At 57.7% G+C, this 47,794-nt stretch carries 40 protein-coding genes and 4 pseudogenes; 23 read left to right on the top strand and 21 right to left on the bottom strand.

All coding sequences use genetic code 11. The annotated features are described in order from the left end of the window. Positions 1-578: 578 nt before the first annotated feature. A complete protein-coding gene (locus RHIBUN_RS0127085; RefSeq protein WP_245271729.1) occupies positions 579-734 on the top strand; it encodes a hypothetical protein in 156 nt (51 codons plus the stop codon). A gap of 45 nt (positions 735-779) precedes the next feature. Here RHIBUN_RS0127085 and RHIBUN_RS0127080 read toward each other — a convergent pair whose 3' ends face one another. Continuing rightward, complete coding sequence (locus tag RHIBUN_RS0127080) at positions 780-1,202, bottom strand: type II toxin-antitoxin system VapC family toxin (RefSeq protein ID WP_018857931.1); 423 nt, start codon at positions 1,200-1,202, stop codon at positions 780-782. Further along, on the bottom strand, positions 1,199-1,453 hold the full coding sequence (locus RHIBUN_RS0127075) for a type II toxin-antitoxin system prevent-host-death family antitoxin (protein ID WP_025661968.1): 255 nt from the start codon (positions 1,451-1,453) through the stop codon (positions 1,199-1,201). Before RHIBUN_RS0127075 ends, RHIBUN_RS0127080 begins: the two co-directional genes overlap by 4 nt. A 406-nt stretch (positions 1,454-1,859) precedes the next feature. Between RHIBUN_RS0127075 and RHIBUN_RS0127070 the strand changes: the two genes are divergently transcribed. After that, the gene (locus tag RHIBUN_RS0127070) at positions 1,860-2,999 is read left to right on the top strand and encodes a Fic family protein (RefSeq protein ID WP_025661967.1); all 1,140 of its coding nucleotides are present in this window, start codon (positions 1,860-1,862) and stop codon (positions 2,997-2,999) included. Between the two features lie 301 nt (positions 3,000-3,300). Here the strand turns inward: RHIBUN_RS0127070 and RHIBUN_RS0127065 are convergent, their stop codons facing one another. Beyond that, on the bottom strand, positions 3,301-5,238 hold the full coding sequence (locus RHIBUN_RS0127065) for a DUF5054 domain-containing protein (protein ID WP_025661966.1): 1,938 nt from the start codon (positions 5,236-5,238) through the stop codon (positions 3,301-3,303). 29 nt (positions 5,239-5,267) lie between these two features. After that, on the bottom strand, positions 5,268-6,305 hold the full coding sequence (locus RHIBUN_RS0127060; protein WP_025661965.1) for a LacI family DNA-binding transcriptional regulator: 1,038 nt from the start codon (positions 6,303-6,305) through the stop codon (positions 5,268-5,270). Between the two features lie 272 nt (positions 6,306-6,577). On the opposite strand from RHIBUN_RS0127060, the gene RHIBUN_RS0127055 reads away from it, so the two are divergent. The 6 genes from RHIBUN_RS0127055 (at position 6,578) to RHIBUN_RS0127020 (ending at position 14,183) form a co-directional block, all read left to right on the top strand. Beyond that, positions 6,578-7,942, top strand: a complete 1,365-nt coding sequence (locus RHIBUN_RS0127055; RefSeq protein ID WP_025661964.1) for an extracellular solute-binding protein — start codon at positions 6,578-6,580, stop codon at positions 7,940-7,942. Between the two features lie 77 nt (positions 7,943-8,019). Continuing rightward, on the top strand, positions 8,020-8,928 hold the full coding sequence (locus RHIBUN_RS0127045) for a sugar ABC transporter permease (RefSeq protein ID WP_025661963.1): 909 nt from the start codon (positions 8,020-8,022) through the stop codon (positions 8,926-8,928). Then, positions 8,928-9,758, top strand: a complete 831-nt coding sequence (locus RHIBUN_RS0127040; protein ID WP_018857924.1) for a carbohydrate ABC transporter permease — start codon at positions 8,928-8,930, stop codon at positions 9,756-9,758. The genes RHIBUN_RS0127045 and RHIBUN_RS0127040 overlap by 1 nt, the downstream gene beginning before the upstream one ends. Before the next feature lie 13 nt (positions 9,759-9,771). Further along, complete coding sequence (locus RHIBUN_RS0127035; protein ID WP_025661962.1) at positions 9,772-10,872, top strand: ABC transporter ATP-binding protein; 1,101 nt, start codon at positions 9,772-9,774, stop codon at positions 10,870-10,872. Positions 10,873-10,878: 6 nt separating this feature from the next. Further along, positions 10,879-12,279, top strand: a complete 1,401-nt coding sequence (locus tag RHIBUN_RS0127030; protein WP_025661961.1) for a CehA/McbA family metallohydrolase — start codon at positions 10,879-10,881, stop codon at positions 12,277-12,279. Positions 12,280-12,956: 677 nt separating this feature from the next. Further along, the gene (locus tag RHIBUN_RS0127020) at positions 12,957-14,183 is read left to right on the top strand and encodes an SLC13 family permease (RefSeq protein ID WP_025661960.1); all 1,227 of its coding nucleotides are present in this window, start codon (positions 12,957-12,959) and stop codon (positions 14,181-14,183) included. Positions 14,184-14,284: 101 nt separating this feature from the next. Here RHIBUN_RS0127020 and RHIBUN_RS0127015 read toward each other — a convergent pair whose 3' ends face one another. The 6 genes and pseudogenes from RHIBUN_RS0127015 to RHIBUN_RS0126985 form a co-directional block, all read right to left on the bottom strand. After that, positions 14,285-15,328: a glutathione synthase gene (locus RHIBUN_RS0127015; RefSeq protein WP_025661959.1), complete on the bottom strand. Its 1,044-nt coding sequence runs from the start codon at positions 15,326-15,328 to the stop codon at positions 14,285-14,287. Then, positions 15,329-17,047 (bottom strand): flavohemoglobin expression-modulating QEGLA motif protein, encoded by a 1,719-nt coding sequence (locus tag RHIBUN_RS0127010; protein WP_348626002.1) that lies wholly within the window; start codon positions 17,045-17,047, stop codon positions 15,329-15,331. Positions 17,048-17,211: 164 nt separating this feature from the next. Next, positions 17,212-18,048 (bottom strand): N-formylglutamate amidohydrolase, encoded by an 837-nt coding sequence (locus RHIBUN_RS0127005; RefSeq protein WP_156932761.1) that lies wholly within the window; start codon positions 18,046-18,048, stop codon positions 17,212-17,214. A gap of 382 nt (positions 18,049-18,430) precedes the next feature. Continuing rightward, positions 18,431-18,744: pseudogene (locus RHIBUN_RS35785) on the bottom strand (sulfite exporter TauE/SafE family protein); the annotation flags it as partial. A 61-nt stretch (positions 18,745-18,805) separates the two neighbouring features. Continuing rightward, positions 18,806-20,023: an arsenite efflux MFS transporter ArsK gene (gene arsK / locus RHIBUN_RS0126990; RefSeq protein ID WP_025661955.1), complete on the bottom strand. Its 1,218-nt coding sequence runs from the start codon at positions 20,021-20,023 to the stop codon at positions 18,806-18,808. Then, positions 20,007-20,366: a metalloregulator ArsR/SmtB family transcription factor gene (locus RHIBUN_RS0126985; protein WP_025661954.1), complete on the bottom strand. Its 360-nt coding sequence runs from the start codon at positions 20,364-20,366 to the stop codon at positions 20,007-20,009. Before RHIBUN_RS0126985 ends, arsK begins: the two co-directional genes overlap by 17 nt. A 42-nt stretch (positions 20,367-20,408) precedes the next feature. On the opposite strand from RHIBUN_RS0126985, the gene RHIBUN_RS0126980 reads away from it, so the two are divergent. The 10 genes from RHIBUN_RS0126980 (at position 20,409) to RHIBUN_RS0126935 (ending at position 29,716) form a co-directional block, all read left to right on the top strand. Continuing rightward, the gene (locus RHIBUN_RS0126980; RefSeq protein ID WP_025661953.1) at positions 20,409-20,924 is read left to right on the top strand and encodes a DUF6428 family protein; all 516 of its coding nucleotides are present in this window, start codon (positions 20,409-20,411) and stop codon (positions 20,922-20,924) included. Between the two features lie 179 nt (positions 20,925-21,103). Next, entirely contained in the window at positions 21,104-21,373 is a 270-nt protein-coding gene (locus RHIBUN_RS0126975) for an acylphosphatase (protein ID WP_025661952.1), read from the top strand. 158 nt (positions 21,374-21,531) lie between these two features. After that, positions 21,532-22,188, top strand: a complete 657-nt coding sequence (locus RHIBUN_RS34080) for a Rieske 2Fe-2S domain-containing protein (RefSeq protein WP_025661951.1) — start codon at positions 21,532-21,534, stop codon at positions 22,186-22,188. Continuing rightward, a complete protein-coding gene (locus RHIBUN_RS0126965; RefSeq protein WP_025661950.1) occupies positions 22,181-23,026 on the top strand; it encodes an aromatic ring-hydroxylating dioxygenase subunit alpha in 846 nt (281 codons plus the stop codon). Before RHIBUN_RS34080 ends, RHIBUN_RS0126965 begins: the two co-directional genes overlap by 8 nt. After that, entirely contained in the window at positions 23,023-23,682 is a 660-nt protein-coding gene (locus tag RHIBUN_RS0126960; protein WP_025661949.1) for a glutathione S-transferase family protein, read from the top strand. Before RHIBUN_RS0126965 ends, RHIBUN_RS0126960 begins: the two co-directional genes overlap by 4 nt. 1 nt (position 23,683) lies before the next feature. After that, on the top strand, positions 23,684-25,063 hold the full coding sequence (locus RHIBUN_RS0126955) for an amidohydrolase (RefSeq protein ID WP_025661948.1): 1,380 nt from the start codon (positions 23,684-23,686) through the stop codon (positions 25,061-25,063). Between the two features lie 23 nt (positions 25,064-25,086). Next, on the top strand, positions 25,087-26,184 hold the full coding sequence (locus tag RHIBUN_RS0126950; RefSeq protein WP_025661947.1) for a BMP family ABC transporter substrate-binding protein: 1,098 nt from the start codon (positions 25,087-25,089) through the stop codon (positions 26,182-26,184). A gap of 3 nt (positions 26,185-26,187) precedes the next feature. After that, the gene (locus tag RHIBUN_RS0126945; protein WP_025661946.1) at positions 26,188-27,711 is read left to right on the top strand and encodes an ABC transporter ATP-binding protein; all 1,524 of its coding nucleotides are present in this window, start codon (positions 26,188-26,190) and stop codon (positions 27,709-27,711) included. Next, positions 27,708-28,808 carry an ABC transporter permease gene (locus RHIBUN_RS0126940; protein ID WP_025661945.1) on the top strand — a complete coding sequence of 367 codons (1,101 nt, stop codon included), beginning with the start codon at positions 27,708-27,710 and terminating at the stop codon, positions 28,806-28,808. The genes RHIBUN_RS0126945 and RHIBUN_RS0126940 overlap by 4 nt, the downstream gene beginning before the upstream one ends. Beyond that, positions 28,805-29,716 carry an ABC transporter permease gene (locus RHIBUN_RS0126935; protein WP_025661944.1) on the top strand — a complete coding sequence of 304 codons (912 nt, stop codon included), beginning with the start codon at positions 28,805-28,807 and terminating at the stop codon, positions 29,714-29,716. The genes RHIBUN_RS0126940 and RHIBUN_RS0126935 overlap by 4 nt, the downstream gene beginning before the upstream one ends. Positions 29,717-29,900: 184 nt before the next feature. Here RHIBUN_RS0126935 and RHIBUN_RS0126930 read toward each other — a convergent pair whose 3' ends face one another. Continuing rightward, positions 29,901-30,644, bottom strand: a complete 744-nt coding sequence (locus RHIBUN_RS0126930; protein WP_025661943.1) for a sulfite exporter TauE/SafE family protein — start codon at positions 30,642-30,644, stop codon at positions 29,901-29,903. A 97-nt stretch (positions 30,645-30,741) separates the two neighbouring features. On the opposite strand from RHIBUN_RS0126930, the pseudogene RHIBUN_RS34075 reads away from it, so the two are divergent. Beyond that, positions 30,742-31,622 (top strand): annotated as a pseudogene (locus RHIBUN_RS34075) (LysR family transcriptional regulator). Positions 31,623-33,366: 1,744 nt separating this feature from the next. On the opposite strand, the gene RHIBUN_RS0126910 reads toward RHIBUN_RS34075, so the two are convergent. From RHIBUN_RS0126910 to RHIBUN_RS36550, 3 genes are all read right to left on the bottom strand, one after another. Continuing rightward, complete coding sequence (locus tag RHIBUN_RS0126910; protein WP_025661940.1) at positions 33,367-33,792, bottom strand: hypothetical protein; 426 nt, start codon at positions 33,790-33,792, stop codon at positions 33,367-33,369. Positions 33,793-34,636: 844 nt separating this feature from the next. Next, on the bottom strand, positions 34,637-35,023 hold the full coding sequence (locus tag RHIBUN_RS0126900) for a hypothetical protein (protein ID WP_025661938.1): 387 nt from the start codon (positions 35,021-35,023) through the stop codon (positions 34,637-34,639). A 431-nt stretch (positions 35,024-35,454) separates the two neighbouring features. Continuing rightward, complete coding sequence (locus RHIBUN_RS36550; RefSeq protein ID WP_156932760.1) at positions 35,455-35,619, bottom strand: hypothetical protein; 165 nt, start codon at positions 35,617-35,619, stop codon at positions 35,455-35,457. A gap of 99 nt (positions 35,620-35,718) precedes the next feature. Here RHIBUN_RS36550 and RHIBUN_RS0126890 point away from each other — a divergent pair, with 99 nt between their 5' ends. The 3 genes and pseudogenes from RHIBUN_RS0126890 (at position 35,719) to RHIBUN_RS34070 (ending at position 39,726) form a co-directional block, all read left to right on the top strand. Then, entirely contained in the window at positions 35,719-36,027 is a 309-nt protein-coding gene (locus RHIBUN_RS0126890; protein ID WP_245271728.1) for a hypothetical protein, read from the top strand. Positions 36,028-37,814: 1,787 nt separating this feature from the next. Beyond that, a pseudogene (locus tag RHIBUN_RS35780) lies at positions 37,815-38,425 on the top strand (UdgX family uracil-DNA binding protein). A gap of 346 nt (positions 38,426-38,771) precedes the next feature. Further along, positions 38,772-39,726: pseudogene (locus tag RHIBUN_RS34070) on the top strand (SDR family oxidoreductase). A gap of 322 nt (positions 39,727-40,048) precedes the next feature. On the opposite strand, the gene RHIBUN_RS0126860 reads toward RHIBUN_RS34070, so the two are convergent. Continuing rightward, positions 40,049-40,975, bottom strand: coding sequence for a cation transporter (locus RHIBUN_RS0126860; protein ID WP_025661934.1), 927 nt, complete (start codon positions 40,973-40,975; stop codon positions 40,049-40,051). A 436-nt stretch (positions 40,976-41,411) separates the two neighbouring features. On the opposite strand from RHIBUN_RS0126860, the gene RHIBUN_RS0126855 reads away from it, so the two are divergent. Further along, entirely contained in the window at positions 41,412-42,143 is a 732-nt protein-coding gene (locus RHIBUN_RS0126855) for a hypothetical protein (RefSeq protein ID WP_025661933.1), read from the top strand. 362 nt (positions 42,144-42,505) lie between these two features. On the opposite strand, the gene RHIBUN_RS34065 is transcribed toward RHIBUN_RS0126855, so the two are convergent. From RHIBUN_RS34065 to RHIBUN_RS0126825, 6 genes are all read right to left on the bottom strand, one after another. Next, a complete protein-coding gene (locus RHIBUN_RS34065; protein ID WP_280949581.1) occupies positions 42,506-42,727 on the bottom strand; it encodes a hypothetical protein in 222 nt (73 codons plus the stop codon). A 104-nt stretch (positions 42,728-42,831) separates the two neighbouring features. Further along, on the bottom strand, positions 42,832-43,062 hold the full coding sequence (locus RHIBUN_RS0126845) for a hypothetical protein (protein WP_025661932.1): 231 nt from the start codon (positions 43,060-43,062) through the stop codon (positions 42,832-42,834). 18 nt (positions 43,063-43,080) lie between these two features. Next, entirely contained in the window at positions 43,081-44,292 is a 1,212-nt protein-coding gene (locus RHIBUN_RS0126840) for an acyltransferase (RefSeq protein ID WP_025661931.1), read from the bottom strand. A 74-nt stretch (positions 44,293-44,366) separates the two neighbouring features. Beyond that, positions 44,367-46,316 carry an acyltransferase family protein gene (locus RHIBUN_RS35775; RefSeq protein WP_025661930.1) on the bottom strand — a complete coding sequence of 650 codons (1,950 nt, stop codon included), beginning with the start codon at positions 46,314-46,316 and terminating at the stop codon, positions 44,367-44,369. After that, positions 46,313-47,347 (bottom strand): NAD-dependent epimerase/dehydratase family protein, encoded by a 1,035-nt coding sequence (locus RHIBUN_RS0126830; protein ID WP_025661929.1) that lies wholly within the window; start codon positions 47,345-47,347, stop codon positions 46,313-46,315. Before RHIBUN_RS0126830 ends, RHIBUN_RS35775 begins: the two co-directional genes overlap by 4 nt. A gap of 2 nt (positions 47,348-47,349) precedes the next feature. Further along, positions 47,350-47,794: UDP binding domain-containing protein (locus tag RHIBUN_RS0126825; protein ID WP_025660006.1), on the bottom strand; the 445-nt coding region annotated here is incomplete at its 5' end.

Raw genomic sequence — 47,794 nt, 5'->3', positions numbered from 1 at the left:
TCCTTGCTAAGTTGGGCTCCGACCTGCGCCGCAGCGCCGGTGGCAAACCGAACGAAACGAGTCCAAACCCGCCAATCGCCGCCTGACCAACAAACTTGCGCTTCTACCAAGCGTCGCAGAGATCCGCTATCTGATCACCCGGCTCCTACTGCGACCGCCGATCAGGACGGCCTTCGTTCTCGCATGGTCACTCTGGCGACGAGAGCATCAAGCCTACGCAATGAGCGCTCACTACAAAACAAGACACAAAACGCAACTGTAGTACTAGAGCGGGGTCGAACCTACGACCCACTGTTGTTTCGCGTCGATCTCATCCGAACTCTTAGAGACGTCAGAGGCTTAGAAATCCCAGTCCTCGTCCTTGGCCGCCAGTGCCTTGCCAATGACATAGGAGATCTGTCTCGAATTTCTGATAGCTGTCGTCCTCTCGCTGCAAAAGTCTGAATCCGCTCGAGTGAAGTCTGGGCAGTCATCTAGCTCGCGATCAACTGACAGACCTGACAAACTATCTCGTGGAAATTGGATGGAAACGGATGGATAAATAGTGCATGACAGTGTCCCAAGAATTGGATGGGAATATGGAATTTCTAAACACGGCGACCGTGCGGATCACGCCCGAAATCCTGTCGCTGATCACCGAAATCGACGAATTCAAAGGTGCTTGGCGTTCTATCGGCCGGATCGCGCCTGAGGGGCTATCCAGCCTCTGGCGATCACAAAAAACTCTGGGGTGATCTAAGGAATTAAAAGGACATCCCTAGCGGGTGCCCGCGCCGAGTTCAGTCTTGCCACGGGTCAACGACGATCACGCCCGTATCATCGAAATCCTGAACATTACGCGTGACTACAGTTAAACCGTGAACCAGCGCGGTAGCGGCGATCAAAGCATCAGCCTCGTTGCGGCGGTCTGGAATATGTAAGTGGGCACAACGCGTCGCTATCGCGTCATCGATTGGCAGAACTCGCTCGGCGAATTCAGGGCGAACACGACTATCCATCCATCCTCGCAAGCGAGAGCCCTGGGCGGCGTCGCGACGTTGGATGGTTAATATCCCGCGCTCAATTTCCAGGATCGTAATCGCGGAAATGAACAAGTCATTTGAATCTTGCGCCCCGACCCACTTTGTCACATTGGCGTCTGCTTTACCGTCTCCAACTTTTCGCAACTCGGAGACGACGTTTGTATCCAGCAGGTACTTCAAGACAGATCGACCTCGCGAGGTGCAATTTCGGCTCTCGGCGGATCCAATTCGATCGTCGACAAACCAGGCATTGAAAGAGCATCGACGAGATTGCGGCGCTTGCCGGTCAGGCGCACGAATTCGCTGTACGTCATCAACACATGTGACGGCTTCCCGCGATCTGTAATAACTACAGGTCCTTTTTTTGCAGCCTTCTTTGCCCTACTCACGTCGTGGTTCAACTCTCGGCTAGACAAACTTGTGATGCTCATAGAATTCCTCCATGTAGGAACATACCTACATATAGGATACGGTTGAATGTGGAGCAATATCCAAGTTAGCCGCCGTGAACGGGTTGGAACTGATGACCCCTTTGTTTTGTTTTCCTCTGACAACAAATTGTCCAGGCTAGGCAATGACCTGTAACGGGACTCACAGATTTCCAAGTTCGAGATTTACCAAACCTGGTGTTTCCGCTCACCTTCGGCGGACGGTGCTGGAGTCCGTTTTGCTCGCACCGGACCACAGACATTCGTTGTCAGGTAACGCTGAGTGAGGCAGGCGCTATCGGTCGAAATGACCGTACAGTAGTAAAATGCGGAGATTAACCTCAACAATATCCGCATAAATGCGGAGATTATGCTTGCCATTCTCCGCATTCGTACCCTATCTTGAGACATGACCTATATATGGCAGTCTGCCTACTGGCCGCGTTTCGAATGGAAATTCGATAACCTTGCATCAAGACTTGCAACCGTACGCCTCGATCAGGGGCGCCTCATCGGCCGTGTGGAGAGCCTCGGTTTTCGTACGCGCGAGGCGACCTTTCTGCGAGCGCTAACTGACGACGTCGTCAAGTCGTCGGCGATCGAGGGAGTGCGGCTGGATGAACAACAGGTGCGGTCGTCGCTGGCACGGCGGCTCGGAATCGATATCGACGGATTCGTGACGCCCGACCGCTCGGTTGAGGGGATCGTCCATATCACGCTCGATGCCACAATCAATTGCTCGGAACCACTGACGACGGAGCGGCTGTTTCAATGGCATGCGGCCCTTTTTCCGACGGGCCGCAACGAATGGGGTCACCGGCTTCGCGTCGGCGATTGGCGCGACGACTCAGGCGGCCGCATGGAAATCGTTTCCGGCGCATTCGGACATGAGAAAGTCCACTATGTTTCTCCACCAGCAGATCGCATGGACGCTGAGATGTCAGCCTTCCTCGAATGGTTTAACGGATCGAACGACCTTGATCCTCTCGTTAAGGCAGCGATCGCCCACCTCTGGTTCGTCGCCATCCACCCTTTTGGCGATGGTAATGGCCGCATAACCCGCGCAATCGCCGATATGGTGCTCGCACGCGGTGATGGCGGCGCTCAGAGACTTTACTCCATGTCTGCAGCGATCGAGAGAGCGCGCCTCGGCTACTATGAAGCCCTGCAGTCAATCACGAGCAAGGAAGCTCTCGATATCACGAGCTGGATCGGGTGGTTCCTGGATCGTCTGGGCAATGCTGTCGGCGACGCGTTGCTAACCCTCGACAACGTCATGCTGAAGAATGATTTCTGGCAAGCCCATGCCACAGGCGATCTCAATCCGCGACAAGCCAAGGTCCTTAACCGATTGCTAGAAGGAAACTTCGAAGGCAAGCTTACATCGACGAAATGGGCGAAATTGACGAACGCATCCCAGGACACAGCGTCTCGCGATATTGCGGACCTGTTGGCGAAAGGGATCCTGCAAAAAGGTGAGGCTGGTGGGCGCAGCACAGCCTATGAACTGGTTATGGACTTTCCGACGCACACCTCGCGATCCGAGTGAGATCGATCCGATCAGCCACAAGACCCTCCGGTGAGCCGTACACCATGGAAGCAATCAGACGAGATCGCCGGCGGTTTGCCGGGTTGGTCGCTTATTGCGACTACTCTGCGTCTGTCTCTACCAGAAGCGACGAGCGTTCCTCGATTTTGCGGTAAAGTGCCTTCAGCCAGGGTTGTGCTCTTGATAAGATCTGAGCCATCAATCCTGTATACTTGAAGACTGAAGCTCTTTAAGAGCGGGGCGCGGCAATGCCGGTGAATTCCGATCAGGTGGGCCGGACCAGTTTCTCACTTTGTAGACTTCAGTATCCGGTGGATTCCGTGATCCGGAAGCGGGCGACGATATCGCCCTCGCACCACATGGGGAAATTGGTTCCCCACTTATTGTTGTGCAGATTGAAGCGGATGCCTTCGGCAAAGCTCGGGCGCGTCTTGCAGAAGGTCATGAAGTCCCAGCTCTGCGGCGCCACCAGCGGTGTATCCAGCGGCTCGATCGTCAAAGTGGAGGCCTCCCGCGCAGCAGCGACCGCCTGAAGCTGTGCCCCGCCACTTTCGGCAATGCGCTCCGATGAGTGCCAGAGGCCCATCTTGTTGAAACTCCAGTCCGATGCGCCGGCCGGCGTGAAAGACAGGAAACTTGCCTCCGGCATTCGGTTCGCGGGCTTGCCGCGCAACACGAACGCCAGAATCAACCCCTCCCCCTCCTCCATATGCAGCGACAAAATCGGCGGCGCTCCATACTGCCCGTTTGCCTGTTTGGGCATGGAGAGGACGGCGGAGGATCCCTCTGCAGCCGTCAGCACCGGCACGAAGACCTTGGAGAGACCGGCTCCAGAAGCGGCAAGACCCGGCTTGTCGTGGTCGAGGATCGCCCATTCCTGCCGATGCGTCAGATAGGTGTCCATATGCCGCGCCATGTCGGTGGCGTCGTAGCTCTCGTAGCGGTATGCGACCAGAGAATGTCGTCCCTCCGTGTCAGTTCGGCCTTCAATCGTACGCCCGGCGGGCGTGACAAGGGCCGTGAGATCTCCGGTTACCGGGTCGACATGAGCTTCCCATCGGCCGGCACTGATCGTTCCGGCCCGAGCCGAAATCGCTGGCAGGGCGGGTGCAGCGAGCCTGGAAATGGCCGCTTCGGCAATCTCGCGGTCGTCACACCCCAGCATCGAGACAGCCTTGTCGATATAGGCCCGTTGCTCGGCCCAGGAAGCTTCCGAATAGGCAAACCGGTAATCGGATGCCCGCGCAACTTCGAAGTCCTTCCGCGACCAGGCCTTGTCGTCCCGGAGATAGGTCTTGATGTCAACGCCGCACGTGTGTTCGGCGACCATTGCCAGGCCGCGCCCGAATGCGAGCCGGCTCGGTGTCAGCCCGTCGTCAGCGAAACGGTCATACTGGCGTTGCAATGCGAGGAACCGGGCGGTCTTTTGGGGATCCGTGGCGCTTCCGTGGATCCAGCTGTCGCCGAGTTCGATATCGAGCACCGGGAAGTGTTCGCGGGCATCCCAGAGGATTGCGCCGTAGTCTTCGAGGGTCGCGGCGCGTATGACAGCATCTGGCGCCTTGTGGCGCATCTCGCGATAGACGTCCACAGTCTGAGCCACGCTCTGCGGGCCGATGTTGTCGCTGGTATGGGCAAAACTCAGCGCGTCGCTCATGCCTTCGGGAAAATAGGTCTCGCCATAGGAACGCTGGTACATGACGACGATCTCCTCGCCGCCCGGGGCTCGCCAGCGGAAGACATCCGGCACGTTCGGTGGTGGAGAGGCTGTGTTGACGCCCAGATGCAAGAAACGAATGCCGGCCTCGGCGAGCATCGGCACCATCCCGAGCGTATGACCCGGCACATCGGTCATCTTGGCAGCGATCGTCCTCTTGCCGAAACGCCGGTCGAGTTCCCGCGAATAGGAGAGGCCGGCACGGAAAAGCGCCGGCGACATCAGTTCCGTATGGGTCGTGTAGGGCAGGCCGTGCCAGCGGATGAGACCGTGCTCGATCGCCTGTTCCAGCCGCTTGACCTCTGCCGGCGAGCGGGAATTCAAATGATCCCAGATCAGCCAGGCGCCGGTCGTCCAGATGAAGCGCGGCTCATCCGGGTTCTCGGCGAAGAAGTGCGCGCCCGTCTCGATTGCCTGAGGAATGAACCGGTCGTGATACTGTTTGCGGACCTTTTCCGCGTGATCCGTGAAGCCGATGTCGAGATGCGTCTTGAAGACCAGATGCACGCGCTTTTCTGTCATTTCCATTTCAATCAGCCGATCAATTTCAATCAACCCACTGTGCCACGCACGACGAGCCGGGTGCCGAGCGTTTCGGTCAATGGACCGTCGTCGGGATTCCTCAGACGCCGGAGAATGAGGCGAACGAGGGCGAGCACACGGTCCTCGAGATCGATCCGGACGGTCGTGAGATTGTAAGCTTTCCAGTGCGACTGCGGAATGTCGTCGAATCCGATGACGCTGACGTCTCCCGGCACCGAAAGGCCAAGATCGTGTCGCAGGGCATCAATCGCCCCGAATGCGCCGACGTCATTGGCGGCAAAGATCGCGTCCGCACCGTCCTCGACCCGGAAAAGGTCGAGCGTGGCGCGATACGCGGTATCGTAGGTATAATCGCCGTCGATGACTGTCGGCGGCTGCATACCGCGCTCGACGAGGATTTTGGTGATCATCCGCTCGCGCTCGCGGTTGGCGAGCGACTGGCGCTTGCCGCCGAGATAGGCAACGCGACGCACGCCGTATCCCTGTAGCAGTGCAACGGCCTGCTCGATACCGTCCCGCTGGCGCACCAGCAGCCGGTCATAAAGACTGGCGGATGTGTCGGCAAATTGCGCACCGTCGTCGTAGATCACATAGATCGGCACGGCGCGGTCGAGAAAGCCTGTCAAAACGTCGGCATCGACATTTTCCGTGAAGGCGATCACAGAATCGGGGTTGAAGCCGCGCATGTAGGTCAGCAGTGTCTGGTCCATGCTGAAATCGGCCTTGGCCTTGAACAGCAAGGTCGCGAAGCCTTCGCCCTGCAGTGCCGTCGTCAGCGCGTCGATCTCCTGGCTTTCCCAGGGTGAACAGACATCAGGCACGATCATGCCAACGAGATGCGAGCGGCGGGTAACAAGCGATCGTGCCGCCATGTCCGGCGTGTAATTCAATTCGCGGGCAATCTGCAGGATTCGGTCGCGCTTTTCCGGCTTCAACGATGCATTCGGATTGAAAGCGCGGGACACGGCGACGCGCGAGACATTCGCTTCTCGGGCCACGAGATCCGCCGTGGCACGGGCGCTTTTTCTGTCATTTCGTTCGGTCATCAATGCATCAACAAAATGAAAACGTGTTCATTACCTTGGAACCTAAACAATAGTGCGTCAAGGGCCAGCGATGCGATTCCTGCTGGCAAACGCGCTACCTGTGTACTTGTGGGGTCAAAATCGATCTCTCGTCTCGAAGGCACTGTTGACAAAAGTGAAAACGTGTTCACTCTAGGGCCGGGTGAGGCGAGGCACGCCGGGAGGAGGGTTCCGGCGGTCCGAATGCACCGAACCAACTTGTCCGGTAACGGACCAATTCGGGAGGAATTCACATGCGCAAGAGCATACGTTTTCTGTTGCTGGGCGCTTCGGCGGTGATTGCGCTGTCGAGCCAGGCCATGGCGGCGACGGAACTCAACATTACCTGCCGCTGCGTCATCGGCGGCGTCAACAGCGGCATGGCGGAATGGATCGAGAAGAAGGTCATTCCCGCCTTTACCGCAAAGATGAAGGCAGACGGCAAGAATGTCACCGTCAAGCTCAATCAATTCGGGGGAGCTGACGAGCAGCTGACCCAGCAGCTCGCGCTGGACTTTTCCAGCGGCGCTGGCGCTGACGTTTCCGGCTTCGACGGCTTCCTCATTCCAAGCTTCGTTCAGGGCGGCCTCCTGAAGCCGCTCGATGAGATCGGCGGCGCCGATGTCGAAAAATGGGATGGTTGGGGCCATATTTCCGACGGCACCAAGGCGCTGATGAGCTATCAGGGCAAGCCCTATGGCATCGCGCTCGGCACCGATGCCCGTATGATTTTCGTACGCAAGGACCTGTTCAAGAAGGCAGGTATTGACGCCGACGGCTGGCAGCCGAAGTCCTGGGCCGAACTGCTCGACGCCGCCCGTAAGCTGAAGGCGGCTGATCCAGCGAGTTTCCCACTACAGATCAATGCCGGCGTCTCGATGGGCGAAGCCACCACGATGCAGGGCTACTGGATGGCTTTGCTCGGCACCGGCGAGCAGGTGACTGACGAGAGCGGCAAATATATCGTTTCGAGCCAGGGCATTCTGGACACGCTCAATCTCTACAAGACCGTCTATGTCGACGACAAGCTTGGCGATCAACGCGCCCAGATGCTTGGCGATGGCCGCAATCGCACCTTCGCGAACTTTCGCGATGGCAAGACGGCGATGTTGATCGAAAGCGACTGGTTCTATCGTTCCGTTACCAAGCCGGGCGCGGAATTTGCGGTCGCGGACCGCGACAATGTGATGACTTGGAAGAAGATGCCGTCCGAACAGCCGGGCCGTGGCCTGCGCGGCCAGGATTTCGTCACCATTTCCGGCGGTACGGGGTTCGTCATCAATCCGCATACGGACGCGCCGAAAGAGTCCTGGGCGCTGCTCTCCTTCATGAACAGCCAGGAACAGCTCACCGCCTTTCAGGAGATCCAGCCGGCCATCCGCATTCGCGACGATGTCGCGATCCCGAATTCGCCGTTCCTGACCGAAACCGCCAAGACGCTGCTGCCGTTCACGACAGCCCGACCGAACGACGCCAACTACAACAAGGTCTCCGCCGAAATCCAGCGCATGACCGAGGCCGTCGTTTCAGGCGAACTGACACCGGAAGCCGCGATGAAGCAGTACAAGGAAGCAGTCACCGCCATCGTGGGCGAAGAGAACACGATCAGCCGTCTCTGATCACCAAAATCAAACGGAGGCCGGTCGCCAAGTCCGGCCTCCGCGTCGCGGCAGGCGCTGCCACGGGGTAATCGCGCATGAAAAAATTCTCCCTGCTTTCCACGCGCGCGGGCGCGGTGTTTCTCGCTCCCGCCGCCGCGCTGGTCGGCGTTTTCGTCATCATCCCGTTCTTCTGGGTGATCGTCGTTTCCTTCACAAACAAAACGCTACTCGGCCGCACGGCCGTCGATCCCGATTTTGTCGGGCTGCAGAACTATTTTACGCTGTTCAACCCCGCGACGTTCTTTACGCGCGGCCAGTTCGGCTTTTCGCTGATCCTGACGGTCCAGTTCGTGTTATTTTCGGCACTGATCGGCCAGGCCTTGCTCGGGCTCATCCTTGCCTGGCTCAGCCAGTCCGTCTCGCCGACGCTCAAGAATTTCCTGCAGACGGCTGTCATCGCTGCCTGGATCCTGCCGGAAGTGGTGATCGGCTTCGCCTGGTTCGCCTTTCTCGATTACGACAATGGTACACTGAACATGATCATGCGCTGCCTCGGTCTGCCGCAGGCCGACCTGCTGCTGCAACAGCCTTTCTGGGTCATCGTGGTCTTCAACACCTGGCGGGGCGCGGCCTTCTCCATGATGCTGTTCAACTCCGCCTTCCAGTCGATACCGCCGAGCTATTTTCAGGCGGCCGATGTTGCCGGTGCGAGTTCGTGGCAGAAACTGCGCGATATCGCCCTGCCGCTGATACGCGGCCATGTGGTGACAGATCTCATCCTTATCACCATGTGGACATTCAACGTCTTCACGCCCTTCCTGCTGACCAGCGGCGGCCCCTCATACCGGACCGAGCTGCTGTCGATCTACACCTACCGGGTTGCCTTCAAGGACTTCGAATTCGGTCGCGGCGCGGCAGTCGGTGTCATCATCATGCTGATCAACCTCGCCTTCGCACTTGTCTACCTGCAAATCGCCAAGAAGAAGAAGGCGGAGGCCGAGTGATGCAGATTTCCCGCAGCATCTATATGCGCCGCGCGGTCTTTTCCGTCGTCGCCTCGCTGATCGGCGTGGTCTTCGCCCTGCCGCTTGTGTGGTTCATCTTCGCACCATTCAATGCGCGTGCCGAACTCGGCCTTGCCATTCCCTCGCCGTTCACGCTGTCCAATTTCGTGACGGTGTTCCAGAACAGCTTCGCGATGCACGCGCTCTTGAACAGCCTGATCCAGGCCTTTGGGGGTGTCATTCTGGTGGGCGGCGCGGCCACACTTGCCGCCTATGCGCTGTCGCGATCGTCCATTCCCGGCAAGGGCGCGGTCACCTATATCCTCTTGCTTTTCTCCTCGGTCGTGTCCGGCTCGGCAGCCATGGTGCCGATCTTCCTGATCATCTCGGCAATCGGACTGATCGACACGCATCTCGCCGTCATCCTGGTGTTCGCTGGCGGGCTGTTGCCGACCGCCATGTTTATCCTGCGTGACTTCATCGACGCCATTCCGCGATCCTATGAGGAAAGCGCCATGGTGGCCGGCGCCTCACCGATCCAGGCTTTTTTCGATGTGGCGCTGCCGGTCATCCGGCCCGGGATCGTCGTGGTCGTCGTCTGGGCCTTCGTGAACATCTGGGGAAGTTTCCTCATCCCGTTCATCCTGCTGCGCAAGGACACGCTGATGCCGGCTTCAGTCGCGATCTATTCCTTCTATTCGGAGGCAGGTACGCCGATTGTCACGTTGCTCGCCGCCTATTCGCTCATCTACTCGCTGCCCGTCATTGTGCTTTACCTATTCGTCAACTGGAAGTTCGGCTTCCGGTTCTTCGGCGGCATCAAGTCGTAATTGGACCTTTCTCATGGCTTCAGTCGAATTCCAGAACGTCTCCAAAACATTCGGTTCGTTTACCGCGGTGCCGGACATCAGCTTCTCGATCGCCGATGGCGAATTCGTCTGCCTGCTCGGCCCTTCCGGCTGCGGCAAGACGACCAGCCTGCGAATGATTGCCGGCCTTGAAACTCCCTCCGCCGGCAAGGTCCTGATCGGCGGCAAGGACGTCACCTATCTGCATCCCAAGGATCGGCAGATCTCGATGGTCTTTCAGGACTATGCGCTTTATCCGCATATGAATCTCGCCGACAATATCGCCTATCCGCTGAAGGTGCGCGGCGAGACCGAGGACAAGCGACGTGCACGCGCCAGAGAAGTGGCCGACGTCCTGAAGATCGGTGACCTGATGAGGCGACTGCCGAGTCAGATTTCCGGTGGTCAACAGCAGCGCACCTCGCTTGCTCGTGCGCTCGTCTATCCGAGCCAAGTCTATCTCTTCGACGAGCCGCTTTCAAACCTCGATGCCAAGCTCCGCCTCGAGGCCCGCGGTTTCCTCAACCACTTGCAGCGCGACATGGGCATGACCGCCGTCTACGTGACCCACGATCAGGCCGAGGCCATGGCGCTTGCGACCCGCATCGCCGTCATGGACAAGGGCCGGATCGTGCAGTTCGCGCCGCCAATCGAGATTTATCGCCGGCCGGCAACGACATTCGTGGCGAACTTCGTTGGCAATCCACCGATGAACCTGGTGCCGGTGGCGGCAATGGTCGATGGCGGGCAACTTCGGTTGCGCGCGGACGGCCTGACCCTGCCCAGCCTCCCAGTGTCCGATGCCATCGCCAGGGCTGCGGCGAAAGGCAAGATGACGCTCGGAGTTCGCCCCGAACACCTACGAATGTCGGAAGCGGGCGACGCCAATACGATTGCCGGAAAGCTATTTGCCAACGAGAACATGGGGCCGGAAAGTCTGGTTACGATGGAACGAGCAGATTCCGGCCGGGTGACCGCGCGCATCTTCACCGACGACGAAATACGCACCGGCGATCAGGTCACACTCTCCTTCGATACCCGCCACGTGACGCTGTTCGACGAGACCGGCGCCCGTATTCCGGCAATAGGCGAGTAAGCCGTCATGGTCGAAATCACCGTTCACGTGACCCCTGCTGATCAGGCCGCCGATCCATATTTCTACGTGCCCGTCGATATTCCCGCCGACACGACACGCATCGACGTGACAATGAGCTACCCGAAGGCTGACGATTGCATCATCGATCTCGGAATGCTCGATCCCCTTGCCAGCGATTATCCGACCACGGCCGGTTTTCGCGGCTGGAGCGGCGGGGCGCGGGATCGTTTCTTCGTTGCGACCGATGATGCGACGCCGGGCTACATTCATGGTGAAATCCCGGCCGGCCTATGGAAGGTGATGCTCGGCCTCTACAAGGTACCGCCCGACGGTGCCGAGGTGCGGCTGACAGTCGTCTTCGACAGCGCATCGCGCGAACTCTTGCCACCGCCGGCGCGAACATTCCCGGTACGTCAGGGCGCGGGCTGGTATCGCGGCGACCTGCATTGCCACACCTATCATTCAGATGCGGCCGGTTCGCCCGAACTCCTGCACGCAGCGGCCAAGCAGGCAGGCCTCGATTTCCTTGCGATTGCCGACCACAACACGATCACTCAGCGACGCTATTTCCATCCGCATTCCTCGCCGGAACTGATTTTCGTGCGCGCGATGGAAATCACCACCGCCGTCGGACATGCCAATGTCTATGGCGTCGATGAATGGATAGATTTCCGCATGACGAAGCCGGAGCATGCCCATACGCTGTCGCGTCTTGTTCATGACCATGGTGGCCTTCTTTCGATCAACCACGACAAACCGACGATCCAGTGGGACTATGACCTGCCCAGGATCGACTGTATGGAAGTCTGGCAATCTCACTGGATGGCCTGGAACTGGGTATCGCTCGGCCGTTATCAGGACCGGCTCGCCTCTGGCCTCAAGATCTCAGCGATTGGCGGCAGCGACTTTCATCAGCCTGCACGGCTGATGCCGGAAGGACCGCTGGCTCTCGCCCGCCCAACGACGGTGCTATGGCTTGATGAACTTTCAGAAGACGCAATCCTCGCCGCCATGAAGGCCGGGCGTGGTTTCGTAACAGAAAGCCCAACCGGTCCGCACCTTGCTCTGACCGTCAACGGCCAGCCGATGGGGTCGACGACGCACGCCGACGTTACCGCAACGGCGGAAACGAAACGCGCAAAAGGTGATACGCTCGTATGGATCGACGCGACCGGCATACTTTCGACCGAGATGATAGGTTCCGATGATTGGACCGGTGGTTTCACCGGCAGGCCGAAGGCTTTCCTGCGCACTGAAATCATCGCTGCTGCAAGCCGCGAAGGCTTGATTTCCGAATTCTCCGCGGCACTCGAAGGACGTTCGCTCCCTTGGCAACTCCAGAGCGTCGATATGGCAAGCCAACCGATCCGCCGGGCGATCAGCAACCCGGTCTATGTGGAATGGTGACAGGAGCGCCGCCCGCCGGGTTCGACACGGATATAATTGCAGCATCTTCGTCATCTAGGAATTTACGCCTGTGAATGCCGGTCAGCCGTGAAAACGTCCCCCACCTCGTCGATCCCTATGAGGCGGCTACCGCCAGCCACGTCGGTGGCGAGAATAGCACCAGGTTTCCTTTAGCCCGCACCATTGCGACCCCATCCTCTCCAGCAGAAGGCGATCACAAGCCGCAATTCAGACTGCGAGTGATCCCGATAACCGATTGGAAGTCGAAGACTTCCAGGAGGCCGCGACCCTCGTTCTCAAGGTCGATGCACTTTCGCTGCATGACCCGCAGCTGAGAAGTGCGCGGATGCAATGGTTTTTTCGACACGCTTCATGGCATTCGGCTGTACCAACCGATCGCAGCAGTTCGTTCAAGGACGGCACCCACGAATCTGAGCTTGCCCCAAGGTGCAGCCGTGGTCCACACGAAGGAAAGCCCAGTTCACAAGAAGCTAACTCAGTGGTTTCATGGCGTCAAAAACGTGGTTACATTTCGATGCGAACGTTCAATGCATGCTATGGAGCCTGGGAGACCCGGCAAAAATTCTCCAACCAACAGGCGTCGGCAAGTCTCATGCAACTACCGCTAGGATAGCTGCGCGCGACAATTCGCCTCCTTCCTCGGAGCAGGTCCTACAATGACCGATCTCGTCCTTATTCTTTTTGGGCTTACTTACGTCGGAATGGCGCTCGGGCGCGTGCCTGGCCTTCGCATCGACCGAGCCGGCATTGCGCTTATTGTGGCCGTTATACTGGTCGCCATCGGCGCGATTCCGAGCGATGCTGTGGACGACGCCATTGACTTTCCGACGCTGCTACTGCTCGGTGGATTGATGATCGTATCCGCAAGAGTCGGCGCCAGTGGGTTTTACGGCGCGGTCGCCATGTGGATCGCCACTCAGGCCGGGAAGCCGCGCCGCCTGCTGGCCCTTACAATAGCGATCGGCGGCATCCTTTCCGCCTTTCTCGTCAACGATATCGTTGTCTTCGCAATGACCCCGCTGCTATGTTCCGGGCTCGCGGCGCGCAAGCTCGATCCTCGCCCGTTTCTGTTTGGGCTTGCTGCGGCGAGCAATGCCGGCTCGGCCGCGACCTTGATCGGAAATCCTCAAAACATCCTCATCGGGCAGGCGGGTGACCTTAGCTTTTGGGGTTATTTCACCGACGCGGCCATCCCGTCGCTTATGGCTCTGATCATCTGCTACGCATGCGTGGCCCGCATTTGGCGCACCAGCCTCGGCGCGCCTGCAGCGCACGCTGCAATCGAGACAGTCCGCTTCGATCGGTTCCAGGTAGGAACTTGCGGTGTGGCAATCGCCGTACTGCTCATCTTGTTTGCGACCCCGATCCCGCGGGAAATCTCAGCGCTTCTGGTGGCCGCCTGCCTGATCGTCAGTCGAACGCTGCCGACCAGGCAGCTCCTCGATGAGATCGACGTGCCGCTGCTCATCCTATTTGCGTCCCTCTTCGTGATAAACGACGCATTCGCTCGAACCGGGTTTCCGGAACAGGCTGTACAGACCTTGACGGCTTATAACCTCTTACCGAACCGCATCTCATCCTTGGTGCCAATTTCTCTGCTTCTCAGCAACACGATCGGCAACGTTCCTGCCGTCGTGATGATTTTGAACGTCTGGCATGGGATTCCGGAAGGGACTTTAGTTGGGCTCGCCATGCTTTCAACACTTGCCGGCAACCTGCTCCTCGTCGGCAGCCTCGCAAACCTTATTGTCGCTGAGCGAGCAGCCGTCCAAGGCGTCCAACTGACGTTTCGCGACCATGCCAAAACGGGCATTCCAATCACTATTCTCTCAATGCTGGTTGCCGGGCTTTGGCTCTGGGTGGGCGGCTACATGCCGATGTAATCAAAACCGACAGAGGCACGAACGAACACCGCTCGTCGCACGGCGATTCCCGCCCATCGCGACATCGCCGAGTAGGCCGAAAGGTCTTCTGCGACTCCTTGTCAGAGCGTCGCCAGCACTGCGTTCGACAGTTGGGAGCCGTAGTGCCGGCGAATACTGACCTTCCTTTCGAGAGCCTCGATAACCGTTGCCGAGAAGTTCACGGAATAGAGCTGTTCGAGATTTCGCAGTCCGCCCGGCGTAAAGACGTTGATCTCGAGGATCTTGTCACCGATGATATCCAAGCCCACGAGAAACATCCCGTCTGCGACAAGTTTGGGCCTGACAGTCTCGGCAACGTCAAGAATCTCGGGGGTAATCTTTACTGCGGCAGCTGTTCCGGCGGCACTGATATTGGAGCGGACCTCTCCTTTCGCAGGAACTCTGCGAAATGCCGCATAGGCGCCGTCCTTTTCAAGAGGTTGACCGTTCATCAGGAACAACCGGACGTCACCATCAACCGCATCCGGGAGGTAACCTTGGGCGATTAGATACCCTTCGCCACTGACTGCTTCAAATATCTGATTGAGATTGGATTCCTTGCTGGATTTAATTCTGAATACATGCCGGCCTCCCGATCCCTGTAGTGGTTTCAGGATCACACCGCGTTTCTGGCTGTCGATGAAGGCTCTAATTTCGTCCAGGCTTTTCGAGATCAGTGTCGTGGGACGAATAGCCTCGGGGAAGTCTTGGAAATAGAGCTTGTTCTGAGCCTTCATCAAGGTGTCGGGATCATTCACCGTCAGCACGCCCCGCTCGACGGCAAGTCGCCCGAACATCGCGCCGACATGAGCGGCCCAGGGTCGCTCCTCGGCATCAAGGGAAGGGTCGTTGCGCAAAAACAGCACGTCCACCTCTTTCACGTCAATCGTTTCGACGCGCGCCTTCTCATTGAGATCGGCAATGAACGTGTCTTCATTCTTCGGTTTGCCCCCACTCGGGGCCCTTGCGCGGACTGCCAGGCTGTCGTCGGATCGCAGCACAAAATCCCCGGGCGTGACATAACAAACATCATGGCCACGGGCGCTGGCGACCATCGCGAGGGATGTCGTCGTATAATAAGGCGCCTCGCTTTCGATCGAATTCACGAAGAATGCTATTCGCATTTAGGCTTCCTTTGGTTGAACCAGGTCGATTGGGCGCAATCCCTGTCTTGCGCTGTCAAGTCGTTCGCGGCCTTCAGCAGTCTCCAGAAACAGCGGATGGACGCTCGGCGGCTTGAGCAGTCCGCGTAGTGCAAGCTCTTCCATAACGGCGAAATGGGAGGAAGCGATTTTGCCCATCCAGAACGGCTCGAGCGCGCCACCGTGTTTCAGATGGTCCAGCAGTTGAAGGAGGCCTCTCAAGTAGATCGCATCCTTGGCCAATCCGCCGCCGCGGTAAACACGCAGTGCAAGGTTGAATGCCCCGTGATCGGAGAATTTGTAGTTGGAAACGAGCCGACGGAACGTTTCGGCGAAGCTTAGCCCCGAGAGCATGTAAGCGCATGCGACGACCCTCGCAGCTATCAGCTTAAGCCGCTCGGCAGTGAGGCCACCCGAGAGGTACTCAGCGAAAACCGCCAGCCCCTCCTGCATGCCTTCGTATCCGGACAGCCCGGAGCGAAAGAGCCGCAGCCCTTGAGAGGAACCATTAAAATAGGTGAGGAGATGAACTCCGATTTCGTGCGCAAGAAGCGACTCGACACGTCGTCGGTCCATGATCGTCGACCTCGAAATGAAGAGACGATGATTGGTCACCATCAGGCCAGAAGGGAGGTCATCGCGAAGCACAATGCTTGCCTTGAAGTCCGGCCAGACCGTTCGGTAACGATTAATCATGGCTTCCGCACGTCGTTCCACATAGTCGGCATCAGCGGTGGGAATATTGGAACGCGACTTAAGATGATCCACAGGATACTCGTCCGCGAGCATTCCAAGAATATCCTCGGCTTCGAGCAAAAGCGAATGCTCGACCGGACCATAAAGCGCCCTGCCAAACTCAACGAAGCTCTTGGTCTGGCGCGCAGCAATCAGCGAAAGTTGCAAGTCGACTTCACGCTGCTTTTCCCGGCAGAGGTCGTATAGGACCGGATCCTCCATTTGGTCAAAGGAGATAGCGAAGAGCCGATGCTTCGCATTTTCCACCTGGGTCGTCAGCGGGCGGTATAGAAAGACCGGCTCGCTTTCAAACCCGGCCAACCTGAATTCGTGAAATGCTTGCCTTGCGTTGATGGGGGTGACGGCAAGGAGAACGTCGAAGAGCGATGCAATCTCGTCTATGCTTCTGTCGACGCGACTGACAGCGTCGACGAAGGCACGTCTGCCAAGGGACCGATACGACGCAAGCTTGACAAGTTTCTTGGTTTCCAGAAAGGCGCCACACGCGCGGAGCGCGGCGTCGAACAGCGTCGAGACCAATTGGTCGCGAACTTCAGGGTAAATCTCCCTGGATTCGGGCGTCCGGTAGATCGGCGCGAACTCAACACCAAGTATGGCGCAGCCGGGCATGGCCGCAATCTGTGCGTCAATGGTCGAAGTGGGGATATTCCGCTCGAGGACTCTCGGCGTGCGGAATCTCGCCTCGCTCGCCATAATGGTCTTCGAGAAAATCGTCTTTGCAAGGGCGGCATTCTCGGATGACCAAACGGAAACCTCAAACGGCGGGAGATAGGGAGCGTCATCGGTAAGAAACCGGTCACGCTCGAGCTCACTGCTTCGAACGACAAGGAGGGCCCCGAACTGCTCGACCGCGACCGCGGCGATCGCCTCGATAATCGACACGACCTCCTGAGGGTCCGATGCAAGGAGATAGGAAGCACTGGCCTGAACTACGGCTTGCGCCACATCCTCCTCCTTTCCTGTGTTGATATGAACGAAAAGAAAGGGGAGTCGTCGATCGATATGCAAGCGACCACCTTCGGGGAATTCCCTTCGGATCGGTTTGTCGTCGCGAAGCGACTGCTTGATATCACATAGCCAATCGTCCTGGGTCGCTGACGCGTGTTTCGTCATGACGTTGACCTCAAAACGCGCTCGAGAAGCGGAACGGCCGAGGTAAGCGCCTCCTGCAATTCACGAAGTGCTGAGTTGTCTGGCTTTCCCGTCCACTCGTCCATGAAAATCTTCTTGAACTCAATGGCGATCGCGCAACCGATTCCCGGATATTGTTCATGGACGAACCGCGCCTGTTCTCCCTTTCCGTGAAAGGCAACGTTCTCCCGCACGTCAAGCCGCCTGCCGCCAACGCCGAAGGATCGGAAGTGATCCATCAATGGCTCGACTACATGGACCCATCGTTCTCGATCCATGGAGAACGTACCGATATTGACGTCGGGCGCCTGATCCTGGGGCGTTGGCGTGTCCGGATCCGCTCGACGATAATTATAACTGTGCACGTCAAGGAGCACGAAGTGCTTGTGGTACCGCTGGATGCCGTCGAGAAAGAAGCGAAGCATCTCATAGTAGTCGTCATGGATAAGCAATGACCTGCGATGTTCCGATTGCGGAAGGCTCTCTTTCCAAACTGTCAGCCCCCATGCCTGCTCGGGGCGAAGATAAACAGCCTGGTCACGGCTTCGGTTGAGATCGATTTCAAATCGGGAACGGTGAAATACAATCTGGTTTGGCAAGCCCCTGATCAAACTCGCCGTGAACGGGTCTTCTTCGCGAAGACGCTCGACCTCGTTCAAGGCGTATCGAGAACGCAGACTTCTCCGAACATGGCTGCCGTCATGGATCGCCGTTCCAATAATGGGCGACTGACTTCTCGTGAGACTCCACAGAGGATCGGAATTCTCCCCCTTTGGAACCTCGACGTTCTCTATCGCCATAGAGCCTCTCTGCATTGACTCCGCCTCAAGTTACGGGAACCTCGTGGCCGCGCAGAACAGAATGCACGTGTACGGGCCAGAGTTGATCATCGTCTGCCAAGCGCCGATTGGCGTGGCCCCTAAAACGAGAACCGGTCGCTGCTCCATGTGGGATCGCCTCCCCGTTGAAACGCAATGGCCGTTTGGCTTCAAATGCCTGCTCGAAGAACGCAGTTGCCGCGGAGCCGGTTCCGCTGGGGGGAAAAATAGCGGTCGATCGGCGTGGACGGCGGCGCTTCCCGACTGGGAGCCGGGGAATGCCTCTGTGTTTCCTTGGAACCCTGAGGCCGACTGCGAATTTCCGGGTGATGAAGATCGGTGCGGTATGTCTTGCCATGTCAGAATCCGTCGTATGGCTGGCGATGACCACGAGACGCGCCGAGATTGTCTTATACAATGTCTCGGACTTCAGACGGGTCGCCCATCCAGCGCCGAACCACGCGCAGCGAGGCTTCCGGCCGCAGATTGACCACGATCTGCCTAATTCGATCCAATCTCGTTGAAAGGCACGGTCGCCGTGCGGAACGGCAGGGCTGACGCGCCAACCATCAGGCTCATGGCCTTGTTGAGGATGACGGCCTCGAGTGCCGCGAAGTTGAAGATACCGATGAGTAGAGGAAGACGGAATTCAGAGCCGCCAAGCCCGATCAGGCCACCCAACGCCCCGATAATCCCGCGGCCGGCGAAGGCCGGAACGAGTTTTCTCTGCGCGGTGTCGTCTGTCGAACAAACTTCACCGGTTCTCCGCAAGGACGCCAATAGCCCTTGATCTTGCAGAAGCCGCCACCGCGACGAAAGCCGCGATGCTGATCGCGCCGAGGCAGGCGTTTGCGGCCAGTGCGAAACTTAGTCCGACATTTTCCATGGCTGCCGCAAACACGAACGGCGCTCCGGCTCCGACTGCCAGACGGGCGGTAGCCATCTTGCCGGTGATCGCGCCATATCCGTCCGATCCAAATAGATAGAGCGGCAGGCTACCCTGCGCGATGCTGTTGATACCGGAGCCCAAACCAAGGCAGATGGCGAATGCAACTGCTCCCGGCAGCCAGTTTCCAGTTGCCAGCAGGATCAGGACGCCGAAGACGATCAGGACGGCTGAGAGAACAGCGAGGGTTGGCGGCGACAGGTTTTTCCCGAAGACCATGTTGATCAGACGGCTCAGGACCTGAGCAGGACCGAACAGTGAGCCGATGACGACGGCGACCGTGCCAAGCCCGATCGAGTCGAGCATCGGGACCATATGAGCCAGGATCGCGGCCAGAGTGAAGCCAAGGAGCGCGAAGGCGATAGAGACGATGACGATCGCGCGGCGTCGCTCATTAGGCGGGATTGCCCCGATCACCGTCTCGCGTGTCCGGATCGTTGCGTCGCCCGACTTTTGTCCGAGACTCCGGATCCAGAGGTGCAGCGGCATGCAGAGGAACAGGTTCAGAGCCGCGAAGACGAGATAGATTTCGCGCCAGGAGAGATATCCGGTCAAAGCTGCCGAGATCGGCCAGAAGATCGTGGAGGCGAAGCCGCCGATCAGCGTCAGATAGGTGATGCTGCGCGAGGCAGTGCGGGGATCGCTTTCGACCAGCGCAGCGAAAGCCGCCTGATACTGGACCATGCCGGACGATACTTCGAGCAGGATGATGGCGATGGCGAAGATCGCGACCGATGGAGACCAGGCGCAAAGCGCAAGCGTCAGCGCCGCGAACATGGAGCCGATCGTCATAATCGCCGCTGCGCCGATCCGGTCCATTTGCTTGCCGATATAGGTGGCCGACAGGCCGCCGATGAATAGGGATACGGAGAAGACCCCGAACACTTCGGCCAGCGTCAGGCCGAGGTCATCCGCCATGCCGGGAGCCAGAATGCTGAAGCTGTAATAGAGCGTGCCGTAGCCGATGACCTGCGTCAGGCCGAGAGCCGAGACGATGCCCGCAGGGATTTTATGCAACGATTTCACCCTTGCCGGCGGAACCGCAGCAGTCGTCGCTACGCTCGACATTTTCCCTGATCGCCGGATGGCCGGCGCAGCAGTCCTCCATCAGGAATTTGACGAGATCGGCGAGCGCGTCGTAATTGGCGCTGTAGATGATCGAGCGGGATTCCCTACGCTGGGAGATCAATCCCGACCGCTCCAGCTCCTTCAAATGGAACGAGACGTTGGTCGCCGACACGCCCATGCGTTCCGCGATCGCGCCAGCGGCCATTCCCTCGGGGCCGGCAATAACCAGCGCCCGGACAATGGCGAGACGAGTCTCTTGGGACAGCGCGGCAAATGAAGATAGGGCTTGACGTTCTTCCATTATTCAATAATCCTTGAACTATTGGATATAGGAATAGCCCACATGGACGCAATCGACAAGACCCATTCTTCCGACATCTCTCTCGGCCATCTCCTCGATGTTCTCGCGGTCGCGCCAGACGCCCCACTGGTGTTCAGCTATGAGGGCACTGCCGTCCGGCCGGGCTACCATGTCACCGAGGTCAAGGCAGGTCAGTTTTCGGCGCTGGACTGCGGCGCCAATCCGGAAGCCTGGTCCGAGATCTTCGTCCAACTCTGGGATATCGATGAGGACGGTCGGACCCATATGCCGGCAAGCAAGTTCTCTGCGATCATCCGCAAGGTCTCCGATCACGTACAGCTCGAGCCATCGGCCAAGCTCACATTTGAGGTTAGTGATGGAGAGCGGCCGATGGCCCTTTATTGCGCGGCAGCGCCGCGGCTCATCGCCGGCACATTCGAAGTAGCGCTTGCCGCCCGACCCGCAAGCTGCAAGCCGCGGGATCGCTGGCTGGCGGAGGAGCAGGAAAAATCATCTTGCTGCGCGCCGGCCACCAACTCGTCGAAGTGCTGCGGGTGAACCGACCAGTCTGGATCGCTCCCGGACGCTACGCCGGAAGCGGTGAGTTTTCAGGACGAAGCGCGAGCTCTCCGAAAGCCCTCTTACGTTGAACCGGATTCTGTGAACTGGAAAAAGAAGGGGTTTCTAAAGTCCGTTTAGACGCTATCGTGTCAAGGAGGCGTCAGCACGAGACTTTCATGACAGTTCAACATCACGGACACCTGCACGAACGAATGACGATACTTGGCGACCTCCAAGCCGCCTCGTTTGTTCCGTGGATCCGTCGTCACGCAGCAAAGCTCGGCCTGTCCCAGGCCATATCTCATCGAAGCGTCGACCGGATCGAACTCGAGGTCGCCGGACCGATAGAATTGATCGACATGATGGAGGTGGGATGCTCGCTCGGACCTATTGATGTATGGGTGGAAACCATAGTCCGCACACCGATCGAGAGCGACGCAGAATAGGCCTTGCGACGCCCTTCAATTTTCCACTGCACGTTATTTGATCAGCGTTGCCAATGCGAAAAAATTATGCAAACGTGCTCCCGTCCGCTACGAACCGCCCTATCCAAGCGGTGGCCTTGAAGCAGACAAAACGTTGATAATGCTGAGAAAGTTCTACCATGTCAGCCGATACGACGGGCTTTTGGACGCCAGTCGCGCTTTCTGCGGATTTGCCGTCAGGGACGGTAATCCCCGCACGCACAAGAGCCGGCTCAATTGCCCTCTGGAGAAGTGATTCAGGACGGGTCGCGGCATCGGCAGACCGCTGTCCCCATCGTGGCATGCGCCTGTCTTATGGCTTTGTACGCGGTGAGGTGCTGTCTTGCATCTATCACGGCTGGAGTTACACGCAGACGGGAAACTGCCTGCGCATCCCGGCTCACCCTGGTCTTACGCCGCCCGACACGATCCGCGTAGCGACGCACCTGGTCGAAGAGACCGATGGCGTGATCTGGGTAGCCGTCGGAGAACCCGTCCACCCGCCCCCGAAATTGGACGGCCTCGTTGCATTGCGCTCGCTAACGATGCATGCCGACGTTACCACCATTGAGGCGGCTTCCGGCGCGAAAACAGACGAGACCGGCCTTCTAAAAGCAACGCAGCAATCCGAAACGATGTGGCTGCTGCTTTCCGAACAGGAACAGGGCCACACCCTCGTCCATGTACTCCTTGACGGCGATAACACGCGCGGTGACCGCATCTCAGCGTCGCGGGCCGTCGAAAGCCTGCGCCGATGCGCCGAAGACCTTCAGGCAAGGAGATCTCGTGATGGCTAAGGAAGCGATGCTCGACGAGTGGTATCCAGTCGGCCTCTTCAGTCAGGTCAAAACGACCGCATACAAGACGGCTCTGATGGGCGAACCGATCGAGGTTTCTGTCGGGGCGGACGGCAAAGCGATCGTGACGACGTCGGGCGGACGTGTCTTGTCGTCACGTGTTCGCTATGGCCACGTGTGGTCGTCCATCGGAGATCCTCAAAAGGAGATCTTTTCCATTCCCGAGGCTGACCAACCTGGTCGCCGGTTTGTCGATGTTGGTGTGGTTCGCGTTCGCTGTTCGCCGCTTCGCGCGGTCGAGAACTTTCTCGACATCGCTCATTTTCCTTTCGTCCATACTGACATCCTCGGAGCAGAGCCGCACACGGAAGTGCAGAACTACAAGGTTGAAATTCGCGACGTCGAGGATGAAGTCTGGGCAACGCAGGTGAAATTCTACCAGCCGCAAGCAGCAAAGTCGGCAAGCGGCGGGATTACGACAGAGTACATGTATCGCGTGCCGGCCCCGACCTGTTCGGTGCTTTATAAAACCTGCCCACCGCGCCCCAGTGAATGGGACGTCATTACTCTTTTCGTCCAGCCGCTTGCCGAGGATCTTTGCGATGTCTGGCCGTGGATGGCGCTGTTTGACGATGAAACATCGATGACCGACCTCATCCATTTCCAGCAGACGATCTTTCTGCAGGACCGCTCGATCCTTGAAAATCAGATCCCGCGTCTTTTGCCACTTGACCCCGGCATGGAAATCCCGACGCGCGCCGATCTGACATCGGTAGCCTACCGACGCTGGCTAAAGCGCCACAATTACACCTATGGCGCACAGTTGGTGGCGCAATGAGGCTCTACGATTACATCCTCTCGCCCAGTTGCTACAAAGTGCGCCTGATGGCGGCTTTGACCGGGCTGTCACTGGATATCCGGCCGGTCGACTTTCATCCGGGCGGCGAGCACCGCAAAGCCGAACTTCTGGCACTCAACCCGGCTGGCTCCATCCCCATCCTGGAGGACGGGGATCTGCTCCTGACGGAATCGTCAGCAATGCTCGTCTTCCTCGCGAGAAAGGCGGCTCCAGAGTGGCTTGGGGACGGAACGGTCGAACAGGCGGCCAGGTTGCAACAGTGGCTTTCCTTTTCTCACCGGCTGACCGCAAATCTTGGCGGCGCGCGCCTCCACGAGATGTTGCATCGCCCGGGCGATATTGCCCTTTTGCAAGCGCAGGGCGTTGCTGCGCTGCGCGAACTTGAAGCCGGGCTGGTCGAGCAAGATCTTCGGGGCATGCCGTTCCTTGCTTCCGATCGCCCGACGGTCGCAGACATCGCGTGCTTTCCCTACGTGGCGCTCGCGCCAGATGGCGGCGTTTCGCTTGACCCCTACCCTGCGATCCGGCGCTGGTCCCGCGCCATTCGCGCGCTCGATAACTTCATTGAGATGCCAGGCATACACCGACTGCATGAGTTGAAGCCCGAGCCCCAGATTGGAACGGGCGAGGAGTAACATGACCGGCTATCTTCTGAAGAACTGCGCAGCGGTTATCGTCGATGAGGGCAAGGGCCAGACGACCCGTCGCAACGTTGACGTCCTGACAAACGGTTCCGCCATTCAGGCAATTGGCGACAATCTTGGACAGGACGAACTTCCGGCCGGTACGATCGTTCAAGATGCAAGCGGTTGGTTCGTCTATCCCGGGCTCGTCAATACACACCACCACTTCTTTCAATGCTTTGTGCGCAACCGTGCGGATCTCGACTGGACGAAGCTGTCGGTCATCGAATGGCTTGATCGCATTTATCCGATCTTTTCGCGATTGAACGAGGATTGCTTTTATCACTCCTCAGTCACCGCCATGGCCGAGATGATCAAGCACGGGTGCACGACTGCTTTCGATCACCAGTACTGCTTCCCGAGGCATGCCGGCAAAAGATTGATCGACCGCCAGTTCGAGGCGGCCGATCTTCTGGGCATGCGCTTTCATGCCGGCCGCGGTGGCAACACACTTCCGAAATCCGAAGGCTCGACCATTCCCGACGCGATGCTCGAAACGACGGACGAGTTCATTGGTGATTGCGAGCGGCTGATCGACACCTATCACGATGCCCGACCTTTCAGCATGCGCCAGGTGGTGGTCGCGCCATGCCAGCCGGTAAACTGCTACCGTGAAACCTTCGTGGAATCCGTGGCTCTGGCACGTGATCGTGGTGTTCAGATGCATACCCATGTTGGGGAGGGTGAAAGCCGCGTGATCGAGGCCCGACATGGCATGCGCACCGTAGATTACTGTGCAGAGCTGGGTTTTGCGGGGCCTGACGCCTTTTACGCCCATTGCTGGGAACTGACCCAAGACGAACTGCGCAAGATGGCTGCGGACGGGACCGGCGTTTCCCATTGCCCGGAGCCCGTCTATCTGGTTGGCGCCGAAGTAACCGATATTCCCGCCATGGCAGCCTTTGGCCTTCGCGTCGGACTGGGCTGCGACGGCGCTGCCTCGAATGACAACTCAAACCTGATGCATTGCATCCACTCCGCCTACATGCTGCAGTGCCTGACCGCATCGACGCGCAACCACCCTGTCCCGCCTCCAGCTGATTTTCTGGGCTATGCGACGGCGGGCGGTGCGGCTTTGCTTGGTCGAAAGGACATAGGCAGGCTGGCGCCCGGCATGGCCGCCGACCTGTTTGCGATCGACACGCGGCGGATGGACTATGTCGGCACACGCCATGATCCGCTGAGCCTGATGGCCAAGGTCGGTGTCGGCATGCCGACGGACCTGACAATGATCAATGGCCGCATTGTATGGCAGAAAGGCGATTTCATCGGCCTCGATGAAAGCCGGATGTTCGCTGAGGCTGAAGCTGCACTTGCGACTGTCGAACTCTAAAATCACAAAGAAGGGGAACCAGCATGACAAACATTTCTCGAAGAACCCTGATGCAGGGCGTTGCAGCTGCCGGCCTGGCTGGCGCATTTGGTGGCCGCGCCGCATTTGCGGCCGACGGCCCGCTCGGGATCACACTCGTCGTACCCTCGCCCATCGGTGACGTTGGCTGGGGTCACGCGCTGGTTGCGGGTCTGGAACCGATCAAGGCAGCCTATGGCGACAAGGTGAAGGTGACGGTCGTCGAAAACATTCCCGAGGGTCCGGATGCTGACCGTATCATGACCAAGACGGTCGCCGACGGAAACAAGTTCCTGATCGCGGGCTCCTTTGGCTATCAAAACGGTGCCCTGCAGATTGCTCGCCGCAACCCTGATGTCACCGTGTTGCATGCATCGGGTTTCCAGGTGGCCCCGAACTTCTCGCCGTTTGCCGCCAAGTACTTCCAGGGGACGTATCTGCTTGGCATGGCGGCGGCCGCGCTGTCAAAGACCGGAAAGCTCGGTTCCGTGTCCGCCTTCGCGATCCCTGAACTGATTACCTCGATCAACGCATTCACGCTCGGTGCCCAGGCTGTGAACCCCAACATCGAAGTCTCGGTCGTCTGGGTAAACTCATGGTTTGATCCGGCCAAGGAACAGGAAGCGGCCAAGGCGCTGATTGCGCAAAAATGCGACGTGATCTTCTCCAATGCGCAGGATACGCCCTCCGTCATCTCCGCATGCGAGGAGGCCGGCGTCTTCGCATTCAACCTCAATTCGTCGATGAAGAAATACGCGCCGAAGACATACCTTGGCTGTGTGTCCACCGATTGGTCACCGTTCTTCAAGGCCTCCGTCGACGCCCATCTCGCCGGCACGTTCAAGGGTGCAAACACCTTCCTGGGTGTTGCAGACAAGGTCGTCGAGGTTGTTGACTGGCACCCGTCGATCCCCGCAGACACCATGACGAAGATCAAGGCCGCGGAGGCAAAGATTGCCGACGGAAGTCTCTCACCGTTTACCGGCCCGATCAGCAAGGCCGACGGCAGCGAGGGCGCGGCCGCTGGCAAGACCCTGACCGATGGAGAAATCGTGGCCATGGACTGGCACGTCAAGGGCGTGACCACGCCGCTGCCAAAGTAAGCCATGACCGCCCCGCTCCTGTCGCTTCGCGGCATCTCGAAGAGCTACGGCCAGGTCCATGCCAACCAGGCCGTTGATCTGGACGTGGCCCCGCAGTCGATCCATGCAATTCTCGGCGAAAACGGGGCGGGCAAATCGACGCTGATGAAAATGATCTACGGTGTCGAGCCACCAGACAGCGGGTCGGTCGCCTGGGAAGGCGAACCCTTGGCCCTTGCCTCCCCGGCGGAGGCACGGGCCAAGGGTATCGGCATGGTATTCCAGCATTTTTCGTTGTTTGAGACCCTGACTGTCGTTGAAAATATTCAACTCGTTGTCCCAGGCAAAAAAGCCGATCTCGTTAAACGAGTCCGCGCTCTCGGGCATGAATTCGGCCTTGAAGTCGATCCGCTTGCCCACGTGCATGCGCTTTCGGTCGGTGAACGTCAGCGAGTGGAGATCATCCGCTGCCTGATGGCCAATCCGAGGTTGCTGATCCTCGACGAGCCGACATCTGTTTTGCCGCCCCAGCTGGTTGAAAAGCTGTTCGAGACGTTGCGCCGGCTGCGGGACGGCGGTGTATCGATCCTCTTTATCTCGCATAAGCTCGAGGAAATCCGGGCTATCTGTGACAGGGCAACCATTTTGCGCGGCGGCCGCGTCACGGGACATATCGACCCGCGAGAACACGATGCCCATGACCTCGCCCGCATGATGATTGGCCGCGACATGCCCGAACCGATGGCCGCCGTACCGCACTCGGGCGGCGAGAAACGCCTTGAGATCATCGGCCTTCATCATCGGCCGGAAGATCCCTTTGCGGTGCCGCTTTCTGATATTGCGCTGACGGTGCGTTCTGGCGAGATCCTCGGGATCGCGGGCATTTCCGGCAACGGGCAGAGCGAACTTGCCTCGCTGATCTCAGGCGAGACCGTCCTCCCGAGAGACCAGCGCGACCGGATCTTCATGATGGGACGTGATGTGGGAAGGCTCGACGCAGCTCACCGACGCCAGCTTGGATTTGCATTCGTTCCGGAGGACCGGCTGGGACGGGGAGCAATTCCTGAAATGTCGCTCGTACTCAACGGGCTATTGACCGCCCACCCTTTGAACCTTCTTCGTCACGGCCTGATAGACGGGACAAGGGCGTCTGCCTTTACCGAGGATTGCATCCGCCAGTATGATGTGCGCACGCCTGGCCCTGACGCCGAAGCCGGCGCACTTTCGGGCGGCAATCTTCAGAAGTTCATCGTTGGCCGTGAGATCATGTTGGCGCCGAAGCTGCTCTTTGTCGCGCAGCCCACATGGGGTGTGGATGTTGGCGCGGCGTCCGCTATACGCGCCCGTCTTGTCGCATTGCGCAACGAAGGCATGGCCATTCTCGTCATTTCAGAAGAACTTGAGGAACTTTTCGAGCTCTGCGATTTCATCCAGGTATTGCACCACGGCGCATTGAGCCCGCCGCTTGTCACGAAGGAAACGCAACCCGAGGAAATCGGCCGCTACATGATTGGCGCGCAAGACGTTTCAAAGAAAGTCATCGCATGAATGCCTTGTCTGCCGCCTTTCTGCCTACGCTTGTCCGCCGGGAACGCGCTTCGTTTTCTGCGACGCTGGCTGCGCCATTCCTGGCGCTGGCGGTAGCGACCATTTTGAATGTCGCGCTCTACATGGCAATGGGCCGCAACCCGGTCGACGTCGTCTATGCAATGCTGCTTGAGCCGTTTCTGTCGTGGGCATCGTTTTCAGAAGTTCTTTTGAAAGCAGGGCCGCTACTGCTCATAGCGCAGGGTCTCGCGATCGGCTTCCGAGCCAAAGTGTTCAACATCGGTGCTGAAGGCCAGTTCATTCTCGGCGCCATTTTTGCCTCTGCAATTCCCGTGTGGTTTCCTCAGGCAACCGGTCAGTGGATTTGGCCCCTGATGCTTGTCCTTGGGACAGTCGGTGGCGCCCTTTGGGCTTCACTCACGGCGTTCTGGCGCGTCAGGCTGAATGCAAACGAAATCCTTGTTTCACTGATGCTGAGCCTCGTTGCATCACAGCTTTTGAATTACCTGCTGCTCGGCCCCTGGAAGGATCCGAACGGTTTCAACTTCCCGCAATCGGTCATGTTCCAGTACGACGCGATGGTGCCGCTCTTGATTTCGGGGACGCGCGTCAACGTCTCGTTGATCATTACAATCGTCCTGTCCTTTGCTGCCTGGATATTCATGCAGCGGAGCTTTGCCGGCTACAAGCTACAGGTTGGAGGCCTGGCGCCGCGTGCTGCAGCCTATGCCGGCTTCAAGGAAGGCTGGGCAATCTGGCTCTCGCTCCTGATCGGTGGATGTGCCGCGGGTCTTGCCGGAGCCGCTGAGGTCGCCGGGCCTCTGGGACAGTTGCAGCGGTCAATCTCCACCGGCTACGGCTACGCGGCCATCATCGTCGCCTATCTGGGCGGTCTGCATCCAATCGGCATCATCGCCTCATCATTGTTCATGGCGGCTCTCTATATTGGCGGCGACAATGCCATGGTATCAGCAAACCTGCCCATCGCGGCGGTCCGGGTTTTCCAGGGAAGTCTCCTTCTCGCTTACCTGGTTGCAATCGCCTTCGTCCGGTACCGTCTTGAGTGGCGTCGGATCGTCCACCGGAGCCAATCATGAATGCCATCGAGTTCATTCTTGCGGGCATGCTCGCAGCCGCAACCCCTTTTCTTCTTGCGGCACTTGGCGAGCTGGTCGTTGAGCGCGCAGGCGTTTTGAACCTTGGCGTGGAGGGTCTGATGGCCTTTGGCGCAGCCCTGGCCTTCATCATCGTCCATCATGGCGGGGGGCACTTTGCGGGGTTTGTCGTCGCGGGGCTTGGCAGCGCCGCCCTTTCCCTGGTCTTTGCACTGATTGCCCTTGGCTTCAGGGCCAACCAGGTGGCAACGGGCCTTGCGATCGGCATCCTTGGCCAGGGTCTGTCTGCACTGTTTGGCAAGTCCTACGAGAGCCTCACGGTCAAGGGCCTGCCCAAACTTTCCCTTCCGTTTCTGTCCGACATCCCGGTCGTCGGTGGGATCTTTGTTCAAGACGTTGTCGTCTGGCTGTCGCTCGCCGCAACGATCGGCATCTGGGCCTTTTTTGCCTTTTCGAAGGTTGGGCTCGTCGTGCGGGCAGTGGGTGAAAACCCCAAGGCCGCTCACGCCATAGGCTATCATGTGATTGCCGTTCGCGTGATTGCTGTAGCCTTCGGCGGCGCGATGGCAGGCTTTGCGGGCGCCTATGCTTCGGTGGTCTACACGCCGCTTTGGGCAGACGGGATGATCGCTGGTCGAGGTTGGATCGCCATTGCGCTTGTTGTCTTCGGCACATGGATGACTGGCCGCATCTTCCTCGGAGCGTGCCTGTTTGGCGCCGTTTCCCTGATGGGCCTTGCCGCACAGGCGACAGGGTTGAACGTGCCCTCGCAACTTCTTTCGAGCCTGCCCTACCTCGTTACCATCATCGTGCTTGGCATCATTTCGGCAGATCGTCGCCTGTTGAAGCTGAATGGGGTCGCCTCGCTCGGCGAGCCCATCGAACGCTGAGCGTTGCAAACGCAGCATCGAGCACGATCGAAGCTGGTGGGGGACGCGAGACTATGAGGGCTTCGCCGCCGGCTAACCAATCGCACCTGCCAAGAGTGCCGATGTTCTCAGGGCCATAAGCATCAAAGCGAGATCCCCTATGCGTAGTCTCGATCTGGCCAGCGGTCATGCCAGGAGAGGCTGACTAAGCGTCTCGCAGCAACATCTCTATCCCGAGAAGCGCAAGGGCGATCAAAAAGCAGCGCTTGAACGTCGACGCACTAACCGCCTTCCTTACGTACTGGCCGGCCCACATACCGATCAGAGCTGGAAGGACAGCAAGGCTCGACAGCGCTACTCCATCGAGCTGAAATGCATCTTGCAGAGCAAGCCCAGCGGCGAGCGCGATGGTGGAAATCGTGAAGGATAGACCGAGCGCCTGAACGAGATCATCCCGTTCAAAGCCAAGTGCCGGGACATACGGTACGGCCGGAATGACGAACACGCCGGTTGCGCCTGCGATGAGGCCTGTCGCCAACCCAATCATGGGCGAGAGCCAACACTCGTGTGTTTGGTTAATATGGTAAGGTTTGGCTGACAGCGTGTAGATCGCATATGCCGTAAGCGCGAGGCCGAGGAAGACGGTGCTCAGGCGGGTTTCGCCACCTGTCAGCACAGACGCACTGGCGAGTGTGCCGACAAAAACTCCGGCCAGCATCGGCCACCGACGAAGGACTGCGACAAAGTTCGGGCCCGCGATGAGTTGCCAGACATTCGTTGTGAACGAGGGGATGATGAGCAGCGATGCCGCTGTAACGGGCGACAACAATCCGCCCAGAATAGCCATGGCGACCGTCGGAAGGCCCATCCCTGTGATACCCTTTACGATACCGGCGACAAAAAATGTAGCTGCGACAGCGAGCAGCAAAGAGATCGAGACATCATTCATGTCTTCTCATTACGACTTCTGACATCGTCCACAATGCGGCAGTTCCGTTTCCAGCCTTCGCCTGGACCCAAGGCAACGAGGAGTGTAACCTTCGAGGATGCGCTTCGACTTTACCGATCTTCGCCTCTTTCTTGCTGTTGCTGACGCTGGCAGCATCACACACGGAGCGGCGGAGGTGAGCCTTTCGCTTGCCGCGGCGAGTGAGCGCCTGCGGGAAATGGAGGCAACCGGAGGCGTACGCCTGCTCGAACGAGGTCGTCGGGGCGTGACATTGACAGAGGCGGGCGAGGCGCTTTCCCACCACGCTCGTGAGATTCTAAATCAAGTAACGCTAATGCGTGGGGAAATGGGACGCTTCGCACAAGGCATACGCGCAAGTATTCGTGTAATCGCCAATACTGCGGCCATCGTCGAGGTTCTTCCAATCCGTCTATCGTCGTGGCTCGCTTCGCATCCCCAAGTCGATATTGATCTCCGGGAGCGCCAAAGCCATGAAATTGCCCGAAGCGTCTCTGCAGGTTTCGCCGATATCGGCGTATTGTCGGATGCAGCTGCCCACCAAGGTTTAATCCTTAAACCTTTCGCGGTGAGCAAACTCGTCGTCGTCTCAGCAAAGACACATTGGCTCGCGACTGAAAGGAAATCCCGTTCGCCCGGCTCGCCGAGCAATACTTTATAGGCCTGGAAGGCGGCGCATTACAGGACCATCTCGACACTCAAGCCGAGAGGCTGGGCGTAGTGCTCCGATACCGGATCCGCCTCCGCACGTTTGAATCCATATGTGCAGCAGCAAGCAACGGCGTCGGGGTCGCTATCGTGCCGGACACGGTGGCGCGGCAGTGCAAGCGGGCTTATAACTGCGGGATAACACCTTTAACCGACGCATGGGCGCGGCGAAATCTTTCCGTTTGCGTGACCTCTGGATTCGATCCCACTCCAATTGCTCGAGAGCTGTTCGACCACTTGGCAAATGCGTGACCTGATGCCAGCATTTGCCGAGGCAACGGCAGGCAAAACTCCAGCAGTAGGGCAAAGAGCTTTTTCTCGGGGAACTCCTTTGAGGCGGGGCTTTCTGTTGACGTATACGACTTCTGCGCTAGTTTGTCTCTTGCACCTGTTTTGGTGCGTCCTCTTAATTCCACCTAAACGGCCCCGCCAATTCGCGGGGTTTCTTTTTCGCCTTCGACGTAGGGACCCGTACATTTGCAGGGTATGGATTCCACGGTTCGTTCTGCTATCCCGGAAAAGAAGCAAGGAATTTAAGAAACATCACACACCTATCCGTGCCACCACTCAGCGAGTGGACGGCATTTGGTATTCTTCACCAGGCTCGGGTTTATCGGGACGAGCCGCGCCGACCCTGGTCCGTTATTCAATAATCAATGGCCGAAGCGTTGAAGCATCGACTGGAGCTGCAGATTTTCCTGGCGAAGGCGTATTGCCAAAAGTCGTTTCAGCCGCCTGTTCTCCTCCTCCAGGTCAGCGAGATCGTCGAATTGCGTTTCGATCTTCGCAAAGCGCGTGGCCAGAGTGCTCGCCTGTGGGACGCGATTTTTCTGGCGGGCGGCGCGTTGTTTGGGAGGAGGCGCGCTTTGATTTGGCGAAGTGACCTCAGATTCCATTGCCTCTGCCTTGGAATCCGAGCTGACTGTTACGCTGTCCTTTTGCTGAACCATCGGAGTCTCGAAAGCGGCGACCGGAACCTCGATCGTTGGATCGGTGCGACCTTCGCTCGGCACATCAATTGATCGCACTGGAACCGGAGCCGACTCGATCTGGCTTTCTTGGCCGGCGGGTATCGAAAGAGTACTCGGCTCAAAAAGGTTCGGTGTCTGCGAGGCCGTTTCACGAACGGCGGCCTCAAGATCCGTGCCGGCCCAAATGGAAGCCGGCTGTGTTTTCGATCGACGCCGCGCTGACTTGAACTCGACGACAAATTTCCGTTGCTGTGTTTTCATGGTGTCCTAAACTGTGCGAGCGACGCAATTCAGCTTGCGTCGAATCTCTTGAGCATCTCTCTAAGCTGAGCATTCTGCTGGCGCAACTTTTCAGCCAGTCTCGTCCTCAACTGCCCTATTTCGTCATCGAGCTCCCTCAACGGGTCAATGGGCGTTTCTCGGGGCGGCGAAATTGATCTCGCTCTTTGACCCTCCCCTGATACCACGGTCTTTCCGACAACTCCATCCGGGCCGTTTTCTTTGACATGGCGAATGCGTCGCGCGTTGGTTTTGCGTGCGTGTTGCCCACCGGAACCGCCTTCCCCAAACGATTCCTGAGCCCTCGCGCCCGGCGGAGGGACCTGAGCATTGCTCCGTTCTTCATCCGCGACAAATTCGACTGGCAGCTCCGATGATGGAGGATCAATGTCGCTTCTGGCCGCGTCCGGGCCCACGAGCGTGTCGTCGTTTCCTGGCGCCAGATCCTGCGTATCCGGTACCTTTGGCGATGCGGGAAAATGCTCTTCCTCGCCTTCAACCGCCTTTGCGTCGGCCTCGTCACCGAGTGAAGATACGCCTTCCGTTCGCCGTTGGCGCAACGTCAGTTTTGACAGGAATTTCCAAGGAGATTTCATCTTGCTTCAATCTTGAACGAGCTGCACCGCGAGGTTGCAGTAGCTTATTGGTCAGGCCCGGAACTGGGCCCGACCAAATCAGTCTTGGCAACATCCGTTGCCACGTCATGTCACACTGGGTTATCGCAACTGATCGAGTTTTTTAAACTCTCAGTTAAGACCAAGCCGTTTGCGAAGGTCAGCATTTTCCGCGCGTAGCTTTTCTGCAAGTGTCTTGCGCAACCGGCTGTTCTCTTCCTCGAGTTGGATAAGATCTGCCATATCATCCAGCGCCGAGACAGAAGCGGGAGCTGTTTTGGTCACTTGTTTTTGCGCTCCAGGTCTCCGGCCTTGCTTGACCGCGCCCTTCGCTTTCGCCGTGGCGGTCGCTGCTGCAGCAGCTGGCTTTTGCTCGCTCGCTGGCTCTTCCACCTTCTTGCGGCGACCTCGCGGGGATTTTACGACCGGCGCTGGCGCTACGTCGGCAGCAGCCTTCTGACGTCGTGGTCCCCGTGTTTTCTTCGGCGCCGGCGCGTCCGCCGAAGTAGTCGCTTCTGCGCCTTCGGTTATCGACGCGGTATTATTTTCGTCAGCCATGGTTTTCTCCCTCACTAGCTAAGGATTCTTTTCAACTGCGCGGGGGACAGAGTCAACATAAGGCCAATCCGCGGGATTGTGATTTTTACGCACTTCATTCAATTCAGTTCGTTGCACGTGCGACACCCCTATTCTGGTAGCTTGCTCAAGTCATGAGCGGTAAGCGAAGGTAGGCGCAAGGGAAATGGGAGCCAACCTGTAGGCCGTCGGCCGCGATGCACGAGAAACTAAATGTTGGCTGCGTTGATGGCTACTGAAAGGGCAACGCGCGATTTCTCTCCTGCCAATGCCCGGTCAACCGCGACGCACATCACTGCCCGAGCGCGTTCGGAATCTAACGGTACACCATGATCGTTACACCACTGGCGGACAACATCGCTCACTGTCTGAAGGTCGTCGTCATCCAAGGGGATCAAGTTGAGAAGTGGAGGCATGCCCGTGCTCTCCAGTTAGGCAAGAGCACCTATACTCTATCAACCGGTCTCTGCCGATAAAATAGGGACCGACACCTGGAATGATACTCTGATCTTGGAACAAGGCAATGCCGAGATCGGAAGTCAGACAATGTATAGGAAGGGGCGCAAGCTGACACTGTTGACCAGGGCGATGCCAAAATGAAGTTGACCGAGAATAGCCTTGCGATCCAACTCTATGTCGTGCTGGACAAACCGCCATCATACCGCCCGTATGGCGCCCTGGTCCGACATCGAACACATCTCGGGCGTCCCTTTTCGCTTCGGGGGCGAGGAAATGGCCGCTCGATCCGTCGTGAGGGCTGAATAAAGCTGGCGGGACCCTGCAATGCCCCACCAGCACGACGAGCATAGACTCTCTTCGGTCAAGCCTAGTTCCTTGCGAGAAGAACAACGTTCTCGTTCGACAAGGTTAAAGTCACAGGAGCGCCATTGATCCGAATGGTAACCTCTCCCTTTTCGTCGTCCACGGCAGTAATCTCACCAAACAGACTGACACGGTCTTTTATGGTGAAACTCCTGCTAGATGTGTCGGAACGCCACATCGAGTCGTCCCAGTAGAGGTCGAGTTCCGATATTCCAACGCTCGTGAGAAAGCTGGTCTTCAGGTTTTGCTCCAGCCACTCTGGCGAACAGCCAAGCGCGGTCGCGGCCGCGTTGACGTCAGAATAGTCGTTCTCTCCGCCCTCGCCCCAAGTGACCTTGACGGACTCGCCGCGCTCTGGATTTCGATAGATCCGAACGTTCTTCTGTCTCATGGTTCGACCTCCTATTGGCTGTGACTTAGCGTTGATGTGCGAGTTTTCTTCCGCGCTGATTGCGTTTTTGACTATCCCGGCTCAAAGATTGCGGATTGGCGATATATTGTAAAGGCACTCTAGCGAGCTCGCCGCTACTACGGGGTCGTAGTCTGGACTTTCCCAGCGACGCCTCTCTCGCAGCAGCGCTCGAGGTAAAGATTCAGCTCTTGAACGGTAGTCTTGGTCATTCCAGCAGGGAAACCTGCGACGATGCAGCTCGAATTCGGCCACGACACGGCTGGACCGCCCTGAAATGGGGTGTCATCGACTTCGCTCGTTTGAGGGAAAGCAACACAAGCTTCGAGACCTATCTGAAGCGCATAGCGGGGCCATTGCCTTTCGTCAAAAGATGAGGCGGGCTAGACAAGTGGCCTCGTCGCCGAATGCAATCAGACTGCAAGAAACTGGAAGAAGACACATACGACTACCTGGTTTTCTAGATTCTCTTCCGATCGCCGTGCGTCCTCCCCGGCCAACAGGATTGCGACACCGGCGGCGTGTTCATGCAGTTCTGAATCCTCCTCGATATTTGCGAGATATCGCATCGCCTTCATGCCTGGCTCCATTCACCGCCTGGTTGATGAGGATAGGAAGTTCGCTATGTTGGACAACCATTGGCGATGTGGCGCTATTGGATTGATAGATGTCGCAATTTGGACATCAAGCAATCAAATGAAAGGTATTGTAGTTATAACGATATAAAGCGCAAAAAAATCGCGCCGGGAACGAATCAAATGACACCGTCCGAGTACCGGGCGACGCTGGCTGTCATCGGATTGACGGCAAGCGTCGTGCAAGAGCTTTTCGATATAGATGAACTTACAAGCCGCCGATGGGCCACCGGCGACCTACCCGTTCCGCGCGCCGTCGCATTGAGTTTGTTGCTGATGACATCGTATGGCGTCTCCATCGGTGAGGCACGGATTCTTACAGGCTCCATACCCCTATTAAAGTCAGCTTGAGCCCCCTCCCCCGACCGCATCAAGTGGGTCATGTTAAACCTGTCCCATCCTTTTGCAGGATAGTACGGGTCGATAACGCAGTCAGCTGCGATGTCGCCGACGCGTGGCCGTCTTGCGGCGGACTGGCCGCGCGATCGGAAAGAGCGCGGGTTTCAGAAAAGACCGTGCAGGCTGTTTGACCAGTTCCGTTTTAAGAAGGTCTGGGGGCCCAAAGATATTGCCGGTCTGAAGCGGGCGAAGGGAAGCCGTTTGGGGCGGGGGCTTCCCTTCTTGTGCTTCCCAGCCGCTCAGCGATCAGGACAACCTAGAGATAGCCGCCGTGGGCGATGCACGCTAGTTGGACCAAAGTCCGAGCACGTCGGTCCAAAGTCCTAGGTGCCGGCGTCACACGTGCCCATTGCCGATGTGGAGTAGGGTGATGGAGCAAATGAAGACCGCTGCGCGCGACGACATCGTCGAAACCGTTCGATCGTTGGCAAGGACAGGCAGCCAGGCAGTGGCGATTGGCTGTGCCTGTTTTGCGTTGTAGGCAAGACTTGCGTCGCGGCATCGACCTTTGTCAAAAACCCATGGCTCTGGCCACAATCCAGGTGGGAACCCCGGCCGTTACGGCTGATGCCAGCAATATCGAGACTATCTTGATTGCATAAGCCCGAGCATCGTGCCGTTCGTATCTCATTGACCTACCTTCCAATCCCCGCTTGCGAATTGAACTACGGGTTGACGGACGCGTCGAGTCACGATTCTTCAACGTCGTTAATAGTCGGCGCCGCGCGACCCCGCGATTGCGCCCAATATATCGAGCAGATCATCCGTCAGCCCCTGGACCGTCGCTACGGCTAAACGCATGTCGACCAGCCGGCCAGCATTGTAATAAGACGCCATGTCATGAACGGGTGGCCGAAGCCATGCGAGACTGATATTTCTGTCACCACCTTGAGGGCCTGCTGAGCATTGATCGGTGGATGAGTGGCACCACATGCAAGGGTCTGCCATCTACGGTGCCGGATCGTGCAGGCACGGCGGATGCGAAAGGCGTTCACTTTCCCGATCTGCTACCCAGCGAGGGGTAGAACGTTATCAGCTAACTAAGTGACCAACCCTGCGGCAACCAGCATGCGGGCCTTCCGTTGGCTCTCGTCGGGAAACGGGACGATCGCGTGTTGTTAGGCCAGCATGTCTCCTTCGATCGCTGCGGCGACAAATAGCTCCCGGGCAAAATCGGGCGACTCTCTTCGACATAGCGCCTCGCTACAGGCGCGCATTGCGGCCAGGTAGTGCGAGCCGCGGTCAGCAGGCCATCGATATTTGAGATACTCAACTGCAGCCTCCGGCCCAAATATTGTTTCGCTGGAACCATTTCCAATTCGCACATGTATAGGCGCACTCCAGTATATGATGGAGTGCCTTCCCGCTTCATTTTTCATGACAATGGTCCTCCTGGAACCTGTTGCCTAAGCGCGAGACGATGAGAAACGTTCCATCACAAAATGGCGCATGCCAATGCTATGAAAGGCGCAAATAGAACCATAGCTGTTGCAGGCAAATTTGAGGCGCACATGGCCGTGGAGGATGTGAGGAAGGTCCTTCATCGAATCTGAAGCCGATCAGTCACCGGTGCCAATCCCAAATGCACAAATTCTGGAACCAACCCTCTGCGTTTATTGTTTCTTTCCCCAAAAAGGCCGAGGCCCCGGACTCGCGCTAATGCAGTGTCCAGAGCCCGCGGCTAGCGCAGCGTGTTCCTTGAGGAGAAGTCAGCCGTGTCAGAACTGCTTGGTCCGGCGTTGGTGCAGCGAGAGGTGGCTGATTCCAGTTTGGAGGAGCTCCACGCGGACGCCGCAAACTGTAGAAGATGTGATCTCTACAGCGGCGCCACTCAGATCGTCTTCGGGGAAGGTCCGAAAACCGCGGAAGTCGTATTCGTAGGAGAGCAGCCCGGCGACAAAGAGGATTTGGCCGGCCGGCCGTTCGTCGGCCCGGCGGGAAAGCTGCTTGATCGCTGCCTCGAGGAGGCCGGCATCGAGCGCAATCACTGTTATCTCACCAACGCGGTCAAGCACTTCAAGTTTGAACCTCGCGGCAAACGTCGTATTCATGCAAAGCCCAACAAGGGCGAGATCAAGGTGTGTGCATGGTGGCTTGCGGCGGAGCTACGCCTGGTACGGCCAAAATTGGTCGTGGCTTTGGGTGCCACGGCGGCCTATTCGCTCCTCGGGTCGCACGTCAAAGTCACCCGGGATCGAGGTTCTGTCTTGCGCCCCCCATCGGCCCGCCGGTTTTCATCACCATACACCCGTCCTCGCTCTTGCGAATATTCGATCAACCGACGGGCGGGCGAGCCGTAGCACGATTTGTAAATGAAATGCGACGTGTTCGCGCATTTCTCGAGCGTTAGCAGGTGGCCGAATTACAAAGTCCAAAGTCAAAACCGTTGGCTTTTGATGAAGATCGAAGCCGTCACCATGTTGCAACTATGCCCTCTCGAGTTTTGACAAAGCCATCGATTGCTCGGCGACGTCCGACGTCACGGCGTCGGGCCCAGGGGTAAGGTAGTACAGCGCGAAACGACTCTCCTTCGGACCGATACGGAGCATGCTGTTTTGACGTCGTTGATGATACCAAAACGCCGCTCTCGCTGGTTCCAATATGCCCGACTTTTGCGGGGGCCGTTGTTGAGCCTTTGCCGGCTCCAAACTTTTCGCGTCGATTAGAGTTCTACCTTCTGAACCAAGGAGGATCACATGTCACCCAACCATACTGTCCAGCAACAGCGGAAGATCCAGAAGGAAGTCGAACAGGCCGACAAGAAGGGAAAATCAAAGCCGTCCGGCGCTATGCAAGCAGGAGCCCGCCGCTATCCCGAGCCGCCATTTCCACAAGTTCATCAAGACAAGCCAGGCTCGGAAGCCGATCTTCCATTGGCGCCGATGTACGATGCGCCCTTCTACAAAGGATCGGAGAAGCTGATGGGCAAAGTCGCTCTGATTACCGGCGGATTCAGGCATCGGACGATCGGTTGCGGTTTTGTTTGCTCGCGAGGGTGCGGACATAGCTATCATCCATCTCGATGAAGCCAAAGATGCCGAAGAAACCAAGGCAGCCGTAGAGAGGGAAGACCGGACATGCCTCGTCATCCATGGTGATGTCAAAAATGCTAGCTTCTGCCAGACGGCGGTCGAGAAGACTGTCACGCGGTTCGGACATCTCGATATCCTCGTCAACAACGCTGCGTTCCAGTTGCATTCACAAGACATCGAAGACCTGAGCGATGAACACTTCGACGAGACGATGAAGACGAACCTTTACGGCTATTTCTTCATGGCGAAAGCCGCCGTCCCTTATCTCGTGAATGGTTCGGCGATCATCAATACAGGGTCGGTGACGGGGCTCGAAGGATCGAAGGAGTTGCTCGACTACTCAATGACAAAAGGCGGCATACATGCCTTCACCCGAGCACTCGCGGGCCAGCTTGTTCCCAAGGGGATCCGCGTGAACGCGGTCGCACCCGGGCCAGTCTGGACGCCGCTCAACCCTTCGGACAAGGAAGCGAAGGATGTGGAAACATTTGGATCGCAGACGCCGATGAAGCGGGCCGCACAGCCGGAAGAAATCGCTCCAGCATACGTCTTCCTCGCATCTTCGCAGATGTCGAGCTACATCACCGGCGAAATTCTGCCAATCGTTGGCGGATATTGAAACGGTGCGGGCGGGCGGGTTTGCACCACCCGACAGGCCTTCGACGATAACTCCTTTGTGCATTGGCATGGCTGCTGGCCGCCCCATGAGCATGGCCGGGCGCGGCGGTTATGAGTAGGCGTTTGTGTCGACTTCAACGGCCGCGATCAGCGTGACTTTCTAGGCAGCTCTCGGATCCGAGGAAATGGAGGCCTGGGATCTGCAGCGTAGCGCGATCGAGTGAGGGCCAGTTGTGACGAAGCGGGCTTCAAATCAGTCAAACGGCAGTCATCATGCTCTTCAACGCGCGAAAGCTGAGTCGAAAAGCGCGACGCTCAAGCTACTATTCCGCCCATTCCTCATCGGCCGTGAACGCGATGGTGAGCCAGCGGTTGGTGCTTTCATCGCCGATCGCATTCCCTATTTCGTCGCGCAGCGCATCCCAATCCTCCACCGTTTTCGGCGGAAGGCCCTTGGGAACGATGAAGTAGAGTTCGATCTGTGTCGCCCGACCGACACGAGCAACGTAGGCGCGATATGAAAGGAACTGGAGGCGACGCACGGTCTCGGAAGCGACGTTGTCCACGTGGTTCTTAAGTTCGACCGGCGCGATGAGAAGGATCTCGGTCAGGGCCTTCCAGATTGTACCGATTGGAAGCGGAATCATCACCAGGCAAACCAATGCGAGGACGACTGGGTCGACGTAGCTGGCGATCCACGCGACAGGAGTCGGCTGAACAGCCAGACCGATGAAAAACGCAATCAGCAGGGCAAGGGCAATTCCTCCCGACATGATCCAGGCCTTGACGTCGAGCGAAATGAAGTCCGACTTCAAGCGGCGGTTCAACCTGGCACCAATAACAGCCATGACAGCGCAGACGAGCACGGTCGCCGCCGTGTAGGTAATTGCCACGCCGTAAAGCAGTTCGTGCCCGCCATTGAGGATGCTGATGATCGCGTTAATCAGCGCGTATACAGCAACGGTCATCAGCAGGCTGCCGTTAAGCATCAAGACGATTGGCTCCAGATGCCAGAAGCCCATTGTAAAGCGGTTACGAACTCTTCCAGACAACACGTCGGTTTGCGCTGACTTCACGATCAGGCTCGACACCCAAAGCGCAAGGCCAGTCATCGCGGCGTCGCCCAGAGAATAGACACCGTCAAAGGCGATGGAGAACGAGCCCGACAGTATGCCAAAGGCCACTCCGAGTGCGGCGACAATCACCGTTGCCACGATAGAAATGCGTAGAAACTGCTGCTCGTTCAACATTCACATATCTCCGCAGAACCGATCCAACATATCGTTTTGGCATCGCTGGGACGAAAGTCTCACAAATTAAGTTGGCCGATGATATGGGCAGGGGCACGCCAGTCTGCGCGGCGCCCATGAGCCTTGCCACGACGACGGCGGTCACTATGAATGTCTCCAGGCTATTTCGCGCGATTTCCACCGCACTCGTCAAAGTTGCCTGCGTTCTGCTCCCGCGATCACTGCCCCCTCTCCATGTGTGCTCGACGCAACTGTGGCTGCCACGATGCAACCACAGCTTATCCATTTATGACAGGCTGTTGAGACGCGGCAGCAGAGAGCTGCATCCATGCGAACGATGCCGTTGTTAGCCTCAATTCTTTGATCCAACGGCTGGACAACCCTAGATATAGCATCTATTAATATAGCGGGAGGTCAAACGCTTTCGAGGTCCGTCATGGATACTACAAGTGCGCTTGATGAAACCACTCCCGAAATCTCCGATGCCTACCTGCAATTACTTTTCTCCGCTATGGAGCGCGACGGGTATTGCTGCATACCGGATTTCCTGGCGCCCTCCAGTTTGATGACGATGCAGCAGTTCGTTGCATCATCCGTGCGCGACTCCCGGAACGAATATGTGGCTTTCAAAGGCAGCGAAGCCGTCAAGGGTTCCGGACTTGATCAACTGGCCAAATCCACGCGCTTCCAGTCGATCTTTTCGAGGCTTTATGTGGCGAGCCGCAACAAACCGGCTCCTGCTGTCGAATTCTATCAATTGCTTAGATGCCTGACCGGCAATGGAATGATGCAACATTCTCTCAACTTCCACTACGACTCCTACCTCGTCACAGCGTTACTTCCCATAGTCATACCCACCGTCGGCCTGGCCGGCGATCTCCTCCTTCTCCCGAATACCAGACCCGTCCGGGAAACCTATGCAGGAAATCTCGTCGATAAAATAATGGTCGACAAGATCCGGCAACGATCACTGAGAACCCGAGCTGCGAAGGATCCAACGTCATTCACGAGGATCAAAATGGTTCCTGGAAATCTCTACCTATTTTGGGGCTACCGAAGTATCCACGCAAACGAACCGTGCGATCCCGGCACCGTGCGCGCGACGGCTCTCTACCACTATTTCGATCCCCACGCCGATAGCAGGTTGAAGGCGCGGCTCAGGCATTGACGCAATACGGCAACGAGGTTGTGGCTTGCCGCCACGCGTTAGGGCCGGCGTTTTCCGCCGGCTCGTGACGGGATCTCAAGAAGACGAACGATTTGGTTTCCCCGGCCGCGGCTGAGGTGGCCACGAACCCTACTGCGATCCAAATGAAATGGCTGACAGAGGGCTGTTCCTGCACAAAGCTTATTCGAAAACCCCGAACAGACCATTCCCAGGGCTCAGCTGGCGATCGTTCATATGGCCGTTTGCAGCAGAGTTCCGATTAAAATCCGATCGATTGCCAGTGCCGATATGATCGGTGTCAAACTATGCCCAGGCGTAACCTCATACCATCCCGCGAATGATTGTGACCGCCTCCCCCGACGTCAGCATAATTCCAACAAACGTCCATCAACGTTCCACGAACCTTGCCAGGGCGACTCCATCAAATCCCCAGGCATTCGGATATCGCTCAACACAGCCTCGATGGTCATATTTGTTTCGAGTTCCCACAACGCCTCTGTAGCGTTTCGCACTTCGATTACAGTCATCGCCGCATCCTCAAGCTCGGCACGCAGCGCCATTCGCACCGGTAGCTCGTCGTCCACGACGAGGATTGCAATCGCGTTCGAATTTGACGTTCGCACCCCACACCTGACGCGTTGGAGCTTTCACGAGCACGATTCGATGACCGGGCGAAGGGTTCGCTGATTTAGCGCCCGGATGTCTGGCTGCGAGCAGCACAGGCCAGGGCAAGGCGCTGGTATTGGGCCTTGACGTCCTCGTCAGTCGCAAGACGGTACGATGCGCGCCTAACTTCGACGAGAACACTCCTTGCACTGGAGATTTCAATTGATGAAGAGCTGGCCGAGCTCAGGATGGACGCTGCAATTAGCGCCATTTCATCAATACTCTTCGGGCAGCTCGGGTCATTGGCATCCATCAGCTTTCTCCTTCATGATCACTGCGATTGAACTTGCATGTCTTCAGGCTGATCAATCGACGATTTTCTTGTCCCGGCCGGGCGTTGCTCGTCACGCCCGCCTTGGCTGCCTGGGCTCGAGGCCTTACCTTGCCGTCCGACTGTTCTTGAAAGAGCTATCGAGGGACGTTCCACAATCGCGAACAGCACCGTTGCGGCAATAACGCTAAGCGTCGGGGCAATGATAAGGAAGTAACCATCCCCGATGGCGCCTCCCGTCAATCGCAGGACCGCCAGCGAAACAGGCATGTGAACGAGGTACAGTGAATAGGATATTTTTCCGAGAAACTGGATCGGCGCCAACTCCAGCCCTTGCTGCAACGGCGCGATGCGCAAAATGCAAAATATCGCACAAGCCGCCGCCAGACTTAGAAGTAGGTCGCTATGGGTGATAATGCCTCCAAGCCAGAAGGCGAGGAATGCCATCACCATCAATAGTGTAAAGCGCCGAGCTCCGTTTGGAGCACAATTCCCTTCGCCTTGATGCAGGCAATGGCAGATCACGCATCCTAGAAGAAACGACCCCAGATAGTGGAACGTTGCCAGCAGCGAACCAAACAGTGTCTCGCCATAGAAAACCGGGTTTGGTAACCCGAACATGGACAGTGAGATCGAGGAAGAAGCATAGAGGGCGATAAGCAGTATAATATTGCTGTAAAGCGAATATCGTTTGAGCGAATACATGAACAAGGGAATGAAGAGCCCGGCGCGCATTTCGTAAACGAGGCTCCACAAGGGAGGATCCAAGTCGGTGTCCATTCGACTGACCCCGATCAACAAGACGTGTCGGGCCAACCGCTCGCCGTTAATCGGAAGCTTCCACAAATCGACAAAAGCGCCCGAGAGCATGTCGACAGAAAGGTCCGGCGTCATCAACCGAAGGATTGTTGCGGTAGCGACGACGGCTGCTACACACGGCACCAGACGCGCCAGCCGGCTCAACTGAAACCGCCAGTATGAAGTGTTCTTTCCCGAGGTGTAGCGAATGCCGAGAGCAAACCCACTGAGGACAAAAAAGAAGATGACGCTCAGGTGACCGAGCGTAAGGAAAGCCTTCAGAGCGTTCAGCTGCAGCGACGACGGCTCAGGGTGGCGATATGCCCTGGATAGGCAATGGCACAGGACCACCGCAAAGGCGGCAACGCCGCGTGCACCATCGAGGGCATGATATCGCGGTGTTTTCGTTGTCATGACAATTTCCCCTGATGGATCTCACGCCGATAGCTTGCCTTCGATCAAGGCGCCTGCCCGGGCAGCAGCCCCTTTCACATTGTCCTGTTGAGTGCTTCCAGCACCTTCGGCCCAAATCTCTGCTCGCCCGCGACGCTCCAGTGGTCGGCATCGATGAAGTAGACATTCTGGCAGTCGACAAGATCGTGCCGCGCGTTGAAATTCAGCGCGTTGATAGTCGACAAGTAGGACAGTTGCCTTTTACGAGCCAACGCGTTCACTGTCTGATCAAGGTGCGTATATGACGGTATCACAAAGGAATTGGGCAGGTCAGTTGCGCCGTTGCAGCCGTTTGCAACAAGCTGGTTATGTGTGACATGCGGATCTATCCACGGACCCAACCACACCACATTTGCGTGGTTCGCAAGCTTGCCGAGATACGCCAGCGTCTGGTCGATACGAGATTGGCTAACCGGAAATTGTCGGTCGGTGTAGCGTTGGAACATGTCCCGACTACCGATGGCGCCGTCCGGGGCATCGAGAAGATAGAACCCCGCCTGCATGTAAATGATCTTATCGATTGAAGCAGCGTTCGTTGCGACGAAGTCCAATAGTTCATCATAGAAGCATTGAGGGTTGGATTCGACAGCGCGGCAAAAACCCTTGTTTATTCCGATGAAAAACGGCCGGCCCGATAGCGGCGCGATCGCGTCGAAAAGGTTGCCTGCATGCGAATCGCCGACAATGATGGTCGCGGCGCCATGCTCCTTTGCACAATCAGCAAATTGTCGACGGAAGGTCTCGTTCAGTTCACCCGTGCGAAATACACACTCAGCGAACTTGTTGCGGTCTGCTACTTTGTCGATACGACCGCGCTCTTCCAGCAGATTTCGATAGACCACCGCCTGCTGCGGCGAAAGCCGTGCTAGCGTCCAGGAGGGGAAGCCTGCGTTCAGGTGCGCCACTACGCCAAATGAAATCAAAACAAGGCTGCCACATGCGGCTGAAGCAAAGACCGTGCGTGACCGATAGCGGACCCGTCGGAATGGTTGCTCCACAAGCTTCCAGGATATCGATGCCAACACAAAGCTCAACGCGATCAAGGCCACCATCTCGAAGCGAGACGGTTCAGCGATGCGGGCATATCGGTACAGTGCGAAGATGGGCTGGTGCACAAGATAGAGACTGTAGCTTATCAAGCCGATGGCGACCGGAACCGGCGAACCGAGCATCCTGCCGATCAGATTGGAGGGCTGTGCAAAATGCAGGACCAATAAGGCTCCGCAAACCGGAAGCAACGCCCATCGCCCCGGAAACGGGGTCTCAAGATCGAGACCGACGATCGCATAGGCAATCAGCAGAAGACCGACGATCGCAGCTATCGACGCGATACGTCCAGCCGGGCGCGATCGTCCATTTTCATAAAGTGCAAGGAGCGCACCTACCGACAGTTCCCATGCCCGGAAGGGTAAAAGGAAGAACGCGCTTGCTGGAGATCGCAGCGAGGCAACGTCGGCTGCTGCAAAACTTATGAGGGTTAGGACCGCAATAACTGCGAATTGGCTGCGTCGGCCCCGGTAAGCAAGAACGGAAAGAAGCAGCGGAAAGAGAACGTAGAACTGCTCTTCAACCGCGAGTGACCAGGTATGCAGCAGCGGCTTGAATTCTGCATTTGGCGCAAAGTAATTGGTTTCATGCCAGAACAAGACGTTGGACATGAAGGTAAGCGTTGCAATGACACTTTGCCCGAAGTCCTTTAGGTCATCGGCATATAGGACGAACGCGGCGGCAATCGCCGTGACGACGATCGTGGCAAGAAGTGCGGGATAAATGCGCCGGATACGACGATCATAGAAGCCGACAACCGAAAAGCTGCCTTGCTCGATCTCGTTCAGCAAAATGCCGGTGATAAGGTATCCGCTGATGACGAAGAAGATATCAACACCGACATACCCCCCGCTGAAGGGATAGATCGCGGCATGAAAGAAGAGAACGGGAACAACGGCGATTGCTCTCAACCCGTCAATTTCCGCACGATAGTTCATCGGATGACCTCTGGTTCACGGTCGAGTTCGCCGCGTGCTTCCAGATACCAGTCGACGAAAGCCCTCACACCGACATTGAGTGTCGTCTCCGGCTTGTAGCCTGTCAAAGCCACCAGCAGATCGGGGCTCGCAAAGGTGCGTGGCACATCGCCCTTCTGCATCGGCAGCATCTTGCGCTTTGCCGGCTGGCCGAGGGCCTTTTCGACCGTCTCGACGAAGGTCATCAGGTTCTCCGGCTGGCCGCCGCCGATATTGACGACGCGGAATGGCGCCTGATGCGAGAGCGTCTCTACCCGTTCGTCGGCTACGCGGTTGGCCTCCGACGGGGCGACGGACGACAGGCGGACGATCGCCTCCACGAGGTCATCGATATAGGTGAAGTCGCGGCTCATCCGGCCTTCGCCGTAGATCTCGATCGGTTGATCCTCCAGCATGTTCTTGACGAACTTGAAGAGGGCCATGTCGGGACGGCCCCAGGGGCCGTAGACGGTGAAGAAACGGAAGGCGGTTGTCGGGATCTTGTGGAGATGCGCGTAGCTGTGCGCCATCAGTTCCATTGACTTCTTCGTCGCCGCATAAAAGGTCAGCGGCTCGTCGGCCCGGTCTGTCTCACGGAAGGGAATGGACGGATTGGCGCCGTAGATCGACGATGTCGAGGCCAGCATGAGATGGTTGACGCCAACATCCTTGGCGATATCGAGGATGTTCCAGGAGCCTTCGAGGTTCGACGTGAGATAGGCTTTCGGGTTTTCCAGGCTGTAGCGGACGCCGGCCTGTGCTGCGAGATGCACCATCACATCAGGCGCCGCGCTGGCCACGGCCTCTTCCAGGGCTTTGCGATCTTCGAGCATCGCTGTCACCGGGCGGAAGGCCGGAAACTGCGCCAGCGCCGCATTGCGCATGTGCTTGAGCTTGATGTTGTAGTAGTGCGTCATGCCGTCGAAGCCGACGACTTCGTGGCCATCCTGCAGCAAGCGGCGGGCAAGATGAAAGCCGATGAAGCCAGCAGTGCCGGTGATGAAATAGCGCATCTCTACTTCTTCTCGTTCTTCTTTCCGATGGCGAAATAGCTGAAGCCATGCTTGGTGACTTCGGCGACGGGATAGATGTTGCGCAGGTCAACGATGGTCGGGGTCTTCACCAGCGACTTCATCCGCTTGAGATCAAGCGCTCGGAACTCGTCCCATTCCGTGACGATGACGATGGCATCCGCGCCTTCTGCAATCTCGTACGGGTCGCGGCCGTAGGTGATGGGGCCGATAACCTCCTTCGCCATTTCCATGCCTTCTGGATCATAGGCNTGAACGTTGGCGCCGCCATCCAGCAAGGCCTGGATGATGGTGATCGATGGCGCGTCGCGCATGTCGTCGGTGTTCGGCTTGAAGGTCAGGCCGAGGACTGCAATCTTCTTGCCGCGGACATTGCCGTCGCAGGCGGCGATGACCTTGCGGCCCATGGCGCGCTTGCGGTTGTCGTTG

Origin of the sequence: Rhizobium sp. IBUN (assembly GCF_000510625.1) — a bacterium.
GTDB classification, from domain to species: Bacteria; Pseudomonadota; Alphaproteobacteria; order Rhizobiales; family Rhizobiaceae; genus Rhizobium; species Rhizobium altiplani.
Note: the sequence above shows the minus strand (reverse complement) of the source record. Positions and strands in the feature narration are given on the sequence as shown.

Excerpts from the sequence above, each read along its gene's own strand:
- RHIBUN_RS0127015 (WP_025661959.1), bottom strand. The coding sequence starts at position 15,328 with ATGCGAATAGCATTCTTCGTGAATTCGATCGAAAGCGAGGCGCCTTAT.
- RHIBUN_RS0127045 (WP_025661963.1), top strand. The coding sequence starts at position 8,020 with ATGAAAAAATTCTCCCTGCTTTCCACGCGCGCGGGCGCGGTGTTTCTC.
- RHIBUN_RS0127070 (WP_025661967.1), top strand. The coding sequence starts at position 1,860 with ATGACCTATATATGGCAGTCTGCCTACTGGCCGCGTTTCGAATGGAAA.
- RHIBUN_RS0126965 (WP_025661950.1), top strand. The coding sequence starts at position 22,181 with ATGGCTAAGGAAGCGATGCTCGACGAGTGGTATCCAGTCGGCCTCTTC.
- RHIBUN_RS0126840 (WP_025661931.1), bottom strand. The coding sequence starts at position 44,292 with ATGACAACGAAAACACCGCGATATCATGCCCTCGATGGTGCACGCGGC.
- RHIBUN_RS0126945 (WP_025661946.1), top strand. The coding sequence starts at position 26,188 with ATGACCGCCCCGCTCCTGTCGCTTCGCGGCATCTCGAAGAGCTACGGC.
- RHIBUN_RS0127030 (WP_025661961.1), top strand. The coding sequence starts at position 10,879 with ATGGTCGAAATCACCGTTCACGTGACCCCTGCTGATCAGGCCGCCGAT.
- RHIBUN_RS0127065 (WP_025661966.1), bottom strand. The coding sequence starts at position 5,238 with ATGACAGAAAAGCGCGTGCATCTGGTCTTCAAGACGCATCTCGACATC.
- RHIBUN_RS0127005 (WP_156932761.1), bottom strand. The coding sequence starts at position 18,048 with ATGCAGAGAGGCTCTATGGCGATAGAGAACGTCGAGGTTCCAAAGGGG.
- RHIBUN_RS0127020 (WP_025661960.1), top strand. The coding sequence starts at position 12,957 with ATGACCGATCTCGTCCTTATTCTTTTTGGGCTTACTTACGTCGGAATG.
- RHIBUN_RS0126855 (WP_025661933.1), top strand. The coding sequence starts at position 41,412 with ATGGATACTACAAGTGCGCTTGATGAAACCACTCCCGAAATCTCCGAT.
- RHIBUN_RS0126930 (WP_025661943.1), bottom strand. The coding sequence starts at position 30,644 with ATGAATGATGTCTCGATCTCTTTGCTGCTCGCTGTCGCAGCTACATTT.
- RHIBUN_RS0127060 (WP_025661965.1), bottom strand. The coding sequence starts at position 6,305 with ATGACCGAACGAAATGACAGAAAAAGCGCCCGTGCCACGGCGGATCTC.
- RHIBUN_RS0127075 (WP_025661968.1), bottom strand. The coding sequence starts at position 1,453 with ATGAGCATCACAAGTTTGTCTAGCCGAGAGTTGAACCACGACGTGAGT.
- RHIBUN_RS0127035 (WP_025661962.1), top strand. The coding sequence starts at position 9,772 with ATGGCTTCAGTCGAATTCCAGAACGTCTCCAAAACATTCGGTTCGTTT.
- RHIBUN_RS0127085 (WP_245271729.1), top strand. The coding sequence starts at position 579 with ATGGAATTTCTAAACACGGCGACCGTGCGGATCACGCCCGAAATCCTG.
- RHIBUN_RS36550 (WP_156932760.1), bottom strand. The coding sequence starts at position 35,619 with ATGAAGGCGATGCGATATCTCGCAAATATCGAGGAGGATTCAGAACTG.
- RHIBUN_RS34080 (WP_025661951.1), top strand. The coding sequence starts at position 21,532 with ATGTCAGCCGATACGACGGGCTTTTGGACGCCAGTCGCGCTTTCTGCG.
- RHIBUN_RS0126860 (WP_025661934.1), bottom strand. The coding sequence starts at position 40,975 with ATGTTGAACGAGCAGCAGTTTCTACGCATTTCTATCGTGGCAACGGTG.
- RHIBUN_RS0126985 (WP_025661954.1), bottom strand. The coding sequence starts at position 20,366 with ATGGAAGAACGTCAAGCCCTATCTTCATTTGCCGCGCTGTCCCAAGAG.
- RHIBUN_RS0126845 (WP_025661932.1), bottom strand. The coding sequence starts at position 43,062 with ATGGATGCCAATGACCCGAGCTGCCCGAAGAGTATTGATGAAATGGCG.
- RHIBUN_RS0126960 (WP_025661949.1), top strand. The coding sequence starts at position 23,023 with ATGAGGCTCTACGATTACATCCTCTCGCCCAGTTGCTACAAAGTGCGC.
- RHIBUN_RS0126975 (WP_025661952.1), top strand. The coding sequence starts at position 21,104 with ATGACAGTTCAACATCACGGACACCTGCACGAACGAATGACGATACTT.
- RHIBUN_RS0126935 (WP_025661944.1), top strand. The coding sequence starts at position 28,805 with ATGAATGCCATCGAGTTCATTCTTGCGGGCATGCTCGCAGCCGCAACC.
- RHIBUN_RS0126980 (WP_025661953.1), top strand. The coding sequence starts at position 20,409 with ATGGACGCAATCGACAAGACCCATTCTTCCGACATCTCTCTCGGCCAT.
- RHIBUN_RS0126830 (WP_025661929.1), bottom strand. The coding sequence starts at position 47,347 with ATGCGCTATTTCATCACCGGCACTGCTGGCTTCATCGGCTTTCATCTT.
- RHIBUN_RS0126910 (WP_025661940.1), bottom strand. The coding sequence starts at position 33,792 with ATGGCTGACGAAAATAATACCGCGTCGATAACCGAAGGCGCAGAAGCG.
- RHIBUN_RS0126950 (WP_025661947.1), top strand. The coding sequence starts at position 25,087 with ATGACAAACATTTCTCGAAGAACCCTGATGCAGGGCGTTGCAGCTGCC.
- RHIBUN_RS0127055 (WP_025661964.1), top strand. The coding sequence starts at position 6,578 with ATGCGCAAGAGCATACGTTTTCTGTTGCTGGGCGCTTCGGCGGTGATT.
- RHIBUN_RS0126940 (WP_025661945.1), top strand. The coding sequence starts at position 27,708 with ATGAATGCCTTGTCTGCCGCCTTTCTGCCTACGCTTGTCCGCCGGGAA.
- RHIBUN_RS0126900 (WP_025661938.1), bottom strand. The coding sequence starts at position 35,023 with ATGAGACAGAAGAACGTTCGGATCTATCGAAATCCAGAGCGCGGCGAG.
- RHIBUN_RS35775 (WP_025661930.1), bottom strand. The coding sequence starts at position 46,316 with ATGAACTATCGTGCGGAAATTGACGGGTTGAGAGCAATCGCCGTTGTT.
- RHIBUN_RS0127040 (WP_018857924.1), top strand. The coding sequence starts at position 8,928 with ATGCAGATTTCCCGCAGCATCTATATGCGCCGCGCGGTCTTTTCCGTC.
- RHIBUN_RS0126955 (WP_025661948.1), top strand. The coding sequence starts at position 23,684 with ATGACCGGCTATCTTCTGAAGAACTGCGCAGCGGTTATCGTCGATGAG.